General features: G+C 66.9%; 60 protein-coding genes (1 of these 60 only partly in view). 41 read left to right on the top strand and 19 right to left on the bottom strand.

Going from position 1 to position 54,780, the window contains the following annotated elements:
- The 11 genes from ASD82_RS11810 to ASD82_RS11760 all read left to right on the top strand — a co-directional run.
- Positions 1-99: the final stretch of a protein-disulfide reductase DsbD gene (locus ASD82_RS11810; protein ID WP_056718025.1), read on the top strand. 2,160 nt of this gene lie to the left of the window's left edge; only the last 99 of its 2,259 coding nucleotides appear in the window; the start codon falls outside the window, past its left edge; its stop codon occupies positions 97-99.
- Positions 99-638 carry a TlpA disulfide reductase family protein gene (locus ASD82_RS11805; protein ID WP_056718024.1) on the top strand — a complete coding sequence of 180 codons (540 nt, stop codon included), beginning with the start codon at positions 99-101 and terminating at the stop codon, positions 636-638. Before ASD82_RS11810 ends, ASD82_RS11805 begins: the two co-directional genes overlap by 1 nt.
- 159 nt (positions 639-797) lie before the next feature.
- Positions 798-1,250: a type II 3-dehydroquinate dehydratase gene (aroQ, locus tag ASD82_RS11800; protein ID WP_056718068.1), complete on the top strand. Its 453-nt coding sequence runs from the start codon at positions 798-800 to the stop codon at positions 1,248-1,250.
- Positions 1,251-1,318: 68 nt separating this feature from the next.
- Positions 1,319-1,780 carry an acetyl-CoA carboxylase biotin carboxyl carrier protein gene (accB, locus tag ASD82_RS11795; protein ID WP_056718023.1) on the top strand — a complete coding sequence of 154 codons (462 nt, stop codon included), beginning with the start codon at positions 1,319-1,321 and terminating at the stop codon, positions 1,778-1,780.
- 16 nt (positions 1,781-1,796) lie between these two features.
- Positions 1,797-2,180, top strand: coding sequence for a four helix bundle protein (locus ASD82_RS11790; RefSeq protein WP_056718022.1), 384 nt, complete (start codon positions 1,797-1,799; stop codon positions 2,178-2,180).
- A 46-nt stretch (positions 2,181-2,226) separates the two neighbouring features.
- Positions 2,227-3,600, top strand: a complete 1,374-nt coding sequence (accC, locus tag ASD82_RS11785) for an acetyl-CoA carboxylase biotin carboxylase subunit (protein WP_056718021.1) — start codon at positions 2,227-2,229, stop codon at positions 3,598-3,600.
- A gap of 91 nt (positions 3,601-3,691) precedes the next feature.
- The gene (gene prmA / locus ASD82_RS11780) at positions 3,692-4,591 is read left to right on the top strand and encodes a 50S ribosomal protein L11 methyltransferase (protein WP_056718020.1); all 900 of its coding nucleotides are present in this window, start codon (positions 3,692-3,694) and stop codon (positions 4,589-4,591) included.
- A gap of 70 nt (positions 4,592-4,661) precedes the next feature.
- Positions 4,662-5,522, top strand: coding sequence for a zinc-ribbon and DUF3426 domain-containing protein (locus ASD82_RS11775; RefSeq protein WP_056718019.1), 861 nt, complete (start codon positions 4,662-4,664; stop codon positions 5,520-5,522).
- Between the two features lie 158 nt (positions 5,523-5,680).
- Positions 5,681-6,004: a helix-turn-helix domain-containing protein gene (locus ASD82_RS11770; protein WP_050981427.1), complete on the top strand. Its 324-nt coding sequence runs from the start codon at positions 5,681-5,683 to the stop codon at positions 6,002-6,004.
- 72 nt (positions 6,005-6,076) lie between these two features.
- The gene (purH, locus tag ASD82_RS11765; protein ID WP_056718018.1) at positions 6,077-7,687 is read left to right on the top strand and encodes a bifunctional phosphoribosylaminoimidazolecarboxamide formyltransferase/IMP cyclohydrolase; all 1,611 of its coding nucleotides are present in this window, start codon (positions 6,077-6,079) and stop codon (positions 7,685-7,687) included.
- 81 nt (positions 7,688-7,768) lie between these two features.
- Positions 7,769-8,479, top strand: coding sequence for a glutathione S-transferase (locus ASD82_RS11760; protein WP_056718017.1), 711 nt, complete (start codon positions 7,769-7,771; stop codon positions 8,477-8,479).
- Positions 8,480-8,595: 116 nt separating this feature from the next.
- Here the strand turns inward: ASD82_RS11760 and ASD82_RS11755 are convergent, their stop codons facing one another.
- The gene (locus tag ASD82_RS11755; protein ID WP_056718067.1) at positions 8,596-9,126 is read right to left on the bottom strand and encodes a DUF2782 domain-containing protein; all 531 of its coding nucleotides are present in this window, start codon (positions 9,124-9,126) and stop codon (positions 8,596-8,598) included.
- Between the two features lie 159 nt (positions 9,127-9,285).
- Here ASD82_RS11755 and polA point away from each other — a divergent pair, with 159 nt between their 5' ends.
- From polA to ASD82_RS11740, 3 genes are all read left to right on the top strand, one after another.
- Positions 9,286-12,066, top strand: coding sequence for a DNA polymerase I (gene polA, locus ASD82_RS11750; protein WP_056718016.1), 2,781 nt, complete (start codon positions 9,286-9,288; stop codon positions 12,064-12,066).
- Between the two features lie 325 nt (positions 12,067-12,391).
- Positions 12,392-12,610 (top strand): hypothetical protein, encoded by a 219-nt coding sequence (locus tag ASD82_RS11745; protein ID WP_056718015.1) that lies wholly within the window; start codon positions 12,392-12,394, stop codon positions 12,608-12,610.
- A 73-nt stretch (positions 12,611-12,683) separates the two neighbouring features.
- The gene (locus ASD82_RS11740) at positions 12,684-14,954 is read left to right on the top strand and encodes a 3'-5' exonuclease (protein WP_056718066.1); all 2,271 of its coding nucleotides are present in this window, start codon (positions 12,684-12,686) and stop codon (positions 14,952-14,954) included.
- A 5-nt stretch (positions 14,955-14,959) separates the two neighbouring features.
- On the opposite strand, the gene ASD82_RS11735 is transcribed toward ASD82_RS11740, so the two are convergent.
- From ASD82_RS11735 to ASD82_RS11725, 3 genes are read right to left on the bottom strand one after another with little or no spacing between them, the layout of a single operon-like run.
- Entirely contained in the window at positions 14,960-16,216 is a 1,257-nt protein-coding gene (locus ASD82_RS11735; protein ID WP_056718014.1) for a heme biosynthesis HemY N-terminal domain-containing protein, read from the bottom strand.
- A complete protein-coding gene (locus ASD82_RS11730) occupies positions 16,213-17,367 on the bottom strand; it encodes a uroporphyrinogen-III C-methyltransferase (RefSeq protein WP_056718013.1) in 1,155 nt (384 codons plus the stop codon). The genes ASD82_RS11735 and ASD82_RS11730 overlap by 4 nt, the downstream gene beginning before the upstream one ends.
- A 58-nt stretch (positions 17,368-17,425) precedes the next feature.
- A complete protein-coding gene (locus tag ASD82_RS11725) occupies positions 17,426-18,196 on the bottom strand; it encodes a uroporphyrinogen-III synthase (RefSeq protein ID WP_056718012.1) in 771 nt (256 codons plus the stop codon).
- 376 nt (positions 18,197-18,572) lie between these two features.
- Between ASD82_RS11725 and ASD82_RS11720 the strand changes: the two genes are divergently transcribed.
- From ASD82_RS11720 to ASD82_RS11710, 3 genes are all read left to right on the top strand, one after another.
- Entirely contained in the window at positions 18,573-19,043 is a 471-nt protein-coding gene (locus ASD82_RS11720; protein ID WP_056718011.1) for a YiiD C-terminal domain-containing protein, read from the top strand.
- 56 nt (positions 19,044-19,099) lie between these two features.
- Positions 19,100-19,516, top strand: coding sequence for a hypothetical protein (locus ASD82_RS11715; RefSeq protein ID WP_056718010.1), 417 nt, complete (start codon positions 19,100-19,102; stop codon positions 19,514-19,516).
- A gap of 86 nt (positions 19,517-19,602) precedes the next feature.
- Entirely contained in the window at positions 19,603-20,049 is a 447-nt protein-coding gene (locus tag ASD82_RS11710; RefSeq protein ID WP_056718009.1) for a rhodanese-like domain-containing protein, read from the top strand.
- A 76-nt stretch (positions 20,050-20,125) separates the two neighbouring features.
- On the opposite strand, the gene ASD82_RS11705 is transcribed toward ASD82_RS11710, so the two are convergent.
- The gene (locus ASD82_RS11705; protein WP_235580694.1) at positions 20,126-21,196 is read right to left on the bottom strand and encodes a 2Fe-2S iron-sulfur cluster-binding protein; all 1,071 of its coding nucleotides are present in this window, start codon (positions 21,194-21,196) and stop codon (positions 20,126-20,128) included.
- A 62-nt stretch (positions 21,197-21,258) separates the two neighbouring features.
- Between ASD82_RS11705 and ASD82_RS11700 the strand changes: the two genes are divergently transcribed.
- From ASD82_RS11700 to ASD82_RS11665, 8 genes are all read left to right on the top strand, one after another.
- Positions 21,259-21,699 (top strand): hotdog fold thioesterase, encoded by a 441-nt coding sequence (locus ASD82_RS11700; protein WP_056718007.1) that lies wholly within the window; start codon positions 21,259-21,261, stop codon positions 21,697-21,699.
- An 88-nt stretch (positions 21,700-21,787) separates the two neighbouring features.
- Complete coding sequence (locus tag ASD82_RS11695) at positions 21,788-22,735, top strand: serine/threonine protein kinase (protein ID WP_056718006.1); 948 nt, start codon at positions 21,788-21,790, stop codon at positions 22,733-22,735.
- A 26-nt stretch (positions 22,736-22,761) separates the two neighbouring features.
- Positions 22,762-23,253: a hypothetical protein gene (locus ASD82_RS11690; protein ID WP_157599254.1), complete on the top strand. Its 492-nt coding sequence runs from the start codon at positions 22,762-22,764 to the stop codon at positions 23,251-23,253.
- Positions 23,254-23,331: 78 nt separating this feature from the next.
- A complete protein-coding gene (locus ASD82_RS11685; RefSeq protein ID WP_007806646.1) occupies positions 23,332-23,871 on the top strand; it encodes a DUF1190 domain-containing protein in 540 nt (179 codons plus the stop codon).
- On the top strand, positions 23,871-25,049 hold the full coding sequence (locus ASD82_RS11680; RefSeq protein WP_056718004.1) for a glutathionylspermidine synthase family protein: 1,179 nt from the start codon (positions 23,871-23,873) through the stop codon (positions 25,047-25,049). The genes ASD82_RS11685 and ASD82_RS11680 overlap by 1 nt, the downstream gene beginning before the upstream one ends.
- 28 nt (positions 25,050-25,077) lie before the next feature.
- Positions 25,078-25,512 (top strand): hypothetical protein, encoded by a 435-nt coding sequence (locus ASD82_RS11675; protein ID WP_007806653.1) that lies wholly within the window; start codon positions 25,078-25,080, stop codon positions 25,510-25,512.
- Positions 25,513-25,537: 25 nt separating this feature from the next.
- On the top strand, positions 25,538-25,873 hold the full coding sequence (locus ASD82_RS11670; protein WP_056718003.1) for a VOC family protein: 336 nt from the start codon (positions 25,538-25,540) through the stop codon (positions 25,871-25,873).
- 52 nt (positions 25,874-25,925) lie between these two features.
- Positions 25,926-27,098: a class I SAM-dependent rRNA methyltransferase gene (locus ASD82_RS11665; protein ID WP_056718002.1), complete on the top strand. Its 1,173-nt coding sequence runs from the start codon at positions 25,926-25,928 to the stop codon at positions 27,096-27,098.
- Between the two features lie 19 nt (positions 27,099-27,117).
- On the opposite strand, the gene ASD82_RS11660 is transcribed toward ASD82_RS11665, so the two are convergent.
- Entirely contained in the window at positions 27,118-28,311 is a 1,194-nt protein-coding gene (locus tag ASD82_RS11660; protein WP_056718001.1) for an FAD-dependent oxidoreductase, read from the bottom strand.
- 123 nt (positions 28,312-28,434) lie between these two features.
- Between ASD82_RS11660 and rmuC the strand changes: the two genes are divergently transcribed.
- On the top strand, positions 28,435-29,877 hold the full coding sequence (gene rmuC / locus ASD82_RS11655; protein WP_056718000.1) for a DNA recombination protein RmuC: 1,443 nt from the start codon (positions 28,435-28,437) through the stop codon (positions 29,875-29,877).
- 28 nt (positions 29,878-29,905) lie between these two features.
- Here rmuC and ASD82_RS11650 read toward each other — a convergent pair whose 3' ends face one another.
- Positions 29,906-30,118 (bottom strand): helix-turn-helix transcriptional regulator, encoded by a 213-nt coding sequence (locus ASD82_RS11650; RefSeq protein ID WP_056717999.1) that lies wholly within the window; start codon positions 30,116-30,118, stop codon positions 29,906-29,908.
- Positions 30,115-30,759: a hypothetical protein gene (locus ASD82_RS11645; RefSeq protein WP_157599253.1), complete on the bottom strand. Its 645-nt coding sequence runs from the start codon at positions 30,757-30,759 to the stop codon at positions 30,115-30,117. The genes ASD82_RS11650 and ASD82_RS11645 overlap by 4 nt, the downstream gene beginning before the upstream one ends.
- 165 nt (positions 30,760-30,924) lie before the next feature.
- On the opposite strand from ASD82_RS11645, the gene folE reads away from it, so the two are divergent.
- Positions 30,925-31,527 (top strand): GTP cyclohydrolase I FolE, encoded by a 603-nt coding sequence (folE, locus tag ASD82_RS11640; RefSeq protein WP_056717997.1) that lies wholly within the window; start codon positions 30,925-30,927, stop codon positions 31,525-31,527.
- Between the two features lie 8 nt (positions 31,528-31,535).
- On the top strand, positions 31,536-31,859 hold the full coding sequence (locus tag ASD82_RS11635) for a hypothetical protein (RefSeq protein ID WP_056717996.1): 324 nt from the start codon (positions 31,536-31,538) through the stop codon (positions 31,857-31,859).
- Between the two features lie 50 nt (positions 31,860-31,909).
- Here the strand turns inward: ASD82_RS11635 and ASD82_RS11630 are convergent, their stop codons facing one another.
- Genes ASD82_RS11630 through ASD82_RS11600 form a run of 7 tightly spaced genes read right to left on the bottom strand, consistent with a single transcriptional unit; the run spans position 31,910 to position 37,600 of the window.
- Positions 31,910-33,115 (bottom strand): ABC transporter permease, encoded by a 1,206-nt coding sequence (locus ASD82_RS11630; protein ID WP_056717995.1) that lies wholly within the window; start codon positions 33,113-33,115, stop codon positions 31,910-31,912.
- Positions 33,112-33,846 (bottom strand): ATP-binding cassette domain-containing protein, encoded by a 735-nt coding sequence (locus tag ASD82_RS11625; RefSeq protein WP_056717994.1) that lies wholly within the window; start codon positions 33,844-33,846, stop codon positions 33,112-33,114. Before ASD82_RS11625 ends, ASD82_RS11630 begins: the two co-directional genes overlap by 4 nt.
- Positions 33,843-35,402, bottom strand: a complete 1,560-nt coding sequence (locus ASD82_RS11620) for an alpha/beta hydrolase (protein WP_056717993.1) — start codon at positions 35,400-35,402, stop codon at positions 33,843-33,845. The genes ASD82_RS11625 and ASD82_RS11620 overlap by 4 nt, the downstream gene beginning before the upstream one ends.
- Positions 35,403-35,411: 9 nt before the next feature.
- Positions 35,412-35,606: a helix-turn-helix transcriptional regulator gene (locus tag ASD82_RS11615; protein ID WP_007806678.1), complete on the bottom strand. Its 195-nt coding sequence runs from the start codon at positions 35,604-35,606 to the stop codon at positions 35,412-35,414.
- The gene (locus ASD82_RS11610) at positions 35,599-36,009 is read right to left on the bottom strand and encodes a hypothetical protein (protein WP_056717992.1); all 411 of its coding nucleotides are present in this window, start codon (positions 36,007-36,009) and stop codon (positions 35,599-35,601) included. Before ASD82_RS11610 ends, ASD82_RS11615 begins: the two co-directional genes overlap by 8 nt.
- A 43-nt stretch (positions 36,010-36,052) precedes the next feature.
- The gene (locus ASD82_RS11605) at positions 36,053-36,673 is read right to left on the bottom strand and encodes a hypothetical protein (RefSeq protein ID WP_056717991.1); all 621 of its coding nucleotides are present in this window, start codon (positions 36,671-36,673) and stop codon (positions 36,053-36,055) included.
- A gap of 9 nt (positions 36,674-36,682) precedes the next feature.
- Positions 36,683-37,600, bottom strand: a complete 918-nt coding sequence (locus ASD82_RS11600) for an alpha/beta hydrolase (protein WP_056717990.1) — start codon at positions 37,598-37,600, stop codon at positions 36,683-36,685.
- 478 nt (positions 37,601-38,078) lie between these two features.
- Between ASD82_RS11600 and ASD82_RS11595 the strand changes: the two genes are divergently transcribed.
- From ASD82_RS11595 to ASD82_RS17765, 4 genes are all read left to right on the top strand, one after another.
- On the top strand, positions 38,079-38,621 hold the full coding sequence (locus tag ASD82_RS11595) for a fimbrial protein (protein WP_056717989.1): 543 nt from the start codon (positions 38,079-38,081) through the stop codon (positions 38,619-38,621).
- Positions 38,622-38,712: 91 nt separating this feature from the next.
- Positions 38,713-39,456: a molecular chaperone gene (locus ASD82_RS11590; protein WP_056717988.1), complete on the top strand. Its 744-nt coding sequence runs from the start codon at positions 38,713-38,715 to the stop codon at positions 39,454-39,456.
- A 104-nt stretch (positions 39,457-39,560) separates the two neighbouring features.
- Entirely contained in the window at positions 39,561-42,314 is a 2,754-nt protein-coding gene (locus ASD82_RS11585; protein ID WP_157599252.1) for a fimbria/pilus outer membrane usher protein, read from the top strand.
- 96 nt (positions 42,315-42,410) lie between these two features.
- Positions 42,411-43,517: a fimbrial protein gene (locus ASD82_RS17765; RefSeq protein ID WP_157599251.1), complete on the top strand. Its 1,107-nt coding sequence runs from the start codon at positions 42,411-42,413 to the stop codon at positions 43,515-43,517.
- A gap of 584 nt (positions 43,518-44,101) precedes the next feature.
- Here the strand turns inward: ASD82_RS17765 and ASD82_RS11575 are convergent.
- Positions 44,102-44,848: an FAD-binding oxidoreductase gene (locus ASD82_RS11575; protein WP_056717985.1), complete on the bottom strand. Its 747-nt coding sequence runs from the start codon at positions 44,846-44,848 to the stop codon at positions 44,102-44,104.
- 105 nt (positions 44,849-44,953) lie between these two features.
- On the opposite strand from ASD82_RS11575, the gene ASD82_RS11570 reads away from it, so the two are divergent.
- From ASD82_RS11570 to ASD82_RS11560, 3 genes are all read left to right on the top strand, one after another.
- Positions 44,954-45,916: an ABC transporter ATP-binding protein gene (locus ASD82_RS11570; protein WP_056717984.1), complete on the top strand. Its 963-nt coding sequence runs from the start codon at positions 44,954-44,956 to the stop codon at positions 45,914-45,916.
- Positions 45,913-46,689 carry an ABC transporter permease gene (locus ASD82_RS11565; protein ID WP_007806705.1) on the top strand — a complete coding sequence of 259 codons (777 nt, stop codon included), beginning with the start codon at positions 45,913-45,915 and terminating at the stop codon, positions 46,687-46,689. Before ASD82_RS11570 ends, ASD82_RS11565 begins: the two co-directional genes overlap by 4 nt.
- A gap of 164 nt (positions 46,690-46,853) precedes the next feature.
- The gene (locus tag ASD82_RS11560) at positions 46,854-47,573 is read left to right on the top strand and encodes a pseudouridine synthase (RefSeq protein WP_056717983.1); all 720 of its coding nucleotides are present in this window, start codon (positions 46,854-46,856) and stop codon (positions 47,571-47,573) included.
- A gap of 171 nt (positions 47,574-47,744) precedes the next feature.
- Here the strand turns inward: ASD82_RS11560 and tsaD are convergent, their stop codons facing one another.
- Positions 47,745-48,776, bottom strand: a complete 1,032-nt coding sequence (tsaD, locus tag ASD82_RS11555; protein WP_056717982.1) for a tRNA (adenosine(37)-N6)-threonylcarbamoyltransferase complex transferase subunit TsaD — start codon at positions 48,774-48,776, stop codon at positions 47,745-47,747.
- 101 nt (positions 48,777-48,877) lie between these two features.
- On the opposite strand from tsaD, the gene rpsU reads away from it, so the two are divergent.
- The gene (gene rpsU / locus ASD82_RS11550) at positions 48,878-49,093 is read left to right on the top strand and encodes a 30S ribosomal protein S21 (RefSeq protein WP_007081639.1); all 216 of its coding nucleotides are present in this window, start codon (positions 48,878-48,880) and stop codon (positions 49,091-49,093) included.
- Positions 49,094-49,295: 202 nt separating this feature from the next.
- Positions 49,296-49,742 (top strand): GatB/YqeY domain-containing protein, encoded by a 447-nt coding sequence (locus tag ASD82_RS11545; protein ID WP_056717981.1) that lies wholly within the window; start codon positions 49,296-49,298, stop codon positions 49,740-49,742.
- A 24-nt stretch (positions 49,743-49,766) separates the two neighbouring features.
- Here ASD82_RS11545 and ASD82_RS11540 read toward each other — a convergent pair whose 3' ends face one another.
- Positions 49,767-50,063: a hypothetical protein gene (locus ASD82_RS11540; RefSeq protein WP_056717980.1), complete on the bottom strand. Its 297-nt coding sequence runs from the start codon at positions 50,061-50,063 to the stop codon at positions 49,767-49,769.
- Positions 50,064-50,214: 151 nt separating this feature from the next.
- Here ASD82_RS11540 and ASD82_RS11535 point away from each other — a divergent pair, with 151 nt between their 5' ends.
- The gene (locus ASD82_RS11535) at positions 50,215-50,385 is read left to right on the top strand and encodes a DUF1328 domain-containing protein (RefSeq protein WP_082542842.1); all 171 of its coding nucleotides are present in this window, start codon (positions 50,215-50,217) and stop codon (positions 50,383-50,385) included.
- Here ASD82_RS11535 and ASD82_RS11530 read toward each other — a convergent pair.
- Positions 50,382-51,020, bottom strand: a complete 639-nt coding sequence (locus ASD82_RS11530; protein ID WP_056717978.1) for an N-acetyltransferase — start codon at positions 51,018-51,020, stop codon at positions 50,382-50,384. The genes ASD82_RS11535 and ASD82_RS11530 overlap by 4 nt on opposite strands.
- A gap of 88 nt (positions 51,021-51,108) precedes the next feature.
- Between ASD82_RS11530 and dnaG the strand changes: the two genes are divergently transcribed.
- The 3 genes from dnaG to ASD82_RS11515 all read left to right on the top strand — a co-directional run bounded on the left by dnaG (position 51,109) and on the right by ASD82_RS11515 (position 54,607).
- A complete protein-coding gene (gene dnaG / locus ASD82_RS11525) occupies positions 51,109-52,845 on the top strand; it encodes a DNA primase (protein ID WP_056717977.1) in 1,737 nt (578 codons plus the stop codon).
- Between the two features lie 130 nt (positions 52,846-52,975).
- Positions 52,976-53,596, top strand: a complete 621-nt coding sequence (locus tag ASD82_RS11520) for a DedA family protein (protein ID WP_056717976.1) — start codon at positions 52,976-52,978, stop codon at positions 53,594-53,596.
- Positions 53,597-53,605: 9 nt separating this feature from the next.
- Positions 53,606-54,607 (top strand): bile acid:sodium symporter family protein, encoded by a 1,002-nt coding sequence (locus ASD82_RS11515; protein WP_056717975.1) that lies wholly within the window; start codon positions 53,606-53,608, stop codon positions 54,605-54,607.
- Positions 54,608-54,780 lie beyond the last annotated feature (173 nt).

Genomic DNA, 54,780 nt, shown 5'->3' with positions numbered 1-54,780 from the left:
TACGTGGTCTTCCCGAAGAACGGCGGCCCCGGCAAACAGCTGTCCACCGTGCTGACCCGCTCGATGGTCGAGCAGGCGCTGACGGAAGCGGCGCGCTGATGCTCAGTCGCGGCAACTGGACCATTCTCGGCCTGGCCGCGCTGGCCGCCGCGGTCGGCGGCTACGCGCAGCACCACCTGCAGACGGCCCCGGCCGCAGCGGTGACCACCGCGGCTTCGACCATCATCGGCCAGCCGTTGCCGGCGCTGAGCCTGCCCGACCTGGATGGCAGGCTGCATGATCTGGGCGAGTATCGCGGACGCCGCGTACTGATCAATCTGTGGGCCAGCTGGTGCCTGCCCTGTCTGCAGGAAATGCCCGCGCTGGTCAAAGCCCAGCAGAAATTCGGCGATCATGGGGCGATCGTGATCGGAATTGCGCTGGACGAGCCAGCTCACGTTCGGGCCTTTTTGGCCGCACATCCGGTGAATTACCCGATCTTGATCGGCCAACCGGAATCGCCGGGCACGTCGCTGAAACTGGGAAATACCCTGCGGAACCTCCCTTACAGCGTGCTTGTCGCCGACGATGGGCGCATTTTGGCCACACATGCGGGAGCCATGACCGCCGATCAGATGGAGCAGTGGCTGGCTCCCTGATCCACGCGTCGTCCGAAGGCGGCCGACATACGGTTACGCACGGGAACCCGGCGCTTCTCCGTCAAACATCGCCGATCTGCGGCGAACTGGACAAGACTGCTGGGGGCGCGCACACTGCGCCCGTTCCGGGGCGTCCGGACGCGGCCTTGGACAATGACGTTGGCGAAAATCCTGGTCCTGCATGGACCCAACCTCAATTTGCTGGGCGCCCGCGAACCGGAGATCTACGGTCACGAGACGTTGACCGACATCAACCAGCAACTGGCCGAGCGCGCGCAAGCCGCGGGGCACGAACTGGTCTGGTTCCAGTCCAACGCCGAGCATGAACTGATCGGGCGGGTGCACCAGGCCCGTGACGATGGCACGGCGATGATCCTGTGCAATGCCGGTGCGTTCACGCACACCAGCATCGCGCTGCGCGATGCGTTCGCCGCCACGGCCATTCCGTTCATCGAGGTACACCTGTCCAACGTCTTTGCCCGCGAGCCGTTCCGCCACCACTCCCATCTTTCCGACATCGCGGTCGGCGTGATCTGCGGCTTCGGCGGCAACAGCTACCGGCTGGCGCTCGACGCGACGCTGCAACGGCTGCAAACCGCCGCCACGGCCTGAGCGCCGGCGACCCACCCACTCATCTTCCAGCCACCCGCGCGTGGCATGACTGACCAAAGGCTGATCCGATGGATTTGCGCAAAATCAAGAAACTGATCGACTTGCTCGAGGAATCCAACCTCGCCGAACTGGAGATCAAGGAGGGCGAGGAAGTCGTCCGCCTGTCGCGCGTGCCGAAGAACGCCGCGCCGGTCGCCGCCGCCCCGGCGGTTGCCGTCGCTCCGGTCGCCGTCGCCGCGCCCGCCCCGGTGGCGGCCGCCGCGGCAGAGCCGGCACCGTCCTCTGCACTGCCCGCCGGCACCGTGATCAAGGCGCCGATGGTCGGCACCTTCTACGCCTCGGCTACCCCGGGCACGCCCGCCTTCGTCAAGGTCGGCCAGCAGGTCAAGGCCGGCGAGACGCTGGGCATCATCGAGGCGATGAAGATGTTCAACCAGATCGAAGCCGAAGTCGCGGGCACCGTCCAGGCGATCCTGGTCGAGAACGGCCAGCCGGTGGAATTCGACGAACCGATGTTCGTGATTGCCTGAGGGCCGGGAATCGGGAATGGAGAATGGGGAATCGTTCAAGCGGCCGCATGAGGGTCTGCAGGTGTGGCAAGACGCCATGCACCTCGTCGAAGCGATCTACGAACTTTCCGCAGGATTCCCAGACACCGAGCGTTTCGGCCTCACATCACAAATTCGCCGCGCCGCAATCAGCATTCCCTCGAACATCGCCGAAGGCGCGGCTCGTCGATCCAGACAGGAGTACCAGCGCTTTCTCTCGATTGCCCGGGGCTCGTTGTCGGAATTGGATACCCAGTATCAGATCGCGATCCGGTTGGGCTTTGCACAGGAGTGCCAACCCGTGAACGACCTCACCAATCGCGTTTTCGCAAGAATTACGGCATTGCTCAACGCACTCGAAAAGCCCAAGGGGGCGCGATGAACATGATGTTGATCTTCCCATTCCCCATTCCCGATTCCCGATTCCCATGCTAGAAAAAGTCGTCATCGCCAATCGTGGCGAAATCGCGTTGCGCGTGTTGCGCGCCTGCCACAGTCTGGGCATCAAGACCGTGGCGGTGCATTCCACGGTGGATCGCAACCTCAAGCACGTCGGCCTGGCCGACGAGTCGATCTGCATCGGCCCGGGGCCGTCGGTCGACAGCTACCTCAACATCCCGCGGATCATCGCGGCGGCGGAGATCACCGACGCCCAGGCGATCCACCCGGGTTACGGCTTCCTGTCCGAGCGCGCGGATTTCGCCGAGCAGGTCGAGCAGTCCGGTTTCATCTTCATCGGTCCCACCGCCGACGTGATCCGCCTGATGGGCGACAAGGTCGAGGCGATCAAGGCAATGAAGGCGGCCGGCGTACCGTGCGTGCCAGGCTCCGGCGGCCCGCTGGGCGAGGATGTCGACACCAACATCAAGATCGCCCGCGAGATCGGCTACCCGGTGATCATCAAGGCTGCCGGTGGCGGCGGCGGCCGCGGCATGCGCGTGGTGCGCACCGAGGCGCACCTGGGCAACTCCATCGTGATGACCAAGCAGGAGGCCAAGGCGGCGTTCGGCAACGACGTGGTCTACATGGAGAAGTTCCTGGAGAACCCGCGCCACGTGGAAATCCAGGTGCTGGCCGACGGCCAGGGCAACGCGATCCACCTGGGCGAGCGCGACTGCTCGATGCAGCGCCGCCACCAGAAGGTGGTCGAGGAAGCTCCCGCTCCAGGCATCACGCCCGAGCTGCGCGCCGAGATCGGCAAGGTCTGCGTGGATGCCTGCATCCGCATCGGCTACCGCGGCGCCGGCACGTTCGAATTCCTGTTCGAGAACGGCCGCTTCTACTTCATCGAGATGAACACCCGCATCCAGGTCGAGCACCCGGTGACCGAGTGGATCACCGGCGTCGACCTGGTCCGCGAGCAGTTGCTGATCGCCGGCGGCGAGAAGCTGTCGATCAGGCAGGAAGACATCGTGATCCGCGGCCACTCGATCGAGTGCCGCATCAACGCCGAGGACCCGGACACCTTCATGCCGAGCCCGGGCACGGTGAAGCGCTTCGAGGCGCCGGGCGGCCCGGGCGTGCGCGTCGACACGCACCTGTACGACGGCTACCGCATTCCGCCGAACTACGATTCGATGATCGGCAAGCTGATCGTGCACGGCCCCGACCGCGCCACCGCGATCGCCCGGATGCAGCTGGCGCTGGCGGAAACCGTGATCGAAGGGGTGAAGTGCAACATCCCGCTGCAGCAGAAGATCATGGCCGACGTCGGCTTCCAGCATGGCGGGCAGAACATCCACTACCTCGAAAAGCGCATGGCCGAGCAGAAGGAGAAACGAGAAGTGAGTGCGGAGAAGTGAGGTGTGAGTAAAGGCGGCTCTCAACCGCCCTCACCCTGACGCCCGCCCCGCCTTCTCTCTTTTCTCACTCCTCTCCACTCACTCCTCGCCCATGCCCTTTCTCGAACTCTCCCTGGTCGTCCGCCTCGAACAGCAACCCGGCGCGGAAGAAGCGCTGGAGGATCTCGGCGCGCTGTCGATCACCTTGCGCGACGCCGATGCCGAAACGCCGGACGAACAGGCGATCTTCGAACCCGGCGTGGGCGAGTTGCCGCTGTGGTCGACGATCACGCTGAATGCGCTGTTCGATGAAGACGCCGACCGTCGCGGCCTGGCCGCGGCGCTGGGCGAACTGCTGCCATGGCTGGAACCGGACCAGCTGAGTTTCAGCGAGGTCGCCGACCAGAACTGGGAACGCGTCTGGATGGACCAGTTCAAGCCGATGCCGTTCGGCCGGCGCCTGTGGATCTATCCATGGAACATCGAACCGCCGGCTGACGACGACCTCGTCGTCGTCCGGCTCGATCCCGGCCTCGCCTTCGGCAGCGGCACCCATCCCACCACGGCACTGTGCCTGGAATGGCTGGACGGCCTCGACCTCGTCGGCAAGACGATCACCGACTACGGCTGCGGCTCGGGCATCCTGGCCATCGCCGCGCTGAAGCTCGGCGCGAGCAGTGCGGTCGGCGTCGACAACGATCCGCAGGCGCTGGTCGCCTCGGCCGACAACGCCGGGCGCAATGGCGTGGACAAGCAGCTCGCGCTGTTCCTGCCGCAGAACGTGGACGCCCCGCCAGCGGACGTGTTCATCGCCAACATCCTGGCCGGTCCGCTGGGCGAGCTCGCGCCCATCTTCGCTGCCGCCGCCAAGCCCGGCGCGCCGTTCGCGATCTCCGGCATCCTCGCCGGCCAGCAGGACGAACTGCTGCAGCGCTACGCCGAATGGTTCGAGGACCTGCGCGTGGACACACGCGAGGACTGGGTGCGCATCAGCGGACGTCGCCGCGGCTGAACCGGCGATGCAGGCTTGACGGCGCGATCACCCTGCTAAGCTTGGCCGATACCGATTCAAAACGGCCTGCATGTATACCCAATGCCCCGAATGCCTGTCCGTGTTCTCGCTGGATGCGCCGACACTCGCCAAGGCGCACGGCCACGTCGTGTGCGGCCATTGCCATGCCGGTTTCGACAGCCTGGCCACGCTCGCCGAACAGCTGCCGCCTGAACCCTTCGTCGAGTTGCCGCTCAACGAACCCGCGTTCGAACCACCGCTGCTCGACCTGGTGGTCTATCGCCCGCGCCCCGAGCCGACGCCCGTCGTCGTGCTCGGCGAAACGCCAGTCACGGTCGCCTCGCAGGCGCCAGTGGAAGACTTCTCGCAACTGGTGTTTGCGCCGCGCTTTGCACGCGAGTCGAAGGCCCAGGCGCCGAAGCGAACGGAGCGAAGGGAACGGCGGCACCTGTCGTCATCCGCCGAACGGCGCTGGCCATGGGTACTGGCCTGCAGCCTGCTGACACTGGCGCTCGGCGTCCAGCTGGCCTGGGCCAAGCGCAACGACCTGATCCGCGATCCGCTCACCGGCGGCTGGCTGCGCAGCACCTGCGCGACGCTGGGCTGCGAGCTGCCGCTGGTCGCCGCACCGGGACGGCTGCGGCTGCTGGCCAGCAACGTGCAGGCGCACCCGAGTGTCGCCCACGCGCTGATGATCAGCGCCAGCGTGCGCAACGATGCCGCCTTCGCCCAGCCGTACCCGGTGCTGACGGTCACCTTGTCGAACGCGCAGGGCCAGCGCATCGCGATGCGCCGGCTGCAGCCGGAGGAGTACCTGGACGACACCTCGATCCTGCGCAGCGGGCTGTCGCCCGGGGGCACGGCGGTGCTGCTGCTGGAGGTGGAGGACCCGGGCGACAACGCGGTGGCGTTCGAGCTCGGTTTCGAATGAAGGCATCCGTGGTACTTAAAATTATCCGCCCGCGCGGGTAGACTCGGTTCTTCGCGTCTGCATGCCTCGACCGCATGCAACAGGCGCCACGAAGCACCAGCATCATCCATAACCATTCGCGACGGCCCATGCAGTCGTCGTTTCGTACGTGAGGGAAAATGTCCGTGAATGCCGTAAGACTGCCTGCTGCCGAGCCCGCCAGAGCGGCCTCGTCGCAGAACGCAGGTTCGCCTGGCGCCAGCCACCATGGCCAGAGTGCCCTGAGCGAATGTGTCACCCGCACGGTACGTCGCTATCTGGCCGATATCGGCGACACCGAGTGCGCCGAAGGCCTGCACGCGCTGGTCCTGCGCGAGGTGGAGGTGCCGCTGTTGCGCGAGGTGCTGGCGTTCCACGACGGCAACCAGAGCCGCGCCGCCAGCGCGCTCGGCATCAACCGCGCCACGCTGCGCAAGAAGCTTGCGGCGCACGGCCTGCTGTAATTCCCGCCCGCAAAAGCCGGCCTGCGTTTGGCCGGCTATAATGACCGGCTTTCCCCCTACGGAAACCCGCTCATGCCCGCTCCCCAGCTCGTCCCGGTTCGTCGCGCCCTGCTCAGCGTCTCCGACAAGACCGGCCTGATCGACCTGGGTCGACGCCTCGCCGCGAAAGGCATCGAACTGCTCTCCACCGGCGGCAGCGCGAAGGCGCTGCGCGATGCGGGCATCGCGGTCACCGACGTCAGCGACGTCACCGGCTTCCCCGAAATCATGGACGGCCGGGTCAAGACCCTGCATCCGAACGTGCACGGCGGCCTGCTCGGTCGCCGCGGCACCGACGACTCGGTGATGGCCGAACTCGGCATCGCGCCGATCGATCTGCTGGTGCTGAACCTGTACCCGTTCGAGGCGACGGTGGCCAGGCCGGACTGCACCCTGGAGCAGGCGATCGAGAACATCGACATCGGTGGCCCGGCGATGCTGCGTTCGGCGGCGAAGAACTGGAACGACGTGGGCGTGCTGACCTCGCCCGGGCAGTACGACGCGGCGCTGGCCGAGATCGAACAGCACGGCGGCCTGACCCGCGCCACCCGCTTCAGTCTGGCGGTAACGGCATTCAACAACGTGTCGAACTATGACGGCGCGATCAGCGATTACCTGTCGGGCCTGCAACTGGACGAGACCCAGCAGACGATCGCCGGCCACGCCACCTTCCCCGCGCAGATCAACGGCCGCTTCACCAAGCTGATGGACCTGCGCTACGGCGAAAATCCGCACCAGCAGGCGGCGTTCTACAGCGACCTGTATCCCGCCGCCGGCACGCTGGCCACCTTCCGGCAGCTGCAGGGCAAGGAGCTTTCGTTCAACAACATCGCCGATGCCGATGCCGCGTGGGAATGCGTGCGCAGCTTCGTCAAGCCGGCCTGCGTGATCGTCAAGCACGCCAACCCCTGCGGCGTGGCGGTGAGCCTGGACGGCATCGGCAAGGCCTACGACCTGGCCTTCCAGACCGATCCCACGTCCGCCTTCGGCGGCATCATCGCGTTCAACCGCGAAGTGGATGGCGCCACCGCGAAGGCGATCGTCGAGCGCCAGTTCGTCGAGGTGGTGCTGGCGCCGGCGTATGCGGACGAAGCGCTCAAGGCGTTCCACAAGAAAGGCAACGTGCGCGTGCTGGTCATTCCGATTCCGGAGGACGGCAACCTGCTCGGCGCGCATCCGGGCGGCCATTCCAAGCGCGTGGGTTCGGGCCTGCTGGTCCAGAGCGCCGACACCGGCATGATCACCGCCGCCGACCTCAAGGTGGTGACCCGCAAGGCGCCGACCGAAGCGCAGATCCACGACCTGATCTTCGCCTGGAAGGTGGCCAAGTTCGTCAAGTCCAACGCCATCGTCTACGCCCGCGACCGCCAGACCATCGGCATCGGCGCCGGCCAGATGAGTCGCGTCTACAGCGCGAAGATCGCCGGCATCAAGGCGGCCGACGAGAAGCTCGAAGTGCGTGGTTCGGTGATGGCATCGGATGCGTTCTTCCCGTTCCGCGACGGCATCGACGCGGCGGCCGCGGCGGGCATCAGCGCGGTAATCCAGCCGGGCGGCTCGATGCGCGACGCCGAGGTGATCGCCGCCGCCGACGAGCACGACATGGCGATGGTGTTCACCGGGATGCGCCACTTCCGCCACTGAACGTGACGGAAGCAGGTCCGGCATTGAGTCCGGGCGCGGACAGGCGCACGCTCGGCATCCACCCTCAGGCGGGAGGCTGCCATGCATTACCAGCTGTTCTACTGGAGCGGCATCCAGGGTCGCGGCGAATTCGTGCGGCTGGCGCTGGAGGATGCCGGCGCCGCTTATGACGACATCGCCCGCGAGCAGGGCGACGATGTCATGGTGCAGTATCTCGACGGTGTCCACGAGGGTCCGCTGCCGTTTGCGCCGCCCTTCCTCAAGGCCGGCCGACTGCTGATCGCGCAGACGGCGAACATCCTGCACTACCTCGGGCCGCCGCTCGACCTGGTGCCGGACAGCGAGAGCCGCCGGCTGCTTGCGCAGCAGTTGCAGCTGACCATCGCCGACCTGGTCGCCGAAGTGCACGACTCGCATCACCCGGTCGCCGTCGGCCTGTACTACGAAGAGCAGCGCAGCGAAGCCGCCCGCCGCGCGGCTGACCTGCGCGAGACGCGGCTGCCGAAGTATCTCGACTACTTCGAACAGGTGCTGGAACGCAGCGGCGGGCATCACGCCCTGCACGCGCACTCGTACGTCGACCTGTCGCTGTTCCAGCTTATGAGCGGGCTGGAGTATGCGTTTCCGCGGGCGATGCAGCGCATCGGCCGGCAACTGCCGCTGTTGCGGGCACTGAAGGAGCGGGTGGCGCAACGACCACGCGTCGCCGCCTATCTCGCCTCGCCGCGACGCCTGCCATTCAACGAGAGCGGCATCTTCCGCCACTATCCGGAACTGGACGATCCGGGCTAGGCGACCCAGGCGAACAGCGCCGAGCCCGGCGCGGACGGCTACCAGCTTTCACCCAGTTGCCCAGGGCATCCCCACTGTCGGCACCGGCGTGGCCGGATGCCGGTGGAGCGCGCCCGTCAGTGACCGGTGTCGTTCGGCGTGGTGTCGTCCGACTCTGCCGGCGGCCGCGCCTTGCCCCACTCCAGCACCTTGTACATGACCGGGCCCACCGGCTTCTGGCCATGCTCGTCGACCAGCCGACCCTGCGGGTCGACCATGTAGGTCTGGGCGATGCCGCTTTTCGGCGTGATCACGACCATGTAGACACGGCCGTTGCGGCTGTATTCCTGGATGCTGTTGTCGCCCTCCTGGCGCACCCGCACTTCCGGCGTCACTTCATCACGCGGATGCCGCGCGCCATCGTCGTGCATCGCCGGCAGGGTCTGCGGCTTCAGGTTCAGGGACTTCGCGGGCGCGCTGGTGGCATGCCCGGTCTTCGTCGCGGCCTTCTTCGCCGCCGGCGGACTCACGGCCTTCACTCCCGGGTCGTTGAGGCCCGGCGGCGGTGGCACGCTCGTCGATGGAGCGGATTGCGCCAGTGCATTCGAGCCCGGCAGGCTCGCTGCGAACAGGAAGCTGGCGGCAGCCAGCAAGGCAACGGTCTTCATGGCGGCAACCTCGTTCGGGGAGGGCAGCATAACAGCGCGGCGCGCCCGCTTTCGTGAAGCGCGGCGTTTCGTCCTGCATGCGAGAATGGCCGACACTCTTCCCCGGACCCGCCGGCCTGCAACATCCGGCGCGACGGCTCCGCCCAGGTCATCATTGCCATGCCCAAGCTCATCCTCATCGACGGCTCTTCCTATCTGTACCGCGCCTTTCATGCGCTGCCGCCGCTGACCAATGCGCATGGCGAGCCCACCGGCGCACTGTTCGGCGTGGTCAACATGCTGCGTGCCACGCTGAAGGCGAAACCGGAGTATCTGGCCTTCGTCAGCGACGCGCCCGGGCCGACCTTCCGCGACGCGCTGTACGACCAGTACAAGGCGAATCGTCCGCCGATGCCGGACGACCTGCGCGCCCAGGTCGAGCCGATGCTGGCGATCGTCGGCGCGCTGGGCTTTCCGATCCTGCGCGTGGGCGGCGTCGAGGCCGACGACGTGATCGGCACGCTGGCGATGCAGGCGCACGAACTGGGCATCGAGGTGGAAGTGTCCACCGGCGACAAGGACATGGCCCAGCTGGTCGGACCCCACGTCACCCTGATCAACACCATGAGCAACACGGTGATGGACAGCAACGGCGTGATGGAGAAATTCGGCGTGCGGCCGGATCAGATCATCGACTTCCTCGCGCTCACCGGCGACGCCATCGACAACGTCCCGGGCGTGCCCAAGTGCGGCCCCAAGACCGCCGCGAAGTGGCTGGCCGAATACGATTCGCTGGACGGCGTGATCGCCAACGCGGACAAGATCGGCGGCAAGATCGGCGAGAGCCTGCGCGAGGCGCTGCCGCGGCTGCCGCTGTCGCGCCAGCTGGTCACCATCAAGACCGACGTGCCGCTGGAATTCGGTCCTACCGAACTGGCCCAGCGCGATGCCGACGTGGCGCAGCTGCGCGAGCTGTACACGCGCTACGAGTTCAAGGCCGCGCTGAAGGAGCTGGATGGCCAGGAGCCGGGCATCGGGGATCTGGCAGGGGCAGTTCCTGACGGTCGTCGGGCATCGGGCATCCATGCCGCGCCCGGCATCGATCAAGCCACGGCTGCCAGCAGCCCTGCCGCGCCTGATGCCGCGTTGTCCGCACCGGGTGACTACGAACTGGTCACCACCCGGCCGCAGTTCGACGCGTGGCTGGAAAGACTCCGCGGCGCCGAACTGATCGCCTTCGACACCGAGACCACCAGCATCGACGCGATGCGCGCGGACATCGTCGGCATCAGCCTGGCGGTGGAGCCGGGCAAGGCCTGCTACATCCCGCTGGGCCATGACTATCCCGGCGCACCGAAGCAGCTCGATCGCGAAGAGGTGCTGGCCGCGCTGAAGCCGGTCTTCGAGGATCCGTCGCGGCCCAAGCTCGGCCAGCACGCGAAGTACGACATCAACATCCTGTCGCACTACGGCATCGCGGTGCAGGGGCTGGCGCACGACTCGATGCTCGAGTCCTACGTGTGGAACGCCACCGCCACGCGCCACGACATGGATTCGCTGGCGAAGAAGTACCTGGGCTACGAGACGATCAAGTACGAGCAGGTCGCCGGCAAGGGCGCGAAGCAGATTTCATTCTCCCAGGTGGACCTGGACACCGCCTGCCGCTATGCCGCCGAGGACGCCGACATCACCCTGCGCCTGCACCATGCGCTGTGGCCGAAGCTGGAGAGCGTGCCGTCCTTGCGCGACGTGTACCGGAACATCGAGATTCCGCTGGTGCCGGTGCTGGCCGAGATGGAACGCCGCGGCGTGCTGATCGACGGCGACGAACTGCGGCGGCAGAGCCAGCAGCTGGGCAAGCGCATGCTGGAACTGCAGCAGCAGTCGTACGCGCTGGCCGGACGCGATTTCAACCTGGATTCGCCCAAGCAGTTGCAGGCGGTGCTGTTCGACGAGCTCGGCCTCGAAGCGAAACTGAAGACGCCCACCGGCCAGCCTTCCACCAACGAAGAAGCGCTGGAGGCGATCGCCGAGACCCACGAGCTGCCGCGGCTGATCCTCGACTACCGCGGCCTGGCCAAGCTGCGCAGCACGTACACCGACAAACTGTCGGGCATCGTCAATCCGCGCACCGGCCGCGTGCACACCAGCTACCACCAGGGTTCGGTGGCGACCGGGCGGATCTCTTCCTCCGACCCGAACCTGCAGAACATCCCGGTGCGCACCGAAGAGGGTCGGCGCATCCGCCAGGCCTTCATCGCGCCACCCGGCTGGAAGGTGATGGCGGCGGACTATTCGCAGATCGAGCTGCGCATCATGGCCCACCTGTCCGGCGACGAAGGCCTGCTGCGCGCATTCCATTCCGGTGGCGACGTGCATCGCGCCACCGCGGCCGAAGTGTTCGGCGTGGCGCCGGAGGAGATCACCACCAACCAGCGCCGCGCGGCCAAGGCGATCAACTTCGGCCTGATGTATGGCATGAGCGCGTTCGGCCTGGCCCGCCAGCTCGGCGTGGACCGCGGTGAGGCCGGCGACTACATGGGCCGCTATTTCTCGCGCTATCCCGGCGTGCGCGCGTTCATGGATGCCACCCGCGAACAGGCCCACCGCGACGGCTACGTGGAAACCATCTTCGGCCGCCGGCTCTATCTGGAGAACCTCAACGCACGCAACCAGGGCCTGCGCCAGGGCGCCGAGCGCGCCGCGGTGAACGCACCGATGCAGGGCAGCGCGGCCGACATCATCAAGCGCGCGATGATCGCCGTGGCCGCGTGGCTGAAGGATCGCGACGACGTACACATGCTGATGCAGGTACACGACGAACTGGTGTTCGAGGTGCGCAGCGAGGCGACCGAGGAAGTGCGGGCGGCCGTGGTCGAGCGGATGTCCGGCGCCGCGGCGCTGGCGGTGCCGCTGCTGGTCGACGTGGGCGTGGGCGCCAACTGGGACGAGGCGCACTGAGCGGCGTTCCCGTTAATTTTCCATGAGACTGAATCGCCCGTAAATTTCCCTGGAGGCCTTGCAACTTTTTCGATCCACCCCACTCTAATCCCACGGATGCACGCAACGGCATCCGCGGCGCGCTCACCTCCCTGAGCCGCCACAGGCACGAACCTCTCCCCTGGGTCTTCGTGTCTGCCCGCCCCGGAGGCTCCCCCTAGCCTCCGGGGCTTTTTTTGTCTGCCGTCCGTGCTCCGACTGCCCACGGGGCTGCCGCCTCACCTGTACGTTTCATGCACACCGGCGCACGGCATACTCCGGGGCACACTCATCAAGGGGGAACTCCATGCGCACAGGTCTGATCATCGTCGGCATCATCCTCGTCGCCGCGGGCATCTGGGTGGTGGCCGGCCATGCCTTCTACCAGGACACCGACACCCTGGTGCAGATAGGTTCGGCCAAGCTCACCGCCACCCACGACAAGGGCGTGCCGCAATGGATCGGCATTGCCGGCATCGTGGTCGGCGCGTTGCTGGCGCTTGGCGGCTTCATGCAGAAGCGCTGACCTGCTGGCTTCGTTCTTCCGAAAACCGCCGCCTTCGCGGCGGTTTTCCTTTGTGCCCACTACAATGGGCACGATGGATGTCTCGTACCTGATCGACCCGCTCAACGACGCGCAGCGCGAAGCCGTCTGCGCCCCTCCCGGCCATTACCTGGTGCTCGCCGGCGCCGGCTCGGGCAAGACCCGCGTGCTGACCCACCGCATCGGCTGGCTGACCCAGGCCGAGCGCGTGCCGCCGTGGGCGATCCTCGCCGTCACCTTCACCAACAAGGCCGCCGGCGAGATGCGCGCGCGGCTGGAAGCGCTGATTCCCGGCGGCACCCAGGGCCTCACCGTGGGCACCTTCCACGGCATCGCGCACCGCCTGCTGCGCCGGCACTGGCGCGAGGCGGGCCTGCCGGAAACGTTCCAGATCCTCGACGCCGACGACCAGCTGCGGCTGGTCAAGCGCGTCGTCGCCGGGCTGGGCCTGGACGATGCGAAATATCCGCCGCGCCAGGCCTGCTGGCAGATCAACCAGTGGAAGGACGAGGGCAAGCGGCCGGACGGCATCGAACATCGCGACCATCCGGTCACGCATACGTTCGTGAACATCTACAAGGCCTACGAGGACGCCTGCCGCCGCGCCGGGCTGGTCGACTTCGCCGAACTGCTGCTGCGCGCGCACGAGCTGTGGCTGAAGAACCCGGCCGTGCTGGAGCATTACCAGCAGCGCTGGCGGCACCTGCTGATCGACGAATTCCAGGACACCAACACGCTGCAGTACGCGTGGATCCGCGTACTCGCCGGTAGTGTCGGCAAGGTCTTCGCGGTCGGCGACGACGACCAGTCGATCTACGGCTGGCGCGGCGCCAGGGTCGAGAACATGGCGCAGTTCCTGCGCGACTTCCCCGGCGCGCGCACGATCAAGCTGGAACAGAACTACCGCTCCACCTCGACCATCCTGAAGGCCGCCAACAGCGTCATCCAGCGCAACGGCAGCCGCCTCGGCAAGGAATTGTGGACCGCCGGCGACGACGGCGAGCGCATCGCGCTGTACGCCGCCTACAACGAGCAGGACGAGGCGCGCTTCGTGATCGAGCGCATCCGCGAGTACATCGACGAGCACGGCTCGGCGAAGGACTGCGCGATCCTGTATCGCTCCAACGCGCAATCGCGCAACTTCGAGGAGCAGCTGGTCCAGCGCAACATCGGCTACCGCGTCTACGGCGGCCAGCGCTTCTTCGAGCGCGCCGAGGTGAAGGACGCGCTGGCTTATCTGCGCCTCACCGCGAACCGGCACGACGACGCCGCGTTCGAGCGCGCGGTGAACACCCCGCCCCGCGGCATCGGCGATCGCACGCTGGACGTGCTGCGCCGCCGCGCCCGCCACGACGATACGTCGATGTGGGAAGCGGCACTGCTCGAGCTGGCCGGCGGCAGCGAACTGGCCGGGCGGGCGAAGAACGCGGTAAAGGCGTTCCTGGCGCTGATCGACGGGATGGCGCGCAGCTTCGCGGGAAGCGGGAATGGGGAAGCGGGAATCGGAGAAGCCGATGCCGCGCTTCCCGCTGTTGATCCTCCCATGCCCGACTCCCCATTGCCGACTCCCGGCCTCACCCTGGCCGAACAGATCGACCACGCGATCACCCACACCGGCTTGCGCGATTTCTACGAGAAGGACTCGCGCGGCAACGCCGAGTCGCGGGTGGAGAACCTGGACGAACTGGTCAACGTGGCCAGCCGCTTCGAGCGCACCGCCGAGGACATCGACGCGGGCCTGAGCGAACTCTCCGCGTTCCTGTCCCACGCCACCCTGGAAGCGGGCGAGAACCAGGGCGAAGCCTGGGACGATTGCGTGCAGCTGATGACGCTGCACTCGGCCAAGGGGCTGGAGTTTCCGGTGGTGTTCCTGGTCGGCATGGAGGAAGGCCTGTTCCCCAGCCAGCGTTCGGTCGACGACGAAGGCCGGCTGGAGGAGGAACGCCGGCTCGCCTACGTGGGCATCACCCGCGCCCGCGAAAGGCTGGTGGTCACCCACGCCGAATCGCGTCGCATGCACGGCACCGAGATGCTGGCGCGACCGTCGCGTTTCCTCGGCGAAATGCCGGCCGAACTGATCGACGAAGTGCGCCCGCGCGTGCACGTGACCCGACCGATGTACAGCGGCCGTCCGCGCGAAACATCGTCGTCGCTGGAAGAAACGCTGCCGGTGAAGCTCGGCCAGCGCGTCAGTCATCCCAGTTTCGGCGAAGGCGTGGTGGTCAGCGCCGAGGGCAGCGGGGCGCACACCCGGCTGCAGATCAATTTCGAAGGCGTGGGCAGCAAGTGGCTGGTGGCCGCCTACGCGAATCTGACGACGCTGTAGCGGCGTTACCCGGGCAACCTCGGTAGTCCGTGCGCGTCACGCTCCTCGATCGCGATCGGATGCGTGTCCGGCTGCATCGGATTGGCGGTCTGCGCCAGCGGCGTGACGACGTCACCACGGGTGAACGCCAGCGCGTTGCGATAGCAGCGTTGCGCCTGGGCGGCGTCACCCTGGCCGGCGAAAGTGTCGCCCAGTGCTTCCCACGCGGCGGCGCCCGGCGCCAGCGCCAGGGAGCGCTGCAGGTACTGATGGGCCTTGCCCCAGACCTTCAGCCGCACGCACATGCGGCCCAGCGTGAGCAGCAGGTTGGCGTCGTTCGGATGGGCGTCCAGCCAGCCTTCGGCGCGACGCAGGCGCGCCTCCACGTCATCGCCGGACAGGCTGCCGTAGGTTTCGATCAGCAACGGCGACCACTCGCGGCGCAGCGCGGATTCCACTTCATCCATGGCCGGCAGGGTCAGGCCGAAACCGGCGGCGCGACGCGCGTAGGCATCGATCACGGCCGGCACCCGCCGCTGCGGCTTGGGCCATTGCGACCACATCGCGTTCAGCGTGGCCCCGTCGGGCGTGGCGTTCAGCGTGGCAACCAGCACCTGCGCCTCCAGCGCGGCATAGGCACGATGACCCAGCGCGCCGCTCTTCTGCAGCGGCGCCAGCGCCTCACGGGCGCGACGGGTGTCGCCGGTGGCCAGCGCGGCCTGCACCAGTTCGCGCCAGCCGCCGGGAGTCAGCGTGCCCTTGTCCGATTCGGGCAGCAGCAGGGCCAGCGCTTCGGCCGGCTTGCCTTCGCGACGCAACACGCGGGCGCGCAGCACCCGTGCGGCCTGCGGCACCGACTGCGCCGCCTGGTCCAGCGCTTCCAGCGCGCGGCCGGGTTCGCCACGGCGCAAAGCGGCTTCGGCCGAGGCGAGCAGGGCCGGACCACGCAGGCTGTCCAGCCGCGAGGCACGATTGAGATCACGTTCGGCATCGCCGTGGCGACCTTCGATCAGCGCGATCAGGCCAGCGCCGAGGCGCTGCTGGCTGAGTCGCCGATGCCGCCGCGAGAGCGCGCCGAACGGCCAGCGCAACAGGCGCCACAAGGTGGTCAGCACGGCCCACGCCAGCAGCAGGATCACCAGCGCGGCGACCATCGTGGTTTCGATCTTCCAGCCACGCAGGCGCAGCAGCACGTAGCCGGGGTCCTCCGCCACCCAGTGCCAGCCGAATGCGGCCAGCGCGGCGGCGAGCACCGCCAGCAACACCCCGTACCAGAGCCTCATGGCTGCGCCTCGGCCGGCGCTGCGCTGCTGCTGGACGATGCCGGACCCAGCGCATGCACCGCGCGCAGGTTGCGCAGTTCGGTCAGCGCGGCGCCGAGCTGTACCGACGGCTTCGCCGGCAATTGCGCCGCCAATTGCCGCAGCGTGGCGCGCGCCTGCTGCACGGCGGGCGCAGCGGCGTCGAACTGGCTGGCCAGGGCGGCGTCCGTGCGCTGCAGGGCTGCGGCGTAGTCCTTGCTGTCGTAGGCCAGCAACGCTGCCTGTGCCTGCGCCAGGTCGAGCGTCGCCAGCTCGCGGGCGAGACGCGCGTCGGCGACGGCCAGCGGCGCGCCGTTGTCGCGCTGCACGCTGACCACGCTGGCCAGCGCGCGACGAATCCGCGACCAGGTGTCGGCGCCGACGGCGGTGCCGCTGTCCAGCGGCTTCAGCGGCAGCGTGGCCAGCTCGCCACGCAAGGCCAGCAACTGTTGCAGGGCGGCGGCCTGGCTGGCCGGCTGGCTCCTGGCCAGGGCCTCGCGCTCGGCTTCGATGCTCTGGCGCAGCCCGCCGAACGCGCCGTCGTTGACCGCGGCCAGGGTCTGGTCGGCCAGCGCATAGGCGGCCGCCGCGCCCTGCGCGTCGTGGAACAGCGTGTAGCGTTCGCTGGCCATGCGCAGCAGCGATTCGGTTTCGTCCAGCAGCATGCCGTCATGGCCACTGAGACTCTTCTCGGCAAGCCGGGCCACCGCGTCCTCGACATGGCGGGTCCGTTCGGCCTGGCCCAGCAGTTCCTCGCGCAGCGAACGGTTGACCTGGGCCGCATCGTCCAGCCGCTGGTTGAGGCTGCCGCGCTGCTCGCCCATGGCGGTCAGGGTGGTCTCCAGGGTCTCCACGCGCTGCTGCAGGCTGGCCACGTTCCGCGTGTCGACCGCCGCGCCCTGCTCCTGCTGCCACTGGCGCCAGCCGACGTAGCCGGACGCGCCCACCGCGACCAGCGCCAGCAGGATCGCCAGCGCCAGCGTGCCGCCACCACGGGGGCGTGGTGCGGGGCGATGGGAAGCCGGCCGTGTCGGGCGCAGCGGCGGTTCGACCAGCACCGCATCGGGCGCGACGGGTGCGGAACGGGCGCCCTCGGGCGCGGCGGGCTCGTTGGGCATGTCGTGGTTGCTCATGAGCGCATGCTAGCAGCCCATACGCGCGCGTTCGTAGCACGCGGATGTGAAGATTCCCTCAACCGGCCGTACCGGCCTCGGCCAGCAGGTCGGCGGACACCGCCGAAGCCGCCACGCGGATGCGCCGGAACCCGGCCGCCCGCGCCGCCTCGGCCAGGCGTTCGCTGCTGACGACCGCGGTGGCCGCGCACAATCGCGCCCATGCCGGCGCCGGCAGCAACTGCTGCAGGTTGTGCAGGGCCTCGGCACTGGACAGCAGCACCCGCGCCGAGGCGGGCAGCTGCAGCAGCGCTTCCACGTGGCGACGATCGAGTCGCGGCGGCACGCGGTGGTAGACATGCAGCTCGCGCAGACGCGCGCCCCGCGCCGCGAGCTGCTCGCGCAACACGCCGCGACCGCCCGGCGCGCCGATCAGGGCCACCCGGCGTCCGCGCAACGACTGCAGCTGGGGAAGTTCCAGCAGCCCCTCGCTGTCCTGCCGACGCGGGGCCAGCGGCGCGGCGACACCGTGTCGACGCAAGGCTTGCGCGGTGCCCTGGCCCACCGCCAGGACGCACGCAGCGGTGCGCAGCGGCAGCAGCGCCGCGGCATGACGGACCGCGGCGGGGCTGGTGAACACGATCAACTCATCGGCCAGCGCGGCGCGCATGCTCGCGCGCACCGCGTCCGCATCGGGTGCGGCACGCAAGCCCATTCCGGGCAGGCGCAACGGCACGCCGCCCAGCGCGCGCACCTTCCGCGCCAGCGCGGAGGCGGTGCCCGCCGGACGGGTGATCACCACGATCCGGCCATGCAGGTCTGGGGTTTTCCGGCTGGATGGTTGCTGCATCCGCGCACCGCGCACGCTCACTGTCATGGCTCCAGTGTAGCGGTGGCTCAGGATGTTCTGATCTATTCAGCGCAGGCGGCATGACGTCCAGAAGGCCCGCAGGTGGCAGTGCGCGGTGCCGGCAAGGCTGGCCGCCTTGGCAAGCCGTGCGCTGCCGCCTGGGGGCCTTCTGGACGTCACCCCATCTTTCGTATTCAATCGGTCGGGGCCGGCTCTGTCTGCCCGCATCTCCGCGGCGCGCCTCCTCGACAGGCCGACGCCTGTCTTCGTCCGCGCACCACGAATCTGCGGGCAGACAGAGCCGGTGACGCCCGTGCTGAATAGATCAGAGCATCCTTTACACTGCCGGGCTTTCCCCACGCGAATCCCCGATCACGTGAGCAAGACCGAAGCAACCCTGCAGGCACGACAACTGATCCAGTTCATCCGCGACGAGATCCCGCTGGCCCATGCGATGGACCTGGAACTGGCGGACTGCGACGAGCACAGCCTGACCCTGCGCGCGCCACTGGCGCCCAACGTCAACGACAAGGGTTGCGCCTTCGGCGGCAGCCTGGTCAGCGTGATGACGCTGAGCGGCTGGGCGCTGGTCGAACTGGCGTTGCGCAGGCGCGGCACGGACTGCGACGTATTCGTCGCCGAGTCCAGCGTGCGCTACCTGGCGCCGCTGTGGGACGACTTCCACAGCCAGGCGCGACTGGCCGAGGACGCGGACTGGGCGACGTTCTTCTCCACCCTGGACAACCGCGGCCGTGCGCGCATCGCGATCGACTGCGTGGTGCCCGGCGAGAATGGCGAACCGGCGTGCACCTTGAACGCGCGCTTCGTGGCCAAACGCCGCGCCTGAGTGGACTGCCTGCGCATCAGGCAGAATGGGCGGGATTTCATCGGGGAGGAAACCACATGCGCCGGATGTCCAGTCTTCTGATCGTGCTGTTGTCGGGCCTGCTGCTGGCCGGCTGCGCCACCAAGACCCGCAGCGATGCCCTCACCACCACGCTCAAGGCGTACGGCAGCACGCTGCGCTGGGGCGATTTCCAGAGCGCCGCCCAGTTCGTCGAGCCCAAGGTTCGCGCTGCGCATCCGCTGACCTCGCTGCAGCTGGCGCGCTTCCAGCAGGTGCGGGTCACCGAATACAACGACGATGCAGGCCCGGTGCCAACCGGCGACTTCGACGTGCAGCAGACGGTGGTGATCAACCTGGTCAACATCCACAACCAGTCCGAGCGCAGCGTCGTCGACCACCAGACCTGGCATTACGACGAGGCGACCAGGCACTGGTGGCTGACCAGCGGCCTGCCGGACATCACCCAGGATTGAGTCGGCGCGGCCGCGCAAGCGGCGGCAACCCCGTATAATCGACGGTTTACCCGAATTGGTGCGATCAAGGCACCTGTGGACTGACGATGAACGATTTCCTGCACAAGCTGCCCGAATTTGTCGGCAACCATGTGGCCCTGGTGGCCCTGTTCGCGATCCTGCTGCTGGCATTGATCGTGATGCAGGTCAGCGCCCTGTTCAGCAAGGTCAGGGAACTGAGCCCCGCCGGCCTGACCCACCTGATCAATCGCGAGAACCCGCTGCTGATCGATCTGTCGGCGATCGCCGAGTTCGAGAAGATGCACGTGCCCGGCGCGAAACACGTGGCGATGAGCCAGTTCGATCCGGAGAACAAGGATCTGGCCAAGGCGAAGGAGCTGCCGGTGGTGGTGATGGACAAGGACGGTCGCGGCAATTCGATCAAGGCCGCGCAGCGGCTGGTCAAGGCCGGCTTCGCCAAGGTCCACCGCCTCGACGGCGGCGTGCTGGCCTGGCACGCGGCGCAATTGCCGGTGGCCAAGGGCAACCGGTAAGGAACCCGCTGGCGGGTCGCGCTCCCGCCCCGCTGCCCGATCAGACAGCGATCGCCAGGTGTCGATCGCCAGGTGTCTACGGCACCGGCAAGTCGTGGATGCCCGCGCGCCCGGCGATGATCTGCACCAGCACGTCGGGCGCGTATTCGAACGAGTCGTAGTAGAGCCGATCCTCCGGCAGGCCGGCGGCGAGGAAGCGCGGATGCGCGGCATCGATCATCGCCGGCGGCCCGCTCATGTACAGGTCGTGGCCTGACAGGTCCGGCTGGTCGGCCAGCACCGCTTCGTGCACCAGGCCGGTGCGCAAACTCGACGCGCCGTCCGCGCCGTCCGCGTCGGACACCACCGCGTGGAACGCGAGGTTCGGCAGCTCGCCCGCCCAGCGTTCGGCCAGCGCGCGCAGGTACAGGTCATCCGCCACGCGCGCGCCCCAGTAGACCTGGATGGCGCGACGCGTGCCTAGCGCGATGAAGTGCTCGACGATCGCCTTCACCGGCGCAAAACCGGTGCCGCCGGCCATGAAGATCATCGGGCGTTCCGAATCCTCGCGCGGCACGAAGGTGCCCAGCGGACCTTCCACGCGCAGGTGATCGCCCGGCTTCAGCGTGCTGCTGACCCACGACGTGAAACCGCCGCCGGCCACGTGGCGCACGTGCATCTCGATCATGCCGTCGGCCTGCGGACCGTTGGCGATCGAGAACGGACGACGCTTGCCGTCTTCCAGCAGCACGTCGACATACTGGCCGGGCAGGCGCTTCAGGCGACGCTCGCCGCGTGCCGGCAGCAGGCGCAGGCCGGTGACATCCGGCGCCAGCGACCACTTCTCGGTCACCACCATGCCCAGCTGGCGCCGCGCGATGTCCTCCACCGAGGTGACTTCGCGCGCCTCCAGCAGCAGGTCGGTCGCCGGCACCGCCTGGCACAGCAACACCGCATGGTGGGCCTGCTCGTCCGCATTCAGCGCCAGCGGCGGATTGCGCGGATACTCGCAACGCCCGTCCAGCAAGGTGGCCTTGCAGCTGCCGCAGACGCCGGCCCGGCACGAGTAGGGCAAGGCCACGCCCGCCCGTTGCGCCGCTTCCAGCACGGTTTCGCCCGCGACCACCGAAAACTGGCGGCCGGATGTCTTGAGGGTGACCTTGAACACGTGTGCATTGTCGCGGCGATGACCCCGGACGACAATGCGGGCTCGATCCATGGGAATCAACGATGAGCATCTGGAAACAATCCACCGACCTGGACCGCGTCAACGCATGGAGCGCCAACACCATGATGGAGACGCTGGGCATCCGCATCACCGCGGTCGGCGACGACTGGCTGGCCGGCACCATGCCGGTCGACCATCGCACCCACCAGCCCTACGGCCTGCTGCACGGCGGCGCCTCGGTGGTGCTGGCCGAAACGCTGGGCAGCACCGCCGCGATGCTGACCCTGGACCCGGCGAAGGAGCTGGCGGTGGGACTGGACATCAACGCCAACCACATCCGCGGCGTGCGCGGCGGCAGCGTCACCGGCACCGCCAAGATGCTGCACATCGGCCGCACCACCCAGGTATGGGAGATCCGCATCGAAAGCGAGGAAGGCGCGCTGGTGTGCATTTCGCGCATCACCATGGCGGTGATCGCGGCGCGCGGCATGGGCACGCGTTGAACACGCCGCATCTCGATAGAGCGTCCCCTCACCTCAATCCTCTCCCCGACACGGGGAGAGGAGGCGAAAGCAAGAGGCGCGTTTCCTGATGGCGGCTGCGCCGTATGGCAACCTCACGCCCGATCTCGTGCTCGACGCCGTGAGCGCCTGCGGGCTGTGGCCGGACGGTCGCCTGCTGGCGCTGAACAGCTACGAGAACCGGGTGTGGCAGGTCGGCATCGAGGACGCCGCCCCGGTCATCGCGAAGTTCTACCGGCCCGGGCGCTGGAGTGATGCGGCGATTGTCGAGGAACACACGTTCGCGCAGGAGCTGGCGGACGCCGAACTGCCCGCGGTCGCGCCGCTCGCGTTCGACGACCGCACCCTGCTGCATCACGAAGGTTTCCGCTATGCGCTGACCCCGCGTCGCGGTGGCCGTGCGCCGGAGCTGGAAGCGGTCGACCAGTTGCAGTGGCTGGGCCGGCTGATCGCGCGCATGCATCTGATCGGCGCCCGCACGCCGTTCGAACATCGCGGCAGGCTCGACCGCGACACCATGGTGCAGCAGCCGATGCATGCGGTACTCGCCTCGTCGCTGCTGCCGACCGGCCTGCAGACCAACTACCGCGCCGCCGCGACCCGGCTGGACGCGGGCATCGGCGCGCGCATGGAGGCGCTCGGCCCGCTGCACCAGTTGCGCCTGCATGGCGATTGCCATCCGGGCAACGTGCTGTGGACCGAGGCCGGGCCGCACTTCGTCGACTTCGATGACGCCCGCAGCGGCCCCGCCGTGCAGGACCTGTGGATGCTGGCCAGCGACGAACGCACGATGGAGGCGCTGCTCGAGGGCTACCAGCAGTTCCGCGATTTCGACCACGGCGAACTGGCGCTGATCCCCGCCCTGCGTGCGATGCGCCAAGTGCATTACGCCGGCTGGATCGCCGCGCGCTGGCACGACCCGGCCTTCCCCACCGCGTTCCCGTTCGCCGCCGAATCGCGCTGGTGGGAACAGCACATCGCCGACCTGCACGAGCTGGCGGACGAACTCGGCGCGTGATGGAATGGCGGCAGGGGGAAACTGCCATGACGAAGATCCACGGAACACACTGGATGGTGCGGGCCACCTGCATCACGCTGGGCGCCGGCGCCGTGCTCGGCATCATCAACGGCTTCAATGCGATGGGCTCCACGGCATCGGGCTCACCCGTGATGTGCGCCGTCGCCGTGCTGATCTACCTGGCCATCGGCGCCGCAGCGGTGGGACTCTGGTTCGGCGAGGACCTTGGGCTGCAGGCGACGCGCCTGCTGCTCGTGCAGATTCCCCTGGCTCAGTCGGCCAGCTTCAGCTACCTCTTCTACACCGGCGCGCTCGGCGTGCTGTACGGCGGCAGCAAATTCGGCCTGCAAGGCCTGGTGGGGTCTTCGTTCGCGCTGGGCATCTACCCCGGCAGTGCTTCGAATGGTGACTACATCGTCGGCGTGAACCTGCTGGCGATCGCGATGCTGGTGATACTCGGCCGTGTCGACCTGCTGCCATCCGCGTCGCCACCGCCACTGCCGCAATCGCCGTCCTGACGGCGACCACCTCGCAAGAACTTTCATCCGGGCGCCCGAACAGGCATGCTTGAGCGGATACCCTGGCCGAGCATCCCCATGAAACGATCCCGCACCGCCGCCCTGCTGCTGATGGGCACGGCCCCGCTGCTGCTGACCGCCTGCGACCGCAACGAGGCGCGCGAAGGCCTGTACACCTCGGTCGAGGCCTGCGTGGCGCAGACCAATGACAGCAGCACCTGCAACCAGGCCTTCGCCAAGGCCGAGCAGGAAGCGGTGGCCACCGCGCCGCGCTTCGCCAACCGCGAGGAATGCGAGGCCAGCTACGGCAAGGAGAAGTGCGCCGAGCGCAGCGACGGCAACAACCATTCGTTCTTCGGCCCGCTGATGACCGGCTTCTTCCTGTCGCAGATGATGCGCAACGGCGTGGCCGCCAACGGCTTCAACAGCGCCCCCGCGTTCCGCGACAGCAACGGCGGCTGGCAAAGGCCGGCGGCGGGCGGCGCCAGCGGCGGGGTCTATCGTGGCGGCACCGCAGGCACCGGCATGGTGCCGATCAACGCCACGCCGAATCGCGCGGTCACCACCAGCCGCTCCGGCTTCGGCCGCTCCAGCGGCAGTCGCGGTTTCGGCAGCTGATGCGCCGCATCGCGCTGGCCGAGCGCCCCGACTGGCGCGCCAGGGCCGCGGACTGCGGTTTCGGTTTCCACACCATCGACGACGCGCCGTACTGGGACGAGTCCGCGTATTACGCCTTCAGCCTGCGCGAGATCGAGCACGACATCGAGTCGCCCACCGAAGAACTGCACGCGATGGCGCTGGACATGGTCGAGCGCATCGTGGGCAGCGAGCAGCTCATGCAGCAGTTGGCGATACCCGAGCCGTACCGCGACTGGATCGCGCAAAGCTGGCGCGAGCGTCAGCCGCATTTGTACGGGCGCATGGACTTTGCCTACGACGGCAGCGGCCCGGCCAAACTCTACGAACTGAACTACGACACGCCGACCTCGCTGTTCGAGGCCGCGTTCTTCCAGTGGCAATGGCTGGAGGACCAGCTCGGGCGCGCCCAGCTGCCGGCTGGCAGCGACCAGTTCAACTCGATCCAGGAATCGCTGGTGGAGGCGTTCGGCACGATCGCCCGCGGCATCGCGCGACCGTTCCATTTCGCCGCCGTGCGCGACTCGAACGAGGACCAGGGCACCATCGCCTACCTGCGCGACTGCGCGCTGCAGGCCGGCATCGAGTGCGGCACGCTGGCGATCGAGGACATCGGCATCTCCGAGGACGGCCGCTTCACCGACCTCGACGACCAGGTGATCGGCTGTCTGTTCAAGCTGTACCCGCTGGAAGACCTGTTCCGCGAAACGTTCGGCCCGTACCTGCCGCGCTCAGGGCTGCAGCTGATCGAACCGCCGTGGAAGGCGCTGCTCAGCAACAAGGGCATCCTGCCGCTGCTGTGGGATGCGCACCGCGGCCACCCGAACCTGCTGCCGGCCGAGTTCGATCAGGGCGGCGCGCTGCCGCGCGGCTGGGTGCGCAAGCCGCTGCATTCGCGCGAGGGCGCCAACATCGCGATGCACCTGGACGACGGCCGCGAGCTGCGCACCGACGGCCCGTACGACGGCCCGTGCATCCGCCAGGCCTGCCATCCGCTGACCGCGTTCGACGGCCACTATCCGCTGATCGGCAGCTGGGTGGTCGGCGACCGCGCCTGCGGCATCGGCATCCGCGAGGACAGCTCGCTGGTGACCCAGGACAGCGCCCGCTTCGTGCCGCATGCCATCGTCGAGGAAGCGCGCGGCGTACTGATCGCCTAAGCTTGCATTTTTTCCAACCGGGCTTCGCATGCGCACTGTTCTGTTCCGCCTGATCGGCGTCCTCGAAATCGCCGGCGGCTTCTACGGGGTGGCGGCGATGCTGCACCGGCTGCTTCCATTCGGCGCCCACGACAGCCTGATCGCCCTGCTCGGCCTGGCGCTGTACGGCTTCGTGCTGGCCGCCGGCATCCAGCTGGTCGCCGGCAGCGAGCAGGGCGTGCGGATGTCGCGCTGGGCGCAGCTGCTGCAGCTGCCGCTGATCGCCCTGCCCGTGTTCAGTTACGGCCTGCACTGCGGCGCCTTCGTCAACGTGTTCGCCACGCTGCAGTCGACGCCGCGGCTGGGCATCGACTGGCACCTCGGCTCGCAGGGTTTCCTGCTGGCGATTGCCGGGCCGTCGGTGTCGCGGATCGGCATCAACCTGCTGGCGCTGCTGTCGTGGCTGGTGCTGCGACTGCGCTGATTCATTCAACACCGGAGAACCCGAGATGGCGCGTCCCAATTACATCGAACTGCCGGCCAGCGACATCGCGGCGTCCAAGGCGTTCTACAGCCAGGCGTTCGGCTGGGAGCTGACGGACTTCGGTCCCAGCTACGCGGCGACCATGACCGGCGACGTGGACGTCGGCCTGCAGGGCGATCCGACCGAAGCCACCCGCGCGCCGCTGCCGGTGCTCGCGGTGGACGACCTGGAGGCCGCACTGCTCGCGGTGACCGCGGCCGGCGCCAGCATCGTGCGTCCGATCTTCGCCTTTCCCGGCGGGCGGCGCTTCCAGTTCCTCGACCCGCACGGCAACGAGCTGGCGGTGGTGCAAGCCGGCTGAGCATTCGCCGTCGCAGGGCGGCCAGCGCCCGGCCACCAGCTATCATGGGCGGATGAATACTCCCGCCGCACTCCCCGTCATCCGCCTGAAATCCGACCGCAGCCCCGGCCATCCGTGGGTGTGGTCGGCACAGATCTACAAGCCGGAATCGAAACTGCCGCCGGGCAGCGTGGTCGAGGTGCAGGACGCGAAGGGCCGCTTCGTCGGCCGCGCGTTCTGGAACGGCCACGCGCGCATCGCGTTGCGTTTGCTGGATACGCATCCCGACGCCAGCATCGACGCCGAGTGGATCGCCGCGCGCATCGCCCGCGCCGTGCAGCTGCGCCGCGACTGGCTGCAACTCGATGCGGTCAGCGACGCCTGGCGCGTGGTGCACAGCGAAGGCGACGACCTTTCGGGCCTGATCGTCGACCGCTACGCCAACGTCATCGTGGTCGAATACTTCGCCGCCGGCATGTGGAAGTTCCGCGAAGCGATCCACGCCGCCCTGCTCACGCATTTCCCCGGCGCGCAGCTGTACTGGTTCGCCGAATCACACGTGCAGAAGCAGGAATCGTTCGACTGCCGCAGCCCCGACGTGCCCGCCGCGTTCGAGGTGCACGAACACGGCCTGCGCTTCCACGCCGCGCCGGGTTCCGGCCACAAGACCGGATTCTTCGCCGACCAGCGCGACAACCGCAAACGCTTCGCCGAACTGGCCAGGGGCCGCCGCGTGCTCGACCTGTGCTGCAACGCCGGCGGTTTCGCGGTGCACGCGATGGCGGCCGGTGCGCGCGAGGCCGTCGGCGTGGACCTGGACGCCGGCATCCTCGAAGTCGCCCGCGCCAATGCCCAGGCGAACAACGTCGCGGTGAGCTTCGAGCAGTCCGACATCTTCGACTGGGTGCGCGCGGCGGTAGCCCGCGGCGAGCGCTACGACGCGGTGATCCTCGACCCGGCCAAGCTCACCCGCGACCGCAGCAAGGTGATGGACGCGCTGAAGAAATACTTCGCGATGAACCGCATGGCGCTGGACATCATCCCGCCCGGCGGCCTGCTGCTGACCTGTTCGTGCACCGGCCTGGTCGGCGAAGGCGAGTTCCTGGAAATGCTGCGCCGGGTCGCGCTCAACGCCGGCCGCACGATCCAGGTACTGGAAGTGCGCGGCGCCGGCGCCGATCATCCGGTCCGCACCGACGTGCCGGAAGGCCGTTATCTGAAGGCGGTGTTCTGCCGGGTGGATTGAAGCTGCTTCCGCAGGAGGGTCACGCGCCGCGGGGCAGTCGCCCGCGCAGCGAGGCGGCATCGAACGGGCCAGGCTCGGCGATCAGCTCGCGCGCGGCGCCGACCTGGTCCCAGGTGTTCCACAACAGCACGCCGCGCACGCGACCGCCGTCGAGGTAGTACACCACGCCTTCGCGATACGGCTCACGCCAGTCCTCGACCACCTGAAGCCGCGTATCGAGCAGGCCGACGGCTTCGTAACCCAGGTCGAACAGATCCGAGTAGAAGAACGGCTGGACCACGTAATCTTCCGCCACGCCGGCCATTGCGCGTCCCGCATGCCGGCCCATGCCGATCGCGGCATCCTCGTGCTCCACGCGCATCCGGCGATCAAGCGCGACACTGTGGAAATTGGCCACGTCGCCGGCGGCCCAGATGTCCGCATCGCTGCTGCGCAGTTGCGCATCGACCACGATGCCGTTGTCGACGGTGAGCCCGGCCTGCTCGGCCAGCGCGGTGTTCGGCGTCACGCCGAGGCCGGCCACCGCCGCCTCCACCCGCAACACCTCGCCGTCGGACAGGCTCAGCTCCACGCCGCCGTCGGTCCTGCTGCCACCGATGACCCGAACGCCGCTGCGCACATCCACGCCACGGCTGCGGTAGTAGTCGTCGAGATAGTGCGCCAACCCATCGGGATAGCGGCCCGCGCCGATCGTCTCGCCGGGAAACAGCAGGCTCACCTTGCCGCCGATGCTGCATAGCGAGGCCGCCAGCTCGCAGCCGATGAAGCCGCCGCCGATCACGGCGATGTAGGCGCCGGGTCGGGCGTAGCGGCGCAGCGCTTCGTAGTCGGCCAGCGTGCGGTAGTGGATCAGCCTTTCGCCGCCATCGATCGGCAGCAGGCGCGGCGTGGTGCCGGTGGCCAGCAGCAGCCGGCGATAACGATAGCTGTCGCCCCGGTCGTCGCGGGCCACGTGGGCGACGCGATCCAGCGAGGCAATGCGCCGCCCCGGATGCAGTGTCGCTCCGCTCCCTGCGGTGGCCAGGTCGATGTCCGCGAGCGACTTGTCGCCCTTCCACATCGCCTTGCTCAGCGGCGGCCGCTGGTAGGGTGGCGCGGGATCGTCGCCCACGATGCCGACGTTCGCTGCGCCGTCGACCTCGCGGATGGCTTTGGCAGCGGCGTCGGCGGCCATGCCGCCGCCGATGATCAGGTAATCGTGGACATGTTCCATGACGTTCTCCCGGGCTGAACCTCCGCCCATGATGCACCGCCCCGGCGACGGCGACATGAATCCGGGCGCAGCCAATGAGACCGCTCGACGTACACTGGATGCCTTGCCCCGGGAAAACGTTCCATGCCGCTCAATGAAACCCTGCTGATTGTCCTCGTGATCCTCGCCGCGCTGGTGTTGCTGCTGCAGGTGGCGCTGCTGCTGCGCGGCCGCGGCGATCCCGGCCTCGCAGCCAAGCTGGACACGCTGAAGGACGACAGCGCCCGCGTCGAACGCACCGTGCGCGAGGAACAGCGCGCCGGCCGCGAGGAATTGCAGCAGGGCTTCGACCGCTTCCGCGGCCACGTGGGCGAACAGCTCAACGGCATGTCGCAGCAGCAGTCCGAGCGCATCGACGGCTTCGGCCAGCGGCTGACCCTGCTCACCGAACGCACCGACAACGGCCTGCAGTCATTGACCCAGCGACTGATCGAGGACGCGCGCAAGGGCCGCGAGGAAATCGCCACCACCCTCAACCGGCTGGGCGAACAGCAGCAACAGCGCCTGGCCGCGCTCACCGCCGACAACGAAAAGCGCATGGGCGAGATGCGCGCCACGCTGGAAGCCAAGCTTGGCGCGATCCAGCAGGACAACGCGGCGAAACTCGAACAGATGCGCGCCACCGTGGACGAAAAGCTGCACGCCACGCTGGAAACCCGCCTGGGCGAATCGTTCAAGCTGGTGTCCGAGCGGCTCGAAGCGGTGCAGCGCGGGCTGGGCGAAATGCAGAACCTGGCCACCGGCGTGGGCGACCTGAAGCGCGTGCTGACCAACGTGAAGAAGCGGGGCATCTTTGGCGAAGTGCAACTGGGCGCCCTGCTGGAAGACATGCTCACCGCCGAGCAGTACGCGTCCAACGTGATCACCGTGCCGGGCAGCAACGACCGCGTCGAGTTCGCGATCCGCATGCCGGGCCAGGACGAGGGCGAACACGTCTACCTGCCGATCGACGCGAAGTTTCCGGTGGAGGACTACCAGCGCCTGCTCGACGCCCAGGAAGCCTCCGATGCCGATGCCGCGCAGGCCGCCGGCCGCGCGCTGGAACTGCGCGTGCGCGAGGAGGCCAAGCGCATCCACGGCAAATACGTGGCGCCGCCGCACACCACCGATTTTGCCGTGCTGTACCTGCCCACCGAGGGCCTCTACGCCGAGGTGATCCGTCGCCCCGGCCTGTTCGAGAACCTGCAGCGTGACCACCGGATCACCGTGGCCGGTCCGACCACGCTCAGCGCCCTGCTCAACAGCCTGCAGATGGGCTTCCGCACGCTGGCGATCGCCAAGCGCAGCAGCGAGGTGTGGAAGATCCTCGGCGCGGTGAAGAACGAGTTCGGCAAGTTCGGCGTGGTGCTGGAAAAGACCCGCAAGCAACTCGACGCAGCCCGCAACAGCATCGACAGCGCCGGCCAGCGCACCCGCGCGATCGAGCGCAAGCTGCGCGACGTGGAGTCGCTGTCCGGCGACAGCCCGTTGCTGCTGGACGATGTGCCGGCGCTGGATGACGGTGGTGACGACGCCACCGCGCCGTAGGACGAAAGCGCCTGCGGACAGACGGCACTCACCGTTTCCACTGGAACACGTCTTCCACGCCCGCGCCGAACACATGGGCGATGCGGAACGCCAGCTCCAGCGAGGGCGCGTACTTGCCCGCCTCCAGCGCGATCACCGTCTGCCGGGTGATGCCGCAGGCATCCGCCAGCGCCTGCTGGGTCATCTCGCCATGCTCGAAGCGCAGCTTGCGGATCAGGTTGTCGATCGGCGTGCCGGTCATGCGGCGCGCCGGTCGTGCCAGTAGGTGATGCCCGTCACCGCGTACTCGAGCAGGCAGGAGGCGATCAGGCCGGCCATCAGCAGGTTGGACATCGCCATCGGCCTTGCCCAGGCCAGATGATCCAGCGGCGAGAACGCGAACATCACCGCCAGCGCCAGCACGAAGACCGACAGCCCCCCGCGTGCCCACCCGCTGGCGCGCGCCTCGATCTGGCGATCGCGCTCGTCGGCCTCCACGGTGTCGCGCCAGCGCTTGCGCAACACCTGCATCACCACCAGCCACGCGACCACCAGCCAGCCGACGTGCCGGCCGATCGCCGAGGCCTCCGGCGCCATCGAGCCATCCGCGGCGACCATCTGCGAGCCGCGCAGGGCGTAGTAGGCGAGGATGGCCGCGGTGAAGATCACGCCGATCCAGGCGCGCTGTTCGCCGGGGGACACCGTCGCCATCGACTCGTCCGTCTTCGCCGCGGCCGCCGATTCGCGCATGGTCGACCACAGCAGGTACCAGACCAGCCATGCCGCCCCCAGCACGGCCACGCCACCAGGCCAGCCCAGGTCGATGTCCGGCAGCACGAACAGCACATAGAACGCGAGAACCGACAGCGGGATCAGCACCGCATAACGCAGGGATCGAGGCATGATGTCTACTCCATTGGACGTTATGTACGTTATACATTACATATTGTCCTGTCAACATGACCTTCAGCGGAGCAGCTTGCACCGGCCCGGCATCGGAACGAGCGCTGCACAGACGCCACTGGACACGGACGCTAAACTGGTACGTCCGCATACCGAGGCCTTCGCATGAGCGACCAGCGCAACCCGAACGATGTCAGCCAGGAACAAGCCGAGGAGGCGGTGCGCACCCTGCTGCGCTGGGCCGGCGAAGACCCCACGCGCGAAGGCCTGCTCGACACGCCCAAGCGGGTGGTGAAGGCTTACGGCGACTGGTTTTCCGGCTACGCCGAGGATCCGGCCGACTTCCTCAAGCGCACCTTCAAGGAGGTCGAGGGCTACGACGAGATGGTGGTGCTGCGCGACATCGAGTTCGAGAGCCATTGCGAGCACCACATGGCGCCGATCATCGGCCGCGCCCACGTCGGCTACCTGCCGACCAACCGCGTGGTCGGCATCAGCAAGCTGGCGCGCGTGGTCGACGGTTACGCGCGGCGCTTCCAGGTGCAGGAAAAACTCACCGCGGAAATCGCCCACTGCATCCAGGAAACCCTGCAACCGGCTGGCGTGGCCGTGGTGATCGACGCCAGCCACGAGTGCATGACCACCCGCGGCGTGCACAAGCGCGGCGTGTCGATGGTGACCAGCCAGATGCTGGGCACCTTCCGCGAGGACGCCAGGACGCGCGCCGAGTTCCTGCAATTCATCGGCATCCACGGCGGCCGCCGCTGAACACGCGGGTGGTCGCTGCCGCCGCGGCCCTGCTGCTGGCATCGACGGCGACCCATGCCCAGTCCAGCCGCGAGGAGTACCTGCGGCGCTTCGACGGCAACGGCGACGGCCGGGTCAGCGCGGCGGAATACGTGGCCTACATGAGCCAGGGTTTTCGCAACATGGACAGCAACGGCGACGGCATCATCGAAACCGATGAACTGCCCGGTGGCCGCGGCCAGCCGATCACGCTGCAGGAAAACCGCGACAACCTGCGCCGCCAGTTCCACAAGCTGGACCGCAACCGCGACGGTTACCTCAACGCCCGCGAACTGACCGCGCCACCCGGATAATGCCCCACCCCTGCGTGCAGGGGAGGGGCCGGGGTGGGGTCGCCCCTGGCTCAGGCCGAGATCGCCAGCTTCTCGGAGCGATACAGCTGCGCGGTCACCAGCACCGCGAGCAGGGCCGCCGCCAGGCTGCCGGCCAGGCACAGGCCGAGCTGTTCGCCGGTGACACCATCGCCGCGCAGCAACTGCATGATGCCCAGGTTCTGCCCCAGCAGCGGGATCGCGTACATCCACGCCTGCGCCTTGATCGGCATGAACGACAGCAGCGCACTGGGAATGATCGGCACCAGCATCAGCAGCGAGATGTAGGTCTGCGCCTCGCGATAGCTCTTGGCAAACGCCGCCACCAGTGACTGCAGCGCGGACAGCAGCAGCACCAGCGGCAGCATCAGCAGCAGCACGTAGGTGGCGAAGTGCAGGCCAAGGTCCAGCTCCATGCCGATCTTCTCGGCGGGGATGAAGCGGCCGACCACGGCGAAGCCCAGCAAGGTGATCAGCAGGCTCGCGGTGGAGAACGCGCAGATCGCCGCCAGCTTGCCGCAGAGGATTTTCCAGCGCGCCACCGGGTTGGCGAACAGCGGCTCCAGCGACTGCCGCTCGCGCTCGCCTGCGGTGAGATCGATCGCCAGGTACATGCCACCCATGAAGATGGTGATCACGAAGAAGTACGGCAGCATCGCGAACATCAGCACCGCGCGCGACTGCGGCGTGGCCTGGTCGCGCTTGGCCACCTGCAGCGGCCACGCGGTGCTGGGCGACATCCCGCGCGCGACCAGTCGCATCGCACCCTGTTGCCGCGCATAGTTCTCGACCAGGTCGCTGACCCGCTCCACCGACGTGTTCGCATCACGCCGCGAGGAGTCGTAGAACAGCTCCACCTGCACCGGCTCACCCTTGCGCCACGCCTTGCCGTAATCAGGAGCAATGCGCAGCACCACGTCGGCATCCTGCTTGCGCACGGCCTGCGCGGGATCGGCCACCGCCGCGCCCGGCACCACGCCGCCGGCCTTCAGTGCATCGATCAGGTTGGGCGCGTATTTGGCGCCCAGCACCGGCACCGGCAGCGGCTTCTCGGCCTTGTCCAGTTCGCGGTTGAGGGTGAGGTTGATCAGCATCACGAACAGCAGCGGCCCCAGCAGCGGGCCGGTGAGGAAGGCGCTCATCAGGGTGCGGCGGTCGCGCAGGTTTTCCTTCACCTCCTTCAGGAACACGGTGAGAAAGGCGCTGCTGCGCCGGATTTTCGCGGACATGTCGTTCATGCGGCGAGACCCTCTTCGCTGCCGATGATCTTCACGAAGGCATCCTCCAGGTTGTCCTCGCCGGTCTGGGCGCGCAGCGCGTCCGGCGTTTCGTCGGCCACCACGCGGCCGTGTGCGATCACCACGATGCGGTCACACAAGGCGCCCACCTCCTGCATGATGTGGCTGGAAAACAGCACGCAACGCCCCTCTTCTTTCAGCCGCGTCATGAACTGGCGCAGCGCACGGGTGGCCATTACGTCGAGGCCGTTGGTGGGTTCGTCGAGGATGACGTTGCGCGGGTCGTGCACCAGCGCGCGGGCGATCGCGGTCTTCACCCGCTGGCCCTGGGAGAAACCCTCGGTGCGGCGGTCGGCGATGTCGCCCATCTCCAGCGCCTTGACCAGGGCTTCGCGCCGGCTCGCCAGCAGTTCTTCGGGCAGACCATGCAGGCGGCCGAAGTAGTCGATGTTCTCGCGCGCACTGAGCCGCTTGTACAGCCCGCGCGCATCCGGCAGCACGCCGAGCTGGCGACGCACGGCCAGCGGGTCGGCCGCTGCATCGATGCCATCGACCAGCACCTGGCCACGATCCGGCGCCATCAGCGTGTACAGCATGCGCAGCGTGGTGGTCTTGCCGGCGCCGTTGGGGCCGAGCAGGCCGGTGATCTCGCCGTCGCGGGCAGTGAAACTGACGCCGTCGACAGCCTTCACCGCGCCGAACGCCTTGTGCAAATCCCTTACCTCGATCATGGGGTCGCTCCGTTGAAGTCGATGAAGATCGGCGTCGGCTGCAACCGGTCCAGGCAACTCGCGTCCAGCGTCTTCGGGTCGAGCTTCTCGATGAAATGCTGGATCAGCTGCGGCGTGCAGCCGGTCGCCATGACACTGTGCGCCTGGCCCTTGAGGGTCAGCACCCGCGCGTTCGGCAGGCCCTTGGCCACTTCCTCGGCGTAGCGGGGCGGGGTCACCGGGTCGTACTGGCCGGCCAGCAGCAGGACCGGTTTGTCGGTCTTCAGCGGCGCGTGAAAATCGGCCGGGCGCGTGCCTTTCGGCCACACCGAACACACCGCCTTCAGCGCGTCGACCATGCGCGTGCCGAGGATGGTCTGCGCATCCTGCGGGCGCACGGCCAGCAGGTCGGCGTCCTCGCTGCAGATCACCGAATACTGCATGCCGCTGCCCATCAGCTCCGACAGTTCGCCGGACAGCAGCTTGGCCTGGCCCAGCAGCGGACCCACGTCGCCATGCGCCGCCGCGTCGATCGACAGCGGCAACAGCGCGGCAGTGGCCGGCGTGTAAGCGAACATGCGCACCACGCTGGCCAGCGAATCCTCGTCCAGCATCTGCTTTACCGTCTGGTAGTTCTGCGGGTCGCGAAAACTGACCTGGTGCGGATTGGCCCGCAACGCGTCGCGCAGCTGGTACAGGGTCTGGTCCGGATCGCCGAACTGCTTCTTGCAGGCCGGCTCGGCGGTGCAGCGGGCGAACTGCGCCTTCAGCGCGTCGTCCAGGTTGCGGGCGAAGTCCTCGCCCAGGGCCAGCGAATTCGGCACCGCGCTGTCCAGCACCACGCTGCGCACCGACTGCGGGAAACGCATCAGGTACTGCTGCGCCATCCGCGTGCCGTACGACACCCCGAGCAAGTCGAACTGCGGCGAACCGATGGCCTTGCGCACGTCCTCCAGATCCTGCGCCGCGATCGTGGTGGTGTAGTAGCGCGGATCGGCGCGACCGGCCAGCAGCTTCAGGCACTGCGCCGCCGCTGCGCGCAGCTTGTCGGCGTCGAAGGTGCTGTCGTCCGGCGCGGTCGTGGCGGCGGACTCCTTGCAGCTGAGCGCATTGGAACCGCCGGTGCCACGCTGGTCGAGCAGCAGCACGTGGCGATGGGCCAGCAGCGGCTTCAGCACCGTCGCCACCTGGCCCGCTGAATCGGTGGCCGCCTGTCCCGGGCCACCGGCAAGAAAGGCCAGCATGTCGGGACTGGCCACCTGCGCCCGCGAACGCAGCACGGCCAGCTTCAGCTTGATCGTGCGGCTGTGCGGATCGGCCCGGTTTTCCGGCACGGGGAAGTCCGCGCACCAGGCCGCCGTGCTCAGGCCGCTGTTCGGGGCGGCAAGCTCGCACGCGGTCAGGGTCAGGCTGCCGAGTTTCCAGGTGGCGGCCGGCGCGGGTGCGACGGCTGCAGTCGAGGCCGAAGCCGGCGCAGGTGGCGCCGGGTCCTTCTCACGATGATGGGCGACGCGGTTGGCCGAGATGATCGCCACCGCGACGGCGACCATCACGCCCATGCGTTTTCCGGGTTTCATGCTCACGTATCACTCCCCAGGTTCAAAAATGGATTCGATCGTTTGCCCGAACAGACGGGCAATCTTGAAGGCCAGCGGCAAACTCGGATCGTACTTGCCGGTCTCGATGGCGTTGACGGTTTGCCGCGAAACATCCAGCCGCTCGGCCAGGTCGGCCTGCGACCAGGCCTGCGCGCCGCGCAGTTCACGCACATGGTTATTCATGACTGCGATAGCGCCACAGCACCAGCAGCTTGGCGATGCCGAAGCTGGCGAACAGGCACGGCATCACCCAGATGGCGACCACCTGCCCCGACACCGACCAGCCCACGTTGGCGCCCATCAGCAGGCCGAAGCTGAAGAAGCCGAAGCCGGTGGCCATGGCGGAGATCGCGAACGCCTCCAGGTCGATGCGCCGCTCGAGTTCATCCTGGTCGCGAACCACGCGAACCATCGCGCGAATGGCCAGCAGGATGGGCAACAGGGGCAGCAGGGCCAGCACGACGCGCCAGGTGACACTGTCGACCCGGGCCAATACCAGCGCCGAAAGGAAGATCAGTACGACATACGCGGCCATGGCCGGCAGGAATTCGCGCAGGTAGCGCTTGTGCACTTCGCGCATGGCCATCAGTCATGTCCCCCGGTTGATGGTGTGGTCGACGACACGGGCCTCATCCCTGCCTCCGGTCATCTGCCAGCGCCGCCTTCTGCCGACGGTGACGGATCAGCTGCAGCATGGCAAAAGCGATGAATGCCGCCGCCATCCCCGCGAACACGCCCCACAACTGATCGTCGTTCTTCATGTAGGCAAAGGCGGCCACCACCGTCATCAGCACGGCGGCCAGCAAGGCGCGCACGTAACCGGGAATGCCCGAATCGCCGGCGCAGGCAAACATGTCGCCGCCATAGCGCCGGACCATCACCGATCGGACGATCCCGTAGCTGGCCATCATCAGCGGGAACACCCAGATCAGGATCGATCCGTCGATGGCGAGCACGTGCGCCGCCGCCAGAAAGCCGCCGACCAGGCTGAGCGCCGCCGTAAGCATCGTGGCCACGCCCAGCGCCACCAGGTGCATGCGCTGCTCCAGTTCGTCGCTCTCGCGGATACGCCGGGCCATCAGCATGAACAGGTAGAGCATCGGCAGCACCGGTGCCAACGCCAGCAGGCCTTTGGCCGCCCAGCCCTCCACCGTGCGTGCCAATGGCCATACCAGCAACAGCAGCACGATGTAGACACTCATGCTGAGCAGGGTCTGCCACTGGTAGCTCTTGTTCGAAAGACGGGTCATCACGTGGCCTCAAAGCGACTTCAGGAACTCGTCCAGCGCCTGCTGAAACCTCACCGGCTGGTCGAGCATCACGAAGTGCCTCGACGGCGAGATCGAGACCACCTTCGCCTTCGGCGCATCGGCCAGCAGCGACTGGTAGTACGCCGTCTTCTGCGCCTCGCTCATCGCCATCGGCGGCTGGCTGAAATCCGGTGCGTTGTATGGCGCGATCTCCACGATCGGCACGTTCGCGTTCTTCAGCGCCGCACGTCCGTCGAAGGCGAGATCCTCGGCCATGTACTGCGCGCTGGCCTTGATGTCGCTGCGCGCATTCATCGGCGCGTAGCGCGCGGCCAGCTGCGGATCGATCACGCCGATCTTCTGCATGTAGCCCAGCGACTGCGCCTGGAACTGCTCCGGCGTCACCGCCGCCATCTGCCGCTGCATCTGCGCCGCCATCGCCTTGCGCTGCTCCGCGCTCACCCGCTCCATGCCGGGAAAGATCGGCAGGCCATCCACCGCCACCACACCCGAGATCAGTTCGGGATGCTCACCGGCAAAGCGCAGCGCCAGCGTGCCGCCCAGGCTGTGACCGACCAGCACCGGCTGGTCGATCTTCCGCTGTTCGATCAACTGCTCCAGCGACGCACCCGCCCGATCGAACAGGTTGTCGCCGTCAGCCGGCGCCGGCACGCCATCAAAACCCGCCAGCGTCACCGCGTACACCACGTGATCCTTCTGCAACTGCTTGATCGTCCGCTGCCACACCCACGGCCCACCCTGCAGTCCGGGAATCAGGATCACCGCACGACCATGGTCGCCGTGACGCTCGACTTTCAACGTACCTACCGTGCTAGCCGTCGGCGACTGCGCCAGCGCCACCGACGCACCGGTCAGCAGCGCCAGTGCCAGCACCGGGAAAATCCAGCGACGCGATCCTTTTTTCATGGCGATATCTCCTCGGAAATGATGTCAAGCAACCTTGACAAATCCAGAGTAAGGAGTCCGCCCACAAAATGTCAAGCGACCTTGACTAAACTTCTCAAACCGGTGGCGGCAAGGTCGGAACGCCGTGAAAAACTTCCGACATCGCCACTATCGATTGGTGACCAAGTTCGCACTTTCTGGTGCCAAATTTTGTCAGGGAATCCTGACAACTGGCCGAAATTCGTTGGCCTGCCTCATTCCGTCCATCGTCGAGGCCTGCCTCGCAGCCCAAGTAATCGTTTACGCGATAACATGGCACGCATGTTGCTTGAGACGTGTTGGTCACGGCGAAATTCGCGACTGACACTTCGTCCGGGGGGACGCAAGACGTTGGCCCAGGCGAATCCCGCAGTACTGAATCCTGCAGATCGCAGATTCCGTCTCATCGTCCATCCCAAGTTCAAGTCAAACCCAACCGCTACCCACCAAGGAAACTGCAATGAACAAGACCCTGCTTTCCAGCGCCCTGGTTGCCGTCATGGCTGCCGTCGCTTTTGCCCCGAGCGCCCAGGCGACCGACGGCACCATCAATTTCACCGGCGCCGTCACGGGCTCCACCTGCACCGTCCAGATCAACGGCGCCGCTGGTCCGGCCACCGTCACCTTGCCGACCGTCTCGACCACTGCGCTCTCCGCCTCAGGCGCCACCGCCGGCCAGACCGCATTCAAGATCAACCTGTCCGGCTGCGCCGGTTCGCCGACCGCCACCAAGGCCTCGACCTTCTTCGAGAACGGCCCCACCGTGAATGCCGCTGGCCGCCTGGCCAACACCGGCACTGCCACCGGCGTCGATGTGCAGCTGGTCAACAGCGACAACAGCGTGATTACCGCCGGCAGCGCCGCTCCGACCACGGGCGCCGGCGTGGCCACGATCACCGCCAACGCCGCCACCCTGAACTACTACGCCCGCTACTACGCCACCGCCGCCGCCACCGCCGGCACCGTGGCCAGCAGCGTGCAGTTCTCGGTGATCTACCAGTAATACCGCAACACCACGTGGGCACCGCGACCGGCCACGCCGCGTCGCGGTGCCACGCCAGGATTCCTGTCCAGCAATCGCCTGAGGCTGCCCCGTGAAAAATTCCATCCACGCCCTGGCTGTGGCGTTGCTGCTGTTTTGCCTGAGCGTTGCCACTGCCCAGGCAAACGTCGTCATCGGCGGAACGCGAGTGGTGTTTCCCGCTCAGGACGGCGAAGTCACGGTCCGATTGACCAACGACAACGATATGCCTGCCCTGGTCGAGGCCTGGATCGACAGCGGGGACGAACATTCCACGCCGGACAAGGTCAACACGCCGTTCCTGATCACGCCACCCATCTTTCGGATGGATCCGCACAGGGACCAGAGCCTGCGCATCATCGCGACCTCGGCACCGTTGCCGACCGATCGCGAGTCACTGTTCTGGCTCAATGTGCTGGAAATCCCGCCCAAACCCAGCGGCAAGGCATTTGCCGGCAAGAACCTGCTGCAATTCGCGATTCGTTCGCGCCTCAAGCTTTTCTATCGTCCCGCTCATCTTGCTGGCGATCCGGCCAAGGCACCTTCGATGGTGACCTGGACGAGTGCGCCCGATGGACAAGGCTATGCACTGGAAGTGCACAACCCCACCCCCTATCACGTCACCATCGTGCAGGCCACGATCCTGGTCGACGGCAATTCCTATGTCAGCGATTCCGGCATGGTCGATCCATTCGGCAAGCTTGCGCTGAAGTTCAAGAATCTTGCCGCGAAGCCTGTGGCCGGTACGACGGTCACCTATGACATCGTCAATGACTACGGCGCCACCACGTCGCTCAAGGGCAGCGTGGCACCGTGAAGGCAAGGCACACCACTGACCGGGCGATGCCGTCGCACCGGCATGGGGTGTGCCGGCAGGCATTGCTGAGCACGGCGATCACGCTGGTACTTGGCGCCTGGAGCATGTCGACTCTGGCTGCCTCGGCCAATGCAACAGCAGCGGTGGATGCGGCCGGCGGGGCGATCGCCGGTCCTGTCGCGACCGGTGCCGACTCCACCAGCAACGTTGCGGACGCCGGAACCACCAGTGATGGTGAGGCCGACATGGCGTTTTCGTTCGATCGCAGCATGCTGTCCGGCGCGGGCAGCAACACCACCGACCTTTCCCGTTTCGAGCATGGCAATCCGGTGTTGCCCGGCTCGTACAACGTCGACATCTATCTCAACAACAACTGGGCAGGCAGGCGCGATGTGCGCTTTGCATCAGCGGCACCCGATGCCAGTGCAGCACCATGCGTCGATCGTCAACTGCTCGCCCTCTTGGGATTGCATCCGGCCAATCTGTCCAGCGAACTCGTCAAGGCGCTGGCGGACCCTGTCACCTGCGTCAGCATTGGCGACCTGATCCCCGGGGCGTCGATGAGCTTCGACATGGGCAATCTGCGCCTGGATACCAGCGTGCCGCAGGCTTACCTGCAGCAGCGCGCGCGCGGCTATGTCAGCCCGGAATACTGGGATGAGGGTGTGCCGGCGGCACTGCTCAACTACAACTTCAACAGCTACCGCAGCAGCAGTCACGGGCAGACGCAGACCACCTCCTATCTGGGCCTGAATGCCGGCTTCAACCTCGGCGCCTGGCATTTCCGTCAGGACTCGACCGTCAACTGGCAATCCGCCACCGCCGGCATGCGTGCGCGCAAACGCTGGCAGAACATCGACAGCTACGTGCGCCGTGATCTGCCGTCGCTGGGCGCACAGGTGACGATCGGCGACAGTTACACCGATGGCCAGGTCTTCGACAGCTTCGGCATTCGCGGTGTGCAGTTGGCCACTGATGACCGCATGCTGCCCGACTCGCTGCGCGGCTATGCGCCGGTGGTGCGCGGCGTGGCCAACACCAACGCCAAAGTCACCGTGACCCAGAACGGCGTGCAGCTCTACCAGACCACGGTGGCACCGGGACCGTTCGTGATCAACGACCTGTATCCGACCGGCTACGGCGGCAACCTGGACGTGACCGTAACCGAAGCTGACGGCCGCACGCATACGTTCGCCGTGCCGTATGCGTCGGTCGCGCAGTTGTTGCGCCCCGGCACCACGCGTTTCGACGTGGCCGCCGGTCAATTGCGCAACACGGCCTTGCTGAACTCGCCGAACGTGTTGCACGCCACCGTGCAGCACGGCTTCAACAACCTGCTGACCGGCTATGCCGGTATCGAGGGGTCCCGGGGATATGCCGCGCTCCTGCTGGGCAGTGCCATCAACACGCGCTACGGTGCCTTCGCTCTCGATGTCACCCAGGCGCGCACGGCCATTCCCGGTTTCGGCAGCCACTCCGGGCACAGCATGCGCCTGAGCTACAGCAAGATCCTGCCCGACACCCAGACCTCGCTGACGGTTGCCGCCTACCGCTACTCCACCAGCGGCTTCCTGAGCCTGACTGATGCGGCACTGGCTCGCGATTATGCGCGCCGTGGACTGGATGCCTTCAGCTACGCCGCGCCGACGAATGTCACCCTGATCGACGGCATGCCTCTGCAAACCGTGCTGACCCCGGCGCAGCAGGCGGCACTGGCCGGCCACAGCTACGACCCGGTGATCAATCCGACCGGGCTGCAGCGGCAACGCAACCGTTTCCAGCTCAGCATGAACCAGCGCCTCGGCATGCGCGGCGGCTCGCTGTATGCCAACGTATCGGCCAGCGACTACTGGAACCGCACCGGCAACGATACGCAGTTCCAGGTGGGCTACAGCAATTCGTACCATCGACTGAACTACGGCATCTCGGCGACCCGCACCCGCGACGCACTGGGCCGCTACGACAACGAGTACTTCGCCACCTTCAGCCTGCCACTAGGTGGCAGCGCACACGCACCCAGCCTGATGCTCAACCTGGCCCATGACAGCAGCGGCGACAACCGGGATCAGGCCATGCTGAACGGGTCGCTCGGTGCGGACAATCAATTCAACTATGGTGCCACCGTCGCGCACAACAGCGGCAACGACGCCGGCGGCAGCAGCGGCAGCGTCAACCTCGGCTACCGCAGCCCTTACGCCATATTCAATGCCAGCGCCGGTACCGGCAGCGGCTATTCGCAGGCATCGCTGGGCATGAGCGGCGCTGTCGTGGCCCACCCCGGCGGCATCACCTTCGGCCAACCGATCGGCGATACCGTGGGCATCGTCTACGTGCCCGGCGCCGCCGGCGCACGACTCGACAACGCCGCCGGCGCGCGAGTGGACCACTTCGGCTATGCCATCGTGCCCTACCTCACGCCCTACAGCCTTAACACCATCCAGGTAGACCCCAAAGGCCTGCCGCTGAACGTGCAACTGGACGCCACCAGCACTCAGGTGGCGCCGCACGCCGGCGCGGTGGTGATGATGAAATTCAAGACCGAAAATGGCCGCACCATCCTCGTTCGCGCACGCCTCGCCAATGGCGATGCCTTGCCATTCGGTGCGCAGGTATTCAACGCCCGGGGAACTGCACTCGCCGTGGTCGGGCAAGCGGGGCAAATCCTCGTCCGTGGCGTCGATCAAGCCGGCGAGCTGACTGTACGCTGGCAGGACAATAATGGAACGACGCAGTCATGCTCACTTCCCTATAGGACTGAAAGGCGGGACAGGGAATTGCGGCCGAAAAGTTATGAAGAAGTCCACACGATATGCACGAAAATATCCTCCAGCAACACCGCCGGCAAGAACGGCGCCTGAAGCCCACGACCAGCGTCACGACCTCATCAAAAGCACTTAATCTAATGAAGTGTGCTTTGCTCGTCGCACCGCATAATTGAATCTGCAGGGATCGATATGCATCCTTCACTCATCGTGGCCATGCGAGGCCTTATGTTCTGCAACCGGCTCAGTCAATCGCGTCTACCTTGGACCTGGTTATGCCTGCTGACACTCCTGTCCGCTCTATTCGCCTTCCCAGCCACTGCGTTGGCACAAGCTCGGTGCTACTACGAAGATGGGCGCGGTAATGCCATCAATGCGCCTACTACGCAAATTGTCACCTTCAGCAGTGTCACCATTGCTCTCTCAAGCCAAGCCGCTGGTAGCACCATCGGCCCCCCGCGGGCAGCCACGACCGCAGGCGACACCATCTACATAGCATGTCTAAACGGCGGCACTCCAGGCGGCCTGCAACCATCCTATGGTACCTATGACGTCGCCACTAAAACCATTTACAGCCCAACGCCAGGGGTCGCATTCAAGATATTGCGATCAGGCAACCCCATACCACTATATCCAAACGACTCATTGAATGGTGGCACAACAACGACATTTTCCAATACAACGACATTCCAGCTGATTTCGACCGGAGTGCTTCCCAGCAGCGGAAATCAAATTCCCGCGGGCACGGTCTTGGGCCAATGGAATTTCAACAATGTGTGCACTACGCCAATCATTAAAAACAATGGCAACTATGATGGGTGCACCACTAACACGCCCGTACAAACCGTCATTATCTTTCAATCAGGCGGCGTGACGTTCATCGCCCCCACCTGCAGTGTTTCCACAGGCAGCCAGAGCTTGACCGTTGCCTTGCCCTCCGTATCCGCCAATGCACTCGGTGCTGTCGGAGCCACGGCGGGCACGACGCGATTCGGAATCAACCTCACTGGCTGCACATCCAATCTTGCCGTCAGCGCCACGTTGAGTAGCAGCAACGCCTATACCGTCAATGGCGTCATCGCACCCACAATCGGCGCCGGCTACGCCAGCGGCGTGGGTATCCAGATCCTTCGCGCCGATGGCATAACACCGGTTACATTCGACAGCGCGTTTCCGACAGGTACCACGAACGGCGCCAATTACAGCTTCAATCTCTACGCACGCTACTACCAGACCGCCACACCAGTAACGCCTGGCCAGGTTCAAGCCACGGCAACCTATACGTTGACCTACCAGTAGCGGCGACCGCGGTTGTTTCGAACACCGATGCCGGCTATTCGTAAGTCTGCGTGACCAGCATCGGTGCGGCGTCGACTCGACTGGCGCTGAGGTAGCCGTAGAAGTACTTCAGCACGCGATCCGATTCCGCATGGGTCAGCCGTCTGACTGTCACGACATGGGTTCGTGGTGACGACATCGGCGAATCAAGTTCGGCACAGCTCTGTCGATAACTTCGTCGCGGGGCAACCGAAGCTTGAGCCGAAGCGCTGGTATCCGTTGCCACATGGCACGTTGGCACAACGATGCGGCCCGAAAAAGTGATTCGGCCGTCTGCTGCTTCCGCAGCAGGCACGAACAGCATCCAGGTGCACATGCAACCGGACAATACGGTACAAAACCGATCAGTCACGTCCATGCCCTCCATTGCATCCCGCCGCGCAAGATGACCGGAGGTGTTGCCGCAGATTCCTCCGGTTTCCCGAAGATCCACTAGGGGCGGATTCTCAGGGTCGAAGCTAATTACACTTCAGACGTGAGGTGCTCGTGAAGATTCGGTGCACCGAAGGAAGCGAAGGCCCGGCCACGCTGCCGATCCGAGGCCTTCACCGCGACGAAATGTACTTCTCGCGCCTGATCTGCTTCACCGGCAGGTCGAACTCCTGCAGCGCCGCAAACGCCGCGTCGACCATGTTCGGGTTGCCGCACAGGTAGGCGATGTCGCGGTCGACGTGCGGGCCGAGTTCGGCCAGCACGTGTTGCACGTGGCCGCTACGGTCGCTGCTGCGAGGCACGGCGCGGGCTTCGCGGCTGAGGCAGCCGTGGAAGTGGAAGCCGGGGTGGGCTTGCGCGAAGGCTTCGAACTCTTCGCCGTAGAGCAGCTCGGTTTCGTTGCGGGCACCGTACAGCAGCACCACTTCGCGATCGCCGGCGGCCAGCAGCTTTTCGATCTGCGGCAGCATGGCGCGGTACGGGGTGACGCCGGTGCCAGTGGCCAGCAGCAGGTAGCGCGGATGGGTGTCCGCTTCCTGCAGGCAGAAGCGGCCGTACGGGCCGCTGGCGTCGATCACGCCGCCGTGTGCTAGCCCGCCAAGCAACTTGGTTGCCGCACCGCCGTCGACATAGCTCACTGCGATCTCAACGCGCTGCACGGGTGAACTGCCGTCGCCGACGCTGCCCACCGAATAACTGCGCTTGGTCGCGGTGCCATCGTCGTAGTGGAAATGCACCTGCAGGAACTGCCCGGGCTGGAAGGCCAGCGGCTGGCCGTCGACGCGCTCGAACACCAGGTGGCGCACGGTGGGCGCCAGCATGACGCTGTCGACAAGACGGAGCTGAAAATGATCGGCCATGGCATCCCTGAAACGGTACGTGCGGAAACAGTGTGTGCCGCCAGACAGGCTCGGGCGGTGCGGCTTGGCCCGCTATAATAAGGGCTAACCCCCTCGGTGCAGCCCATGTCCCCGGAAATCCGCCCCACGGCACCCGCACTTGTCGTCGACAATCTGCGCAAAACCTATCGCAATGGCGTCGAAGCGCTGAAAGGCATCAGCCTGACCGTGCAGCCCGGCGATTTCTTCGCCCTGCTCGGCCCCAATGGCGCCGGCAAGTCGACCCTGATCGGCATCCTGTCGTCGCTGGTGAACGCCACCGACGGTGACGCCCAGGTGTTCGGCGTGTCGGTGAACAATCAGCGCAGCGAGGCGATGAAGCTGATCGGGCTGGTGCCGCAGGAGATCAACTTCAACCAGTTCGAAAAGCCGTTCGACATCTGCGTCAACGAGGCGGGCTTCTACGGCATCCCGCGCAAGCTCGCTGCGGAGCGTGCGGAAAAGTACCTGAAGGAACTGCGCCTGTGGGACAAGGCCTTCCACCAGGCGCGCGAGATGTCCGGCGGCATGAAGCGGCGGCTGATGATTGCCCGCGCGATGATGAACGAGCCGAAGCTGCTGATCCTGGACGAACCGACCGCCGGCGTCGACATCGAGATTCGCCGCTCGATGTGGCAGTTCGTCAGCGCGATCAACGCGGCCGGCACCACGGTGATCCTGACCACGCATTACCTGGAGGAAGCCGAGTCGCTGTGCCGCAACATCGCGATCATCGACCACGGCACCATCATCGAGAACACCAGCATGAAACGCCTGCTGGCCACGCTGGACGTGGAGACCTTCGTGCTCGACGTCAGCGAAGTGCCGCCCGAGCTGCCGCAACTGGACGGCATCGGCTTCCGCCGCATCGACGAGCGCACGCTGGAGGCGGAAATGGCGCGCACGCAGAACCTCAACGCACTGTTCGGCGCGCTGACCGCCGGCGGCATCACGGTGAACTCGATGCGCACCAAGACCAACCGGCTGGAGGAGCTGTTCGTGCGGCTGGTCGAGCAGGGCCGTGCGCCGGCCCGGGAGAAAACGGCATGAACGCCTCGACCAACCTTGTCGCGCTGTATACCGTGGCGCGCCGCGAAATCGTGCGGATCGTGCGCATCTGGACGCAGACGCTGATCCCGCCCATCATCACGATGACGCTGTACTTCATCATCTTCGGCAAGCTGATCGGCAGCCGCATCGGCATCGTCGAGGGCGGCTTCAGCTACATGCAGTACATCGTGCCGGGGCTGGTGATGATGAGCGTCATCAACAACAGCTACATGAACATTTCCAGCTCGTTCTACGGCGCCAAGTTCCAGCGCTCGGTGGAAGAAATGCTGGTGTCGCCGATGGCCAACTGGGCGATCCTCTACGGCTACGTGATCGGCGCGGTGGCACGCGCCCTGGTGGTCGGCGCGCTGGTGCTGCTGGTGGCGCTGTTCTTCACCTCGCTGCACGTGGCGCATCCGCTGGTGGCGCTGGCCGCGGTCACCCTGGGCGCGGTCATCTTCGCGCTGGCCGGTTTCATCAATGCGGTATTCGCGAGCAAGTTCGACGACATCGCGCTGGTGCCGACCTTCGTGATCACCCCGCTGACCTACCTCGGCGGCGTGTTCTATTCGATCAACATGCTGGGCGAACCGTGGCGCGCCATCTCCCACGCCAACCCGATCCTGTACATGGTCAACGCATTCCGCTACGGCGTGCTCGGCATCAGCGACGTGTCGGTGGGCGGTGCGTTCGCGGTGATGCTGGTTTTCATCGCCGGACTGACCATCGCCGCGCTGCAGTTGCTCAAGCGCGGCGTGGGGCTGAGGTCGTAGGGCGAGAAGTGAGTGGGGAGGAGTGAGAAACGAGAGAACGGCACCTCCGCTCACTTCCACCTCTCGCTCCGCTTTCCCGAGTCACCGTCCTGTACATTTGCGTGAGTCGCAGGATCGCCCTGGCTCTCTCTCATTTCTCACTCCTCCACCCTCACTCCTGCCCTATGCGCGTCAACAAGTACATCAGCGAAGCCGGCCTCTGTTCGCGCCGCGAGGCGGACGAGTTGCTGCTGGCCGGCCGGGTCAGCATCAACGGCGAAGTGGTCACGACCGGTGCGAAGGCGCTGGATGGCGACGAGGTACGCGTCGATGGCGAGATCGTCAAGGCGCGCGTCCTCGCTACCACGCCGGGTGCAAAGAAAGCGATCTATATCGCGCTGAACAAGCCGGTGGGGATCACCTGCACCACCGACCAGGGCGTGGACGGCAACATCGTGGACTTCATCGACCATCCGCAGCGGATCTTTCCGATCGGCCGGCTGGACAAGGATTCCGAGGGGCTGATCCTGCTGACCAGCAACGGCGACATCGTCAACGAGATCCTCCGCGCGGAGAACCACCACGAGAAGGAATACCTGGTCGGCGTGAACAAGGCGGTGACCGACGAATTCCTGGCCGGCATGAGCAAGGGCGTGCGCATCCACGGCCAGATGACCCAGCGTTGCCGCGTGCGCCGGATCGCCAAGTTCGGCTTCTCGATCGTGCTGACCCAGGGCCTCAACCGGCAGATCCGGCTGATGGCCGCCGCCTTCGGCTACCGGGTGACCCAGCTGCGCCGCGTGCGCATCGACAACGTCAAGCTGGCCCACCTGAAACCCGGCCAGTGGCGCAACCTCACCGAAGCGGAGCTGAAGGGGCTGTTGCCGGGGCGCACGCAGTGGTGAATCGCCGCCGGATGCCACGCTTCAACAGCCGCCGTTCCCGCGAAAGCGGGATGCGCTTTGTCAGCAGCGAAACTGGTCATCCATCTTCCACCGTGCCGAAACGTCAACATGGATTCCCGCTTTCGTGGGAATGACGGCAAAAAGGCGGTAGCCGCCCGTCGCCATGCCGCGCTATGCCGCCGGCAGCGTCTGCAGATCCCAGCGCGGGCGTACCTGGATGGTTTCGTCCTGATGCTGGCCGCTGGCCAGGCGGATCGCGCCGGCCAGCGCGATCATCGCGCCGTTGTCGGTGCAGAAAACCAGCCGCGGGAAATACGCCCGGAAGCCATCCTTCTCGCCGGCCCTGGCCAGCTCGCTGCGCAGATGCCGGTTCGCGCCCACGCCGCCGGCGATCACCAGCCGGCGCGCGCCGCTGGCTTCCAGCGCGCGGCGGCACTTGATGATCAGCGTGTCGACGATCGCCTCCTGGAAGGCGCGGGCGATATCGGCGCGGGTCTGCTCGCTCTGGTCGGATTTCTGCCAGGCCAGCAGCACCTGGGTCTTCAGGCCGGAAAAGCTGAAATCCAGCCCGGGCCGGTCGGTCATCGGGCGGGAGAAGCGGTACGCGCCGGCGCTGCCCTGCTCGGCCAGTTTCGCCAGCGCCGGGCCGCCCGGATATGGCAGGCCCATCAGTTTGGCGGTCTTGTCGAACGCCTCGCCGGCCGCGTCATCCAGGGTGTCGCCCAGGATCGTGTACTGGCCGATCGCCTTCACCTCGACCAGCAGCGAATGGCCGCCGGACACCAGCAAGGCCACGAACGGCGGCTCCGGCGGGTTTTCCTCCAGCAGCGGCGCCAGCAGGTGGCCTTCCATGTGATGCACCCCGATCGCGGGCACGCCCAGCGCCCAGGCCAGCGCGCGGCCCAGCGAGGCGCCCACCAGCAGGGCGCCGACCAGGCCCGGCCCGGCGGTGTAGGCCACCCCGCCCAGGTCCTGCACGGTCAGTCCGGCCTCGGCCAGCGCCTCGCGGATCAGCGGCACCAGCTTGCGCACGTGGTCGCGGCTGGCCAGCTCCGGAACCACGCCGCCGTAATCGGCGTGCAGCTTGATCTGGCTGTACAGCGTATGGGCCAGCAGCCCCTTCCCGGGCGCGTCCGGCTGCCAGCGCAACAGCGCCACGCCGGTCTCGTCGCAGGAGCTCTCGATGCCCAGAATCGGCTTCATCGGCCCGGCCTTTGAAAATTCTTCGTCATGCACGGTATAATTCCCGGCTCACCACATTCAGCTGTCCTGCAAGAGCAGGCAGATTACCACCCGGAGTTTCCATGCCCAACGTAAAAGTTCGCGAGAACGAGCCGTTCGAGATCGCACTGCGTCGTTTCAAGCGTACCTGCGAAAAGGCCGGCGTCCTGGCCGAAACGCGCAAGCGCGAGTTCTACGAGAAGCCGACCCAGGAACGCAAGCGCAAGCGCGCTGCCGCCGTGAAGCGTCACCTGCGCCGTCTGTCGCGCGACGTTTCCCGCAAGGTTCGCCTGTACTGAGTTTCCCGACCTGCCGCCCGGCAGGTCATGCGGCGCCCCGGCGCTGCTCACCCGGAAACACGGTCGGCGCCAGCTCTTCGACGAGAGCCGCTCGCAGCCACCGCAGGCACAGCCGATACGACATGGCCGGTGTTGTCCCCAGGGGCAACGCCGGCTTTGTCGTTTCCGTAGAATGCTCCATTCATCCCATAAGGCCCCGCCCATGACGCTCAAGCAGCAGCTCACCGAAGACATGAAGAACGCCATGCGCGCCGGCGAAAAGCACCAGCTGGGCGTGATCCGGCTGATGCTGGCCGCGATCAAGCAGCGTGAGGTCGATGAGCGGATCGAACTGGACGACGTCCAGGTGCTGGCCACGCTCGAGAAGATGATGAAGCAGCGCAAGGACTCGGTCAGCCAGTTCGATGCGGCCGGCCGCGACGACCTGTCGGCGATCGAACGCGCCGAGATGGTGGTGATCGAGACCTATCTGCCGGCCAAGCTGGACGAGGCCGAGATCGACGCGCTGATCACCGCCGCGATCGCCGAAACCGGCGCCAGCTCGCCGCGCGACATGGGCAAGGTGGTGGCCGCGGTGAAGGAAAAAGCCGCCGGCCGCGCCGACATGGGCGTGGTGTCGGGTCGCATCAAGACCCGCCTGGCGGGCTGATCTCCGTTCGCGGCGTACGCTGCCTCAGCCCTGTCGCAGCAGCACCATCAGCGCCAGCAGGCCGAGCAGGATCGCCATGACGGCCAGCGCCACGCGCTGTCGCCGTCGGCGCAGCCGCTGCCAGTTCGCCATGTCCAGGAAATAACGTCCCTCGCCGGGGCAGCGCAACACCGCGTGCTGCACCAGCGAATACCAGGCCATGCCCTGCTTCAGGCCCAGCTGTTCCGGGCGGCACGCGGTGGCGGGCGTGGTTGCCGCCGCCCGCTCGAACGCGCGGACGATCTTCCGCTGTTTCACCATCATCACCGCGATGATCACCACGATTCGTCACTCCCGGCTGGCCGCGCAGCTTGCCGCGGCCAGCCGGTGCGGGCAAGTGGCGTGATGCATCGGCTTCACGCCACTGGCGCTACAAAGCAAGCCGAGCCGGTGGAGTCCCGCCGTGCCTAACCCGCAGTTGCAGGAGATCGTCATGCTGAAGTGGGCCATCATTTTCGCCATCATCTCGCTGGTCACCGGCTGGCTCGGCTTCGGTGGCGTGTCAGGCGCCAGCGCGACCATCGCCAAGGTGCTGTTCGCCTGCTTCGTGATCCTGTTCCTGCTGGCCGTGCTGGCGGTGATCGGCGTCTTCCACATCCTCTAGGCGTGCTCCGCCGGCGCCTGCCATTGCATGCGCCGGTGGCCCGGCACGCGGCCCTGCGGATTGGCCAGCTTCGATGGGCGCTCGGCGGTCACCACGAACCCCAGCCGCTGATAGAGGCGCTGGGCATCGGGGTTGGTCACCGCCACGCCCAGCACGACGGGGCCGAGCGCAGCCGCCGGCCGCTGCGCCAGCAGGTGGGCGACCAGGGCGGTGCCCGCACCCTTGCCGCGCAGGGCCGGGCTCACACCCAGATGTCCCAGGTAATACAGGTCGCCGGCCGGCGGCGGGATCACCGACTCGGTGCGCAGGCCACGCCCGATCACCCCGGGCGCATGGCGCCAGCCGTAATGGCGCACGATCTGCCGCGCCGCGGCCAGGGTGAACGGCCACTTGGTGTCGCCGCCGTAGCCCGCCCCGACCGCCACCACCACGCCGTCGCGCTCGCCCACCACGTGGTTGCGCCAGCCGAACTCGCCCGCGCCGTCGACGAAGGCCCGCCGCAGGAAGGCCTGCGCATCACCCACGCCCGGCACCGCGAAAACATAATCGAAGGCCGCCGGCCCCGAGCTGTGGATCAGCGGCACCGCCCCCTCCACGTCGGAGGCGGCCGCCGGGCGGAACAGCCATCCAGCCATCGTCGTCACATTCCCGTTGAGACCCCGGCCGAGATTAGCGCAGTCCGCGGACGCGGCGGGGGCGCCGACCGACTAAACTAGGCCGCTTATGCGTGGCCTGATCCCCGACAGCTTCATCGATGAACTGCTTGCCCGCGTCGACATCGTCGACGTGATCGAGCGGCGGGTGCCGTTGAAGAAGGCCGGACGCGAGTGGACGGCGTGCTGCCCGTTCCACAACGAGCGCTCGCCGTCGTTCTACGTCAGCCCGGCCAAGCAGTTCTTCCACTGCTTCGGTTGCGGCGTGCACGGCAGCGCGATCAAGTTCCTGATGGACTACGACCGGCTGGAGTTTCCCGACGCCGTCGAGGAACTGGCCCAGACGGTGGGCCTGACCGTGCCCCGCGAAGGCGGCCGCGAAGCGGCGCCGCGCGAGGACAAGACCGATCTCTACGCGCTGCTGGATGCCGCCGCCGGCTGGTACGAAGGCGAGCTGCCGCGCAGCAGCGATGCCCAGGCCTATTGCAAGAAGCGTGGACTGGACGCCGAGACGATCAGGCGTTTCCGCCTCGGCTGGGCACCGGCCGGCTACGACGGCGTGATCAAGGCGCTGGGCAATACGCCGCGCCGGATGGAGTTGCTGAACGAGGCCGGCATGGTCGCCTCCAGCGAGCGCGGCAGCAAGTACGATCGCTTCCGCGAGCGGCTGATGTTCCCGATCCTCGACCGCCGCGGCCGCGTGATCGCGTTCGGCGGCCGCGTCCTGAGCTCCGAACAATCCCCGAAGTACCTCAACTCTCCCGAGACCCCGCTGTTCCACAAGGGCCGCGAGCTGTTCGCGCTGTGGCAGGTGAAGCAGGCGAACGCGAACCTGCTGCGGATCGTGGTGGTCGAGGGCTACATGGACGTGATCGCGCTGCACCAGGCCGGCTTGCCGATCGCGGTGGCCACGCTGGGCACGGCGACCACACCGGAGCACACCGAGGTGCTGTTCCGTGCCGCGCCGGACGTGGTGTTCTGCTTTGACGGCGACCGCGCCGGCCGCGCCGCCGCGTGGAAGGCGCTGGAATCCGCACTGCCGCGCCTGCGCGACGGTCGCCAGGCGTACTTCCTGTTCCTGCCCGACGGCGAGGACCCGGACTCGCTGGTGCGCAAGGAGGGCAAGGACGGCTTCGAGAAGCGCATCCGGGAAGCGATGCCGCTGTCGGACTATTTCTTCAACGAACTGTCGCACGACGTCGACATGGCCAGCCTCGACGGCCGCGCCCGGCTGGCCGAGCGCGCTCGTCCGCTGATCGGCAAACTGCCCGATGGCGCGTTCCGCGACCTGATGGCGCAGGAGCTGGAAAAGCGCAGCGGTGCGCGCGCGATGCTGCAGGCCGACCCGGCTGCGCACCGCGCGGTGCAACGCCCCACCGCGGTGCAGCGCAGCCTGGTGCGCAGCGCGATCTCGTTGTTGCTGGCCCAGCCTGGCCTGGCCGACCAGGTGGAAAAGCCCTATCGCTTCCTGCGCCTGGACAAGCCCGGCGTGGAGCTGCTGGCCGAGTTGCTCGACCTGGCGCGCGCCCGCCCAGGCATCAATCCGGCGATGCTGGTGGAGCATTTTGCCGAGCGCGAAGCCTACCCGTCGCTGCAAAAACTGATGGCGACCACGGTCGTCGGCGAACCCGAGGCGCAGGCGGCGGAATTCTTCGATGCGCTGCAGCGCATGGAAGACCAGGCGATCACCCAGCGCCGCGATGCGCTGACCGCGAAGAGCCGCGAAGGCACCCTGGACAGCGCCGAGAAGGCCGAACTGCGCGAACTGCTGGCCGCCCGCGTGCGTCCGCCGGTGGCCTCGGCATGACTGCGGTGAACTGCCGCAGGCGCCGCCCCGGCGTGCGCCCTGGGCTCACGCCTGCGACGGACGGTCACGCGAGTGTGGGATCATGCGTGGCTTCGGCCTGGCGGATCACGCAGGACGCACGGGAAAACTGATGGATCTGTTGCAGCAACTGGTGACGATTTTCGCCGAGAACGGCTACCTCGCCGTCTTCCTCGCGCTGATGATCTGTGGCGCCGGCCTGCCCCTGCCCGAAGACATCACCCTGGTCGCCGGCGGCGTGATCGCCGGGCTGGGCTATGCGAACGTCCACGTGATGGTAGCCCTGGCGATGTTCGGCGTGCTGCTGGGCGACTGCGCGATCTTCCTGCTGGGCCACCATTACGGCGCGCGCATCCTGAAGTGGCGTTTCGTGGCGCGCATCCTCACGCCCTCGCGCTACTGCAGGGTGCAGGACAAGTTCCAGCGCTATGGCAACCGCGTGCTGTTCTTCGCCCGCTTCCTGCCCGGCATGCGCACCACCATCTACCTCACCGCCGGCATGACCCATCGCGTGTCGTTCCTGCGCTTCCTGCTGATCGACACCGTGGCCGCGCTGATCAGCGTGCCGTTCTGGGTCTACCTGGGCTTCCTGGGCGCCGACAACCATGCATGGCTGGTGAAGTGGATCCATCGCGGCCAGAGCAGCCTGTGGGCCCTGGTCGGCATTCTCGCGGTGATCGGACTGGTGCTGTGGTGGCGCAGGAAGCACCGCGACCAGTGCGGGCTGGACTGAATCCCCGACATGTCGTCGCGTCGCCTGCTGCCGGACCCTTTCACCCTCGCCCTGCTCGCCACCGTCGTACTGGCCTCGCTGCTGCCTTGCCGGGGCGAGCTGGCGCGAACCTTCGACGTGATCACCGACGCAGCCATCGCGCTGCTGTTCTTCCTGCACGGCGCCAAGCTGCCGCGCTCGGCCATCATGCAGGGGCTGGCCCACTGGCGCCTGCACCTCACCGTGTTCGCCGGCACCTTCGTGCTGTTCCCGCTGCTGGGCCTGGCCCTGCGGCCGCTGGGCCACGCACTGCTCACGCCAGATCTCTACCTTGGCCTGCTGTTCGTCTGCGCGCTGCCCTCGACCGTGCAGTCGTCGATCGCGTTCACCTCGATCGCCGGCGGCAATGTCCCGGCCGCCGTGGTCAGCGCCTCGATGTCGAACCTGATCGGCATCGCGCTGACCCCGCTGCTGGTCGGCCTGCTGCTGGCCACCCGTGGCGGCGGCGCCTCGTGGCACGGCGTGCTGGACATCGTGTTGCAGTTGCTGCTGCCGTTCGCGCTCGGCCATGGCGCGCGGCGCTGGATCGGTGGCTGGATCGATCGGCACAAGCCCGTGCTTGGCTACACCGACCGCGGCACGATCCTGCTGGTGGTCTACACCGCCTTCAGCGCCGCGGTGGTCGCAGGCCTGTGGCGCGACACGCCGCTCTCGGCGCTGCTGTCCACCCTGGCGATGTGCGGCCTGTTGCTGGCGCTGATGATGCCCATCCTGACCTGGACCGCACGACGGCTGGGCTTTTCCCGCGAGGACGAGATCACGATCGTCTTCTGCGGTTCCAAGAAGAGCATGGCCAGCGGCATCCCGATGGCCAAGATCCTGTTCGCCGGCCAGCTCGGCGGCCTCGGCGCGCTGGTGCTGCCGCTGATGATCTTCCATCAGTTGCAGCTGATGGTATGCGCGGTGGTGGCGCGTCGCTATGCGGCGCGCGGGGTGCGCCGCGTTGGCGAGGATGATCGCGACGCGGATTGATTCGGGCGTGTCGCCGAGCGGTCGTTCTCAAGCGATGCTTTTGCCGGATTCGGACGTCATCCTGCCGAGGGCGTGTCACTTTTCTCCTTACCGATGCGACTCAAAAGCTCAGTGCAGAGCGGTCGATCGCCTTCGGCGACCGAGTCACTTTTCTCTTGCGTGGCCAAGAGAAA

The organism is Rhodanobacter sp. Root179, from assembly GCF_001428465.1.
GTDB lineage: Bacteria > Pseudomonadota > Gammaproteobacteria > Xanthomonadales > Rhodanobacteraceae > Rhodanobacter.
This window is presented reverse-complemented; position numbering and strand designations above follow the sequence as displayed.

Coding starts and splice junctions, on each gene's coding strand:
- ASD82_RS11570 (WP_056717984.1), top strand. CDS start 44,954: ATGTCCCCGGAAATCCGCCCCACGGCACCCGCACTTGTCGTCGACAAT.
- ASD82_RS11545 (WP_056717981.1), top strand. CDS start 49,296: ATGACGCTCAAGCAGCAGCTCACCGAAGACATGAAGAACGCCATGCGC.
- ASD82_RS11775 (WP_056718019.1), top strand. CDS start 4,662: ATGTATACCCAATGCCCCGAATGCCTGTCCGTGTTCTCGCTGGATGCG.
- ASD82_RS11790 (WP_056718022.1), top strand. CDS start 1,797: ATGGAGAATGGGGAATCGTTCAAGCGGCCGCATGAGGGTCTGCAGGTG.
- ASD82_RS11585 (WP_157599252.1), top strand. CDS start 39,561: ATGTCGACTCTGGCTGCCTCGGCCAATGCAACAGCAGCGGTGGATGCG.
- ASD82_RS11675 (WP_007806653.1), top strand. CDS start 25,078: ATGCGCACTGTTCTGTTCCGCCTGATCGGCGTCCTCGAAATCGCCGGC.
- ASD82_RS11645 (WP_157599253.1), bottom strand. CDS start 30,759: ATGCCTCGATCCCTGCGTTATGCGGTGCTGATCCCGCTGTCGGTTCTC.
- folE (WP_056717997.1), top strand. CDS start 30,925: ATGAGCGACCAGCGCAACCCGAACGATGTCAGCCAGGAACAAGCCGAG.
- ASD82_RS11665 (WP_056718002.1), top strand. CDS start 25,926: ATGAATACTCCCGCCGCACTCCCCGTCATCCGCCTGAAATCCGACCGC.
- ASD82_RS11695 (WP_056718006.1), top strand. CDS start 21,788: ATGGCGGCTGCGCCGTATGGCAACCTCACGCCCGATCTCGTGCTCGAC.
- ASD82_RS11625 (WP_056717994.1), bottom strand. CDS start 33,846: ATGATCGAGGTAAGGGATTTGCACAAGGCGTTCGGCGCGGTGAAGGCT.
- ASD82_RS11650 (WP_056717999.1), bottom strand. CDS start 30,118: ATGACCGGCACGCCGATCGACAACCTGATCCGCAAGCTGCGCTTCGAG.
- prmA (WP_056718020.1), top strand. CDS start 3,692: ATGCCCTTTCTCGAACTCTCCCTGGTCGTCCGCCTCGAACAGCAACCC.
- ASD82_RS11725 (WP_056718012.1), bottom strand. CDS start 18,196: ATGCAGCAACCATCCAGCCGGAAAACCCCAGACCTGCATGGCCGGATC.
- ASD82_RS11620 (WP_056717993.1), bottom strand. CDS start 35,402: ATGAAACCCGGAAAACGCATGGGCGTGATGGTCGCCGTCGCGGTGGCG.
- ASD82_RS11770 (WP_050981427.1), top strand. CDS start 5,681: ATGTCCGTGAATGCCGTAAGACTGCCTGCTGCCGAGCCCGCCAGAGCG.
- ASD82_RS11760 (WP_056718017.1), top strand. CDS start 7,769: ATGCATTACCAGCTGTTCTACTGGAGCGGCATCCAGGGTCGCGGCGAA.
- ASD82_RS11755 (WP_056718067.1), bottom strand. CDS start 9,126: ATGAAGACCGTTGCCTTGCTGGCTGCCGCCAGCTTCCTGTTCGCAGCG.
- ASD82_RS11690 (WP_157599254.1), top strand. CDS start 22,762: ATGACGAAGATCCACGGAACACACTGGATGGTGCGGGCCACCTGCATC.
- ASD82_RS17765 (WP_157599251.1), top strand. CDS start 42,411: ATGCATCCTTCACTCATCGTGGCCATGCGAGGCCTTATGTTCTGCAAC.
- ASD82_RS11710 (WP_056718009.1), top strand. CDS start 19,603: ATGAACGATTTCCTGCACAAGCTGCCCGAATTTGTCGGCAACCATGTG.
- ASD82_RS11610 (WP_056717992.1), bottom strand. CDS start 36,009: ATGGCCATGCGCGAAGTGCACAAGCGCTACCTGCGCGAATTCCTGCCG.
- ASD82_RS11575 (WP_056717985.1), bottom strand. CDS start 44,848: ATGGCCGATCATTTTCAGCTCCGTCTTGTCGACAGCGTCATGCTGGCG.
- purH (WP_056718018.1), top strand. CDS start 6,077: ATGCCCGCTCCCCAGCTCGTCCCGGTTCGTCGCGCCCTGCTCAGCGTC.
- ASD82_RS11520 (WP_056717976.1), top strand. CDS start 52,976: ATGGATCTGTTGCAGCAACTGGTGACGATTTTCGCCGAGAACGGCTAC.
- ASD82_RS11730 (WP_056718013.1), bottom strand. CDS start 17,367: ATGAGCAACCACGACATGCCCAACGAGCCCGCCGCGCCCGAGGGCGCC.
- ASD82_RS11735 (WP_056718014.1), bottom strand. CDS start 16,216: ATGAGGCTCTGGTACGGGGTGTTGCTGGCGGTGCTCGCCGCCGCGCTG.
- ASD82_RS11515 (WP_056717975.1), top strand. CDS start 53,606: ATGTCGTCGCGTCGCCTGCTGCCGGACCCTTTCACCCTCGCCCTGCTC.
- ASD82_RS11530 (WP_056717978.1), bottom strand. CDS start 51,020: ATGGCTGGATGGCTGTTCCGCCCGGCGGCCGCCTCCGACGTGGAGGGG.
- ASD82_RS11745 (WP_056718015.1), top strand. CDS start 12,392: ATGCGCACAGGTCTGATCATCGTCGGCATCATCCTCGTCGCCGCGGGC.
- ASD82_RS11740 (WP_056718066.1), top strand. CDS start 12,684: ATGGATGTCTCGTACCTGATCGACCCGCTCAACGACGCGCAGCGCGAA.
- ASD82_RS11670 (WP_056718003.1), top strand. CDS start 25,538: ATGGCGCGTCCCAATTACATCGAACTGCCGGCCAGCGACATCGCGGCG.
- ASD82_RS11605 (WP_056717991.1), bottom strand. CDS start 36,673: ATGACCCGTCTTTCGAACAAGAGCTACCAGTGGCAGACCCTGCTCAGC.
- ASD82_RS11595 (WP_056717989.1), top strand. CDS start 38,079: ATGAACAAGACCCTGCTTTCCAGCGCCCTGGTTGCCGTCATGGCTGCC.
- ASD82_RS11805 (WP_056718024.1), top strand. CDS start 99: ATGCTCAGTCGCGGCAACTGGACCATTCTCGGCCTGGCCGCGCTGGCC.
- ASD82_RS11680 (WP_056718004.1), top strand. CDS start 23,871: ATGCGCCGCATCGCGCTGGCCGAGCGCCCCGACTGGCGCGCCAGGGCC.
- accC (WP_056718021.1), top strand. CDS start 2,227: ATGCTAGAAAAAGTCGTCATCGCCAATCGTGGCGAAATCGCGTTGCGC.
- tsaD (WP_056717982.1), bottom strand. CDS start 48,776: ATGAAGCCGATTCTGGGCATCGAGAGCTCCTGCGACGAGACCGGCGTG.
- rmuC (WP_056718000.1), top strand. CDS start 28,435: ATGCCGCTCAATGAAACCCTGCTGATTGTCCTCGTGATCCTCGCCGCG.
- accB (WP_056718023.1), top strand. CDS start 1,319: ATGGATTTGCGCAAAATCAAGAAACTGATCGACTTGCTCGAGGAATCC.
- ASD82_RS11560 (WP_056717983.1), top strand. CDS start 46,854: ATGCGCGTCAACAAGTACATCAGCGAAGCCGGCCTCTGTTCGCGCCGC.
- ASD82_RS11685 (WP_007806646.1), top strand. CDS start 23,332: ATGAAACGATCCCGCACCGCCGCCCTGCTGCTGATGGGCACGGCCCCG.
- polA (WP_056718016.1), top strand. CDS start 9,286: ATGCCCAAGCTCATCCTCATCGACGGCTCTTCCTATCTGTACCGCGCC.
- dnaG (WP_056717977.1), top strand. CDS start 51,109: ATGCGTGGCCTGATCCCCGACAGCTTCATCGATGAACTGCTTGCCCGC.
- ASD82_RS11565 (WP_007806705.1), top strand. CDS start 45,913: ATGAACGCCTCGACCAACCTTGTCGCGCTGTATACCGTGGCGCGCCGC.
- rpsU (WP_007081639.1), top strand. CDS start 48,878: ATGCCCAACGTAAAAGTTCGCGAGAACGAGCCGTTCGAGATCGCACTG.
- ASD82_RS11615 (WP_007806678.1), bottom strand. CDS start 35,606: ATGAATAACCATGTGCGTGAACTGCGCGGCGCGCAGGCCTGGTCGCAG.
- ASD82_RS11630 (WP_056717995.1), bottom strand. CDS start 33,115: ATGAACGACATGTCCGCGAAAATCCGGCGCAGCAGCGCCTTTCTCACC.
- ASD82_RS11715 (WP_056718010.1), top strand. CDS start 19,100: ATGCGCCGGATGTCCAGTCTTCTGATCGTGCTGTTGTCGGGCCTGCTG.
- ASD82_RS11600 (WP_056717990.1), bottom strand. CDS start 37,600: ATGAAAAAAGGATCGCGTCGCTGGATTTTCCCGGTGCTGGCACTGGCG.
- ASD82_RS11660 (WP_056718001.1), bottom strand. CDS start 28,311: ATGGAACATGTCCACGATTACCTGATCATCGGCGGCGGCATGGCCGCC.
- ASD82_RS11700 (WP_056718007.1), top strand. CDS start 21,259: ATGAGCATCTGGAAACAATCCACCGACCTGGACCGCGTCAACGCATGG.
- ASD82_RS11535 (WP_082542842.1), top strand. CDS start 50,215: ATGCTGAAGTGGGCCATCATTTTCGCCATCATCTCGCTGGTCACCGGC.